This window comes from Mesorhizobium sp. M0410, from assembly GCF_040321435.1.
Taxonomy (GTDB): Bacteria; Pseudomonadota; Alphaproteobacteria; order Rhizobiales; family Rhizobiaceae; genus Mesorhizobium.
Window position 1 is genome coordinate 1 of record NZ_JAMYRN010000028.1, and the last position, 56,553, is coordinate 56,553.

A 56,553-nucleotide genomic window follows, 5' to 3' on the forward strand; every position below is an offset into this window, starting at 1 on the left:
ACCGCTCAGCGGCAGCGCAAGATCGTTCATGGTGGGTGTGGTCTCCGGGAAATGGTTCGGATCGGCTTAAGCAACCAAATCCTACTCATTTCCGATCAGATCCCGAGCAGCCAGCCAGTATTCGACCGTCGCTGGCGCCTCCGCCCACTGAGGCCTTGTGCTTCCTCCAGCGAGTCAAGCCGATCACCATGCGTGTCGCCAGTTCTGGTGCTCACCCACGTGCCATTTGCGATCTTGTGTCGGTGAGAGCACCGCAAGCTCCTCCCCTGCTAGAGGGCAAGGCGGCTTGCGTCGCCCGTGTTGTTACTATTCTTCGCTGTGGTCGGAGTTTTTTCCTTGGCTTCGGAATCGGGACATTCGGCTTTGCAAAAAAATAGGCCATCGTGGTCGATCGTCACGCCCCCGAGTTCGGCGGCACGATGGGACGACAACGGCAGCGCAAGCTCCATTTGCGCGAGGGGCTCGTCCCTTCAAATACTTGATGCATTTGCGCTTTGCGTACCTCCGTGCATGTTGCTCGATGCGGGCGGAGACCTCTGTCTAAACGATCGCGCATCGATGCAACGCCCACGCGTAGATCGCCATCATCGCGGCGATCGCTTTGCCGCGATCGCCGCAGCCGTTTTCGAGCACGACAATCATGCCGGCGCTGTCGGCAGCGATGCGCATACAAAAATTCACAGATGCATTCTGGCCAAATGCTAGCTGCCCAGCAAATGTCCGGCATTTCGCAAGGCCCCTAGGAAGAGACTGGCATGGCCGTTGGCATCGATCTTGGCCTGCATCGACAGGGGCATGCTGTGCCAGTTCTCCAAGGGCGCGATGAAATGTGAGAACGTACCGTTGACGATGCAATGGTGGGTAACAAGGCCCTGTCTGTCCAACGCCAGCACGCCGATCTGGTCGCCCTGATATCGGATGGCTGCGACCCGCTGGCCCCCCGCATCACCGTCGACCCGCACGTCGAAAACCAGGATGCCGCGGCTCCTGGTGGCTACCTCGGCGGCCTTTTCAGCGAAGCTTAAGGAGAGCGAGCGGACGCTTTCGACCGCCAGCTGTAAAACCATCAAATCCAGTTCATCCACTGCCATAAGGTACCTGCACGCAACACATGGGTGATAGCAATCGACCACACCGCTTGTTCACAGATGTCGGCTCACGACCGATCATTCAGGTTGTTGCCGGACGTCCATTGACCGAGGGAGTGCTCCGGTTCGAACCGATCCTGAAGCGGAATGCGCTGGATCTACGGAACCCGAGGAGCAGGCCAGCCAAAGTTGCCGCGACAATTGATGTCGTGATCATTCCAGACATCTGCATCGGCGTCGCTGAACATCCCACTGGTAAGTCCGTTGTTTGCGGCAAGCCCATCCTTGGGCCGTCTAGTACCTGAAACCCTCGCGGTGGCGTCCCTCGAGCTCGGGACCGCCGGGCGCTTGATCGTCGAGAACTTTGTTTACGAAGGTCCGGACCTCCTGCAGAGCATATTCTGGTGCGCTCGCCTTTGAGCATTCCGCTGAAGCGTGACGTTTCGCTAGTCCGTGTTCCTTGCAGGCTCACCGCGAGGGCGCCTTGCACACAACGGCACGTCAGCGCATGAAACTCGTTCCCCGTTCACTTCACAAAATGGATTTCCTGAAGTACTGGGAGCGCAGAGAAATCTCCGGTCGCAGCCTACCCGGTTAAAACAAGGACCCAACGATGAAGACTCTCGTCGTCTGCTCCGGCGGATTGGACTCCGTTACCCTTGCTCACAAGGTGGCAGCGGAGCACGAACTCGCCGGCCTCCTATCTTTCGATTACGGCCAACGGCATAGGAAGGAATTGGGCTTCGCCGCCCTTTGCGCGGAGCGACTGACCGTCCCGCACCGCATCGTCGACATCCACGAAATCGGCGGCGGCCTTTTCGGCTCCGCGCTGACCGATAATGTGGACGTGCCCGACGGGCACTACGCCGAAGACACGATGAAGGTCACGGTGGTGCCGAACCGGAACGCCATCATGTTGGCCATTGCCTTCGGCTTCGCCGCAGCGCACGACGCTGACGCGGTGGCGACGGCCGTGCATGGTGGGGATCATTTCATTTATCCCGACTGCCGTCCGGCCTTCATCGACGCTTTCCAGATGATGCAGGACCATGCGCTCGACGGCTACGCGAAGATTCGCCTTTATGCGCCTTATGTGAACCTCACGAAGGCGGACATCGTTGAGGATGGAGCAAGATACGGCACACCATTTGCGCAGACCTGGTCCTGCTACAAGGGCGGCGAGCGTCACTGTGGACGGTGCGGGACCTGCGTCGAGCGGCGCGAGGCGTTTCATCTTGCAGGGCACCCGGACCCCACCGAGTACGAGGACTCCGACTTCTGGCTCGACGCGCTGCGCAGGAGGATCGTGTAATGTTCTGCATCACTAAGGAATTCCACTTCTCGGCCTCGCATCAGCTCACCTCTTTGCCGCCCGAGCACCAATGCGCGCGCCTGCACGGGCATAACTACATCGTCGAAGTAGAGCTTTCGGCGAAGGAACTGAACGAGCACGGCTTCGTGCGCGACTATCATGATCTGGCGCCGCTAAAACGCTATATCGACGAGAGCTTCGACCACCGACATCTCAACGAGGTGCTGGGGCATGAGCAAGTCACGGCGGAATATCTGGCCAGACATTTTTATGAATGGTGCAAGGCACGCCTGCGCGAAACCTCGGCCGTGCGGGTGAGCGAAACGCCGAAAACCTGGGCGGAATACCGGCCATGACCGATACGCATCCCGCAATCCGCGTGAGTGAGATTTTCGGGCCGACGATCCAGGGCGAGGGCGTGCTCATCGGTTTGCCGACGGTCTTCGTCAGAACCGGCGGGTGTGACTATCGCTGTTCCTGGTGCGACAGCCTGCATGCGGTGGACAATCAATTCCGCCACGAATGGGAGATGATGTCCATTGGCGCGGTGTGGCAAAACGTGCTTGCGCTTTCCGGTGGCCGCCCGCTGATGGTGTCGCTGTCAGGCGGCAATCCGGCCATCCAGCCGCTCGGCGCGCTCATCGAGCGAGGCCATGGTGAAGGTTACCGTTTTGCGCTGGAAACCCAAGGTTCGGTGGCCAGGGACTGGTTTGCCGACCTTGACGTGCTAGTCCTCAGCCCAAAGCCGCCGTCAAGCCAAATGACGACCGATTGGGCCGCTTTCGAGGCGTGCCTCCAGGCGGCACAAGGCAGGCCACAAATCGTGCTCAAGCTCATTGTTTTCGACGAAAGGGACTACGCCTACGCGAAAGACGCCGCTGCGAGATTTCCGCGGCTTCCGATCTATCTGCAACCCGGCAATCACACGCCGCCACGCCCCGCAAATGAAGACGCGCCTGTCGACCTTGACGGAATATTGAAGCGCATGGAGTGGCTGGTTGATAGCGTGACCCGCGACAGGTGGTTCGAAGCCCGTGTGCTGCCGCAGCTGCACGTTATGCTCTGGGGTAACAAGAGAGCTGTGTAGCCTAGGCCCGCTTTTCACTGAAACTGCGCCGACGAATATTCGGGTGGACGGGTTGTCCCACGCTTGAAGGCGCTGCCGGGGTGCTTGCCGACTTCTACCACCGGCACCAAGAGCGTGGCCAGCCGCTTACGATTAGGATTGTTGCCGAGGCTCGGTTTCGACGGGCGTCGGCCTGGCGCGAACCAATCAAAGGTTAGCGCGAGCCACGGGTGGAATAGTATGGTGTTGCGATCCGGCGGCGCCTGCTGCAGCTGGCACGGTCCTTGCGGATTCTCGTTGCAAGGCCGAAGGGAGCTGTCGGCCGACAACCATGATCTGGCCAGGACGATTGTCGACTGCTTCCGATACAGAAAAGAGGCCGGACTCGACGTGGCGCTTCAGGGACTGCGAAATGGAATACGGCGCCGGAAGGCACGACCGGACGATATCGTCGCTATGCCAAGACGCGTCTGGTCCGCTCCGAATCCTGTCTTGACACGACGGTCGCCGGTCAACAGTGAAAAACGTAGCGCAATCGGTTCACGATCGACTGAGAACCATGACCGTTCCTCTGCGGTGCTCAGACTGCCGCTGAGTGCCTGGCCGTTCCACTTTCGAAATATTTGTCGAACTTCGCCGCGATGCTTCTGACAAAGGGCCGGCTTTCCGCCGGCACGACGAAGCGGTCACCATCAAGTTCAAGCAGCCGCGCAGGACCATGAAGAGCCGTGGAACTCGCCTTGAGGAGAAGTCTTTGGCCGGCTTCGCCAAAGCGCTCCACCAGCTCAATCGCCGAGAAGGCGAAGTCACACATCAATCGCTCGATGATCCAGCCGCGAACACGGTCGTCGTCGGAAAGCGCGATACCCCGAACAGCGGCCAGCCCGCCATCAGCAACCATGCGTCCATACTCGGCGGTCGAAGGCATGTTCTGTGCATAGCCCTGGCGAAACTGGCTGATGGATGACGGGCCAAGGCCGATCAAGGTCTCGCAGCGATCCTCGGTATAGCCCTGGAAGTTCCGGCGCAGTGTTCCGGCGCGGGCGGCAAGCGCGAGGGCATCGCCCGGTTTGGCGAAATGGTCGAGCCCGATTGCTTCGTATCCCTGGTCCACGATCGCCCGCGCCGCAAGTTGCGATTGAGCAAACCGCTCTGCCGGACCCGGCAGCCATGCCTCGTCGATCATCGTCTGATGTTTCTTGAACCACGGCACATGGGCGTAGCCAAAAAGCGCTATCCGATCCGGTTCCAGGGTCAGTGCCTGCGCGACGGTGGAGGAGACACTCTCCCTGGTCTGGTGTGGCAAGCCGTAGAGCAGGTCCACATTGACCGATTCGACGCCGCGCGAACGAACGCCGTCGACTACCGCTTTGGTCTGCAAAAAGCTCTGCTCGCGGTTAATTGCCTTTTGCACCTTCGGGTCAAAATCCTGCACGCCGAGGCTCGCACGGGTCATGCCGATTTCGGCGAGTGCGTCGAGGCGGGCATCGTCCATATCATTGGGTTCGATTTCGACGCCGATCTTGGCGCCGGGAAGAAAGGTGAAACTGTTGCGCAGGGCGGTTCCCAGCGCCACCAGATCCTCCGGTTTGAGCATCGTTGGCGAACCGCCGCCGAAATGGACGGCACGCACGCGGCCCTTGCCTGCGACAAGACCGGCGACGGTGGCGATCTCGGCATGCAGTGAGCGAAGATATGTGGTCACCGGTTCGTAGTGGCGTGTCTGCTTGGTATGGCAGGCACAGAACCAGCAAAGCTTGTCGCAGTACGGGATGTGCAGATAGAGCGAGATCTCGTCACCACCTTCGAGCGCCTCCAACCAGCCTCGGTAAACGACGGCATCGACCCCCGCATGGAAATGCGGCGCGGTCGGATAACTGGTATAGCGCGGGACGTTCTCGCCAAGTCTGGCAGCTAGCTCCAGCCGCATGTCGTGGTCCACCGTGTTTGCGTCGCCGGAACTGTGGATGCTTGGATGAGCCTAAGCCCTGATTTCGATCAACCTTCAGCACGGACAAACTGCCGCAAGGATTTTTCTACCGTCGATTGCTATCCTGCCGCACTGGACCGGTAGAGCGATCGAATGACATTACGGCAGGACAGTCACAGTTCCGGCATTCCCGTTCTTTGCCTGTCTTGCGAGGCACGGCACCGCGGTGTCTGTGGTGCGCTCGAACCAGACCATTTGGCTCAGCTCGCCAAGACGTCGTCGCGGCACAATATCGAGCCGGGGGTCGAACTGATCGGCGACGCCGAGGCGGTCGACTGTTATTCAAACGTGCTTTCAGGCGTGGTGAAGCTCACGAAGAGCCTTTCGGACGGCCGCCAGCAGATCGTCGGTCTCCAGTTCGCGCCGGATTTTCTGGGACGGCCCTTCAAGATGAAAAGCGCGATCAATGCGGAAGCGGCAACAGCTGTCTCGCTATGCTCGTTTCCGAGAGCGGCCATCGAACGGATGATGAAGGAATCACCGGAATTTGTGCATCGCCTGCTCAAGCAGGCGCTGAACGAACTCGACGAGGCACGCGAATGGATGGTGACTCTGGGGCGCAAGACCGCACCGGAGAAGGTGGCGAGCTTTCTCCTCATGATCGCCCGGAACATCGGTTCCAGTGTTGACCCGGCGGCTAGGTCGGCGTGCTTCGAGCTGCCGATGACGCGTGCCGACATCTCTGATTTCCTTGGAATTACAAACGAGACCGTGAGCCGTCAGCTGACCAGCCTGAGAATGGACGGCGTGATTCGGATCGAGAACAACCGCCGTGTCACCGTGGACAGCATGAGCCGGCTGGAACGGCGCTGCGGCGGCCGAGGCGCAACCGCCCTTTGAATGACACCGAAGCTGCATGGCCTAGGTCACTTACTTCGTTCGGGGCAGGGCATGCTCGCGTTGCGCTTAGAAGAAGTCGCATAGCGATAGCCCGCTCTCCATCCGATCGCATGAGCCAGGTGCGTTTCGGCCAACTCGTCGGCGAAGCATCCATCCTCGAGGTGCTCGACGTGCAACCGGCTGTTCCAGGCAGGATTGCACTCGGCCGAAGTCAATACGCCTCACACGCAGGGGAAAATCGCCGTCTCCCCGAACCATGTATGTCACGAAGTTAGCGCAACGCTGGCGCTGGCTGTCCCAAGGCATTGAAACGATCGACGTTCGGCAAGGCATCGGCCTACTTTCCAGCGTCACAGAAGGCGCGCTTCCCACACGCCCGCGATCGCCTCCAAACCCGGCCCGACCTGGGACGCCGGGCCTGTCCATAAGCGTGGCGGCCGGTGCCGCGCTTCCACATTCGATCGCCACAGTCTGATCGCACCGAACTCGATCCTGCTCGAAGCAAAATCGTGCGGCTCTGACATGGATCAGGGCGAGCAGGCCACGGCTGCGCAATAAGGCACTGCGGTTTGGCGCCCGCCGGAATGGGAAATCGGGGCTTGCGATGAAATTCGGCACAGAGATCGTCCTTCTAAGCCTGTTTGCGTTTGCGGCCCTGGTGGCTGCCGGCTTCGGCGTAGATGAACCTTTTCGCCGGCATATGTGGGTTTTGTTCTTCGCCGTGGCTGGCTTCACTGCGATTCTGTTGCGCAACACGGAGTTCAAGCCGGCAGTTCCGATCGACCCCGCCGCTTACATGGATGGGCCGATCCGCTTCGGTGCCGTCGCCACAGTATTCTGGGGCGTCGTCGGCATGCTGGTCGGCGTGGTCATCGCCCTGCAGCTCGCCTACCCGGATCTCAACATCCAGCCCTGGTTCAACTTCGGCCGTTTGCGGCCATTGCATACGTCGGGCGTCGTCTTCGCCTTCGGCGGCAATGCGCTGCTCTGCACGTCTCTGTATGTCGTCCAGCGCACCTGCCGCGCTCGGCTGTTCGGCGGCCATCTCGCCTGGTTCGTGTTCTGGGGCTATCAGCTGTTCATCGTCATGGCGGCAACCGGCTACCTGCTCGGCATCACCGAGAGCCGCGAATACGCCGAGCCCGAATGGTATGTGGACCTGTGGCTGACCATTGTCTGGGTCGCCTATCTCATCCTGTTCCTCGGCACGATCCTGAAGCGCAAGGAACCGCACATCTATGTCGCCAACTGGTTCTACCTTGCCTTCATCGTGACCATCGCAATGCTGCATGTGATCAACAACCTGTCGATGCCGGTCTCCTTCCTGGGCTCCAAGAGCTATTCAGCCTTCTCCGGCGTACAGGACGCCCTGACGCAATGGTGGTACGGCCACAATGCCGTCGGCTTCTTCCTCACCGCCGGCTTCCTCGGCATGATGTATTATTTCGTGCCCAAGCAGGCCAACCGGCCTGTCTATTCCTACCGGCTGTCGATCATCCACTTCTGGGCTTTGATCTTTCTCTACATCTGGGCCGGTCCGCACCACCTCCACTACACCGCCCTGCCGGACTGGGCCCAGACGCTCGGCATGGTGTTCTCGATCATGCTCTGGATGCCCTCGTGGGGCGGCATGATAAACGGCCTGATGACGCTCTCGGGCGCCTGGGACAAGCTGCGCACCGACCCGATCATCCGTATGATGGTGATGGCCATCGCCTTCTACGGGATGTCCACCTTCGAAGGCCCGATGATGTCAATCAAGGCCGTCAACTCGCTCTCGCACTACACCGACTGGACCATCGGTCACGTCCATTCGGGCGCGCTCGGATGGGTTGGCATGATCTCGTTCGGCGCGATTTATTTCATGGTCCCGAAGTTATGGAACCGCGACCGGCTTTATTCGCTGCGGCTCGTCAACTGGCACTTCTGGCTGGCGACGCTTGGGATCGTCGTTTACGCCGCGGTGATGTGGGTCTCCGGCGTCATGCAGGGCCTGATGTGGCGCGAATACAACGAGCAGGGCTTCCTGGTCTACTCCTTCGCCGAAACCGTCGCCGCCATGCATCCCTACTACATCATGCGTGCCATCGGCGGCGCGATGTATCTGTCGGGCGCCCTCATCATGGCCTGGAACATCGCCATGACCATCCTCGGCTACCAGCGCGAGGAGGATCCGATGCCGCGCTCCATCCCCGCCCTCCAGCCTGTGCGATCAGGAGCCAGAAAATGGGCCTGATGGACAGACACGCGGTCATCGAGAAGAACGCCACACTGCTTCTCCTCGGGTCCCTGCTGGTCGTGACAATCGGCGGCATCGTCGAGATCGCACCGCTCTTCTATCTCGACAACACGATCGAGAAGGTTGAAGGCATGCGCCCTTACTCGCCACTCGAACTGGTGGGGCGCAACATCTATGTGCGCGAGGGCTGCTACCTCTGCCATAGCCAGATGATCCGGCCGTTCCGTGACGAGGTCGAGCGCTATGGGCATTACAGCCTGGCGGCCGAGTCGATGTACGACCACCCGTTCCAGTGGGGCTCGAAGCGCACCGGGCCGGATCTCGCCCGGGTCGGCGACCGCTACTCGAACGGATGGCACCTCCAGCATCTCACCGAGCCGCGTTCGGTGGTGCCGGAATCGATCATGCCGAGCTACGCGTTCCTGAAGGACATGCCCATCGATGTGAAGGACTTCTCGACGCATCTGGTCGCCAACAGCCGTGTCGGCGTCCCCTACTCCGACGACATGATCGCGCACGCCAATGCCGATCTCATGGCGCAGGCCGATGCGAATGCCGACACATCGGGCCTGGAGAGACGCTATCCGAAAGCCAAGGTTGGGGACTTCGACGGCGATCCGCAGCAGGTCACCGAAATGGATGCGCTGGTCGCGTATCTTCAGATGCTCGGCACGCTGGTCGATTTCAGGACCTATGACGAACCCGCCGGTTACCGCTGAGGAGAATGGCGATGACCTACAATTTCATGCGGGAGTTTGCCGACAGCTGGGGCCTGCTTGCCATGGCGCTTTTCTTCCTCGGATGCGTTGCCTTTGCACTTCGTCCCGGCAGCTGCAGGCAAGCCGAGAGAGCCGCTCACATTCCTCTCAAGGACGACTGATCATGGGCAGCGAGCATATCGACGAGGTTTCGGGCATCTCGACGACCGGCCATGAGTGGGACGGCATCAAGGAACTCAACAACCCGCTTCCGCGCTGGTGGGTCATCACCTTCTACATCACCGTTGCCTGGGCGATCGGCTACACCGTCGTCTATCCGGCATGGCCGATGCTGACTTCCGCGACCAGGGGTGTGCTGGGGTATTCGAGCCGCAGAGACGTCAAGAATGAACTGGCGGCGGCCGAAGTGGCCAAGGGTAAATTTGTCGCTGCCATTCAGGCGAAGACCGTCTCCCAGATTACTGCCGACGATACGCTACGCGAATTCGCCGTCGCCGCAGGTGGCGCCGCGTTCAAGGTCAATTGCGTGCAGTGCCATGGCTCGGGCGCTCAAGGGTCCAAGGGTTTTCCCAACCTAAACGACGACGATTGGCTGTGGGGTGGCAACGCCGAACAGATCCAGCAAACGATTGCGCACGGCATCCGCTTCGCATCAGACCCGGATACGCGCCTGTCGGAAATGCCTGCTTTTGGTGACATCATCACGACGGATCAGATCAAGCAGGTCGGCGCCTATGTCGCAAGCCTCTCCGGTCCTGTTCAGGACACCAGCCTGATCGAACTCGGCGCCAGTGTTTTCGCCGAGAATTGTGCGGCCTGTCATGGTGAGAATGCAAAGGGCAACAGGGAGCTCGGCGCACCCGACCTGACCGACGCGATCTGGCTATACGGGTCTGGCGAAACAGCCATCGCCGCGCAGGTCCGCGCGCCGAAGCACGGCGTCATGCCGGCCTGGATTGGTCGTCTCGGCGCGATCAAGGCCAAGGAACTCGCGGTCTATGTCCATTCGCTTGGCGGCGGAGAATAGGTACCCAAGCCTATTCTCGTCCTCCCCCCACCGCCAAGCGACGAGGCCCGGCGCGAGCCGGGCCTCGGCATCATCCAGAAACCGATGGGTCGGGCTTCCGGCGAAATCGTCGCTGGTGACTGGAGCTTCTCGTGCTCGATAACACGCAAATAGAACGGCTCGAAGCCGATGCGGTCAACTCCGCCAAGACCCGTCAGCCGCTCTATGCCGCGCGCAAGAAGATCTTCCCGAACCGGGCCTCTGGCAGTTTCCGCCGCTTCAAGTGGTCGGTGATGGCAATCACGCTGGGGATTTACTACCTGACGCCCTGGCTGCGGTGGGATCGCGGGCCATTTGCCCCGGACCAGGCCGTGCTGGTCGATCTTGCCAACCGCCGCTTCTATTTCTTCTTCATCGAGATCTGGCCCCAGGAATTCTATTATGTGGCCGGCCTGCTGGTCATGGCCGGTATCGGCCTTTTCCTGATCACATCCACCGTCGGCCGGGCCTGGTGCGGCTATACGTGCCCCCAGACCGTGTGGGTCGATCTGTTTCTGGTCGTCGAGCGAGCCATCGAGGGCGACCGCAACGCGCGCATGAAGCTCGATGCCGGTCCCTGGACTGCGCGCAAACTCGTGCTGCGAACATCGAAACACGCCATTTGGCTGGTCATAGGGGTGCTGACCGGCGGCGCCTGGATCTTCTATTTCGCCGATGCGCCGACGCTGGTTGGGGAACTCTTCACCGGCACCGCCGCCCCCGTCGCCTACATCACCGTGCCCGTGCTGACGGCGACGACCTATACGTTCGGCGGGCTGATGCGCGAGCAGGTCTGCACCTACATGTGCCCATGGCCGCGCATCCAGGCGGCCATGCTCGACGAGAATTCCCTCACCGTCACCTATAATGAATGGCGCGGCGAACCGCGCTCGCGTCACGCCAAGAGGGTCCTTGCCGCCGGGCAGCCCGTCGGCGACTGCGTCGACTGCAATGCCTGTGTCGCGGTGTGCCCGATGGGGATCGACATTCGTGATGGCCAGCAGCTTGAATGCATCGCCTGCGCGCTCTGCATCGATACCTGTGACGGTATTATGGACAAGCTCGGCAGGGAGCGCGGACTGATTTCCTATGCGACGCTGGCCGACTACAACGCCAACATGATGCTGGCGACCCCGGGCGGCTCCGGTTCAGTCAACCCGTCACTGGTCAGGAGCGCTGACGGCCTGTTCTCCGACAAGGTGGCCCGTTTCCATATCCGCAAGATCTTTCGCCCGCGCACCTTCATCTACATGGGCGCCTGGTCGGCGGTCGGTCTCGCGCTGCTCTATTCGCTGCTGACCCGCGAACGGCTCGAATTGAATGTCCTGCACGATCGCAACCCGCAGTTCGTGACGCTGTCCGACGGTTCGATCCGCAACGGCTACACCGTCAAGCTGCTCAACATGATCCCCGAACCAAGAACGATCATTGTCACGATGCAGGGCCTGCATGGAGCCGAAATGAGCGTTGTCGGCATCGACCTGCCGGCGGATCGCTCCTTCGCCATCCCGGTCGAACCCGACCGGCTGAAGCTGCTCAAGGTTTTCGTGCGTCAGCCGGCAGATCAGGTTCGGGGTGCAGCGCAAAGCTTCAAGTTCCGGGTCGAAAACAAGGCAACGTTCGAGTCGGACGAATACACGGCCACTTTCAACGCACCGGAGAGCGCCAGATGAGCGACACCTCGCGACAATCCCGCGAATTCACCGGCAGGCATATGCTGTTCACCATCCTTGGCTTCTTCGGCGTGGTCATAGCGGTCAATCTGACGATGGCGACGCTCGCCAACACGAGCTGGACCGGCCTTGTCGTCGAAAACACCTATGTGGCGAGCCAGCAGTTCAACAGGAAGGCCGAGGAGGGGCGAGCTCAGGCAGCCCTCGGCTGGACTGGCAAACTGACCATCGCAGGCGGTGAGGTCCGCTACAGCCTCACCGATGCTGTCGGCAAGCCGGTTGCCTTGCATGTCGTCAAGGTGCTGTTTCGTCATCCCGCCTACGAGGCCGAGGACAAATCCGTCACTCTTGCCGCTGCCTCCGGTCAGATATTCGCCGCGCACCACATGCCCACGGATGGCGTCTGGATCGTCGAAATCGACGCCGATGCGAGCCTTGCGGAACCCTATCGCGACGTTCGCCGGATCATGATTTCCCACGGGGCGCTGCAATGAGCTGCTGCGCGCCAGGCGCCGAAATGGCATTGGACCTGGAAAAGGTCACACTGGTCCTGCCTTCTGGCCAGGAAATCAGACTGGCGAGCCGCTCGATTGGCGAAAATCTTCGCCAGACCGACCTCTCGGTGCCGGCTGTGCATTGTGCCGCCTGCATCCAGACGATCGAGACGGCGATCGGCAAGCTGGATCGCGTCGAAGGCGCTCGTGTCAATCTTTCGACGAAACGTATTTCGGTCCGGTGGCGCGGCGAGGAGGTTCCGCCATTCGTCGCCACACTTGGACGGCTGGGCTATGGCGCGCACCTGTTCGATCCCGAGGCTGACGGGAGGGACAAGACGCTCTCGGAACTGATCCGCGCCGTCGCGGTCGCCGGCTTTGCGGCGGGCAACATCATGCTGCTATCAGTCTCCGTCTGGTCCGGCGCGCAGGGCGCGACCCGCGACCTGTTCCATTGGGTCTCGGCCTTGATTGCCATTCCTGCGCTCGCTTTCGCCGGCGGCATCTATTTTCGATCGGCCTGGAATGCGCTGCGCCACAGCCGCATGAACATGGACGTGCCGATCGCGGTCGGGGTATCGCTCGCTTACGCCATGAGCCTCTACGAAACGATCAACCATGGCGACCACGCCTATTTCGACGCGTCGGTGTCTCTGCTGTTCTTCCTGTTGATCGGCCGCACGCTGGATCACGTGATGCGCGAACGCGCCCGCACCGCCGTGAAAGGCCTGTCACAACTGGCCGCGCGTGGCGCCATGGTGCTGCGCGACGATGGCGCACGCGACTATCTGCCGGTTGGCGAGATCGAACCGGGCATGCTGTTGCTGATAGCGGCCGGCGAAAGAATCCCCGTCGACGGCAAGATCACGCGTGGGACATCGGACGTCGACTGCTCGCTGGTTTCGGGCGAGAGCACGCCCAGAAGCGTGGCGCCAAACGATGCCGTCCAGGCCGGCGTGCTCAACCTTACCGGCCCGCTAACCATCGAGGCGACAACCGCCGCGAAGGATTCGTTCCTGGCGGAAATGGTTCGGCTGATGGAAGCCGCCGAGGGCGGTCGCGCACATTACCGCCGCATCGCCGATCGCGTTTCAGCACTCTATGCTCCAGTTGTTCATCTCACCGCCTTCGTGACATTCCTTGGCTGGATGGCGGCAACCGGCGACTGGCATCGGGCGATAACCATCGCCATCGCCGTTTTGATCATCACATGTCCGTGCGCGCTCGGGCTCGCCGTGCCGATCGTCCAGGTGGTCGCCGCGCGGCGGCTGTTCGAGAACGGCATCATGGTCAAGGATGGTTCGGCCATGGAGCGCCTGGCAACGATTGATGCAGCGGTGTTCGACAAGACCGGCACGCTCACGCTCGGCCAGCCCCGTCTCGTCAATGCGGCCTCGATCGATCCGGCCATGCTGACGATTGCAGCCGACATGGCCGCGCATTCGCGTCATCCGTTTTCAAAAGCCATAGCCGGTCTTGCCGCTGGCGGCGGGCAGCACAAATTCGATGCCGTCACCGAGCATCCGGGGTTCGGTATCGAAGCAACTGACGTCGGAAGTATCTGGCGGCTGGGCAGACGCGGATGGGCTGGATGGAAGGCCCGCACCGGCGGCGAAGGCAAACATGGCTATGGCGGGACGGTCCTGACGAAAGACGGGATCGTTGTCGCGACCTTCAATTTCGAGGATGCGTTGCGTGCCGACGCCAGGGCGGCGATCGAGCGATTGAACGATGCCGGCGTGTCGGTGGAGATGCTGTCGGGCGACACAGAAGCTGCCTGCGGCGAAGTCGCGGAAGCACTGGGCGTCGAGCGCTTCGTTCCCGCGTTGCTTCCCTCCGGGAAGGTCGAACACATCGAAGCATTGACGCGAACTGGCCACAAGGTGCTGATGGTCGGCGATGGGCTCAACGACACGCCTGCATTGGGCGCCGCACACGTTTCGATCGCTCCGGCCACGGCGGCGGATATCGGTCGCAACGCCGCGGATTTCGTGTTCCTGCGTAAAAGTCTTCTGGCGGTCCCACTTGCTTTAGACATTTCGCGGAAGGCCGGACGGCTGATCCGGCAGAACATCGCCATCGCGATCGTTTACAATGGCATCGCCGTGCCGGTCGCCATTCTGGGGCACGTTACGCCGCTGATCGCGGCGGTCGCGATGTCCGCCTCGTCCCTCCTGGTCATCGGCAATGCGCTACGTCTGCAAGGTTTCGTGTCAAATGCATCGGTGCAAGATGCCCGACATGACAGGCGCTCGGACATTGGCGCACTGGCACAATCCTCATGACGACGCTCGCCTACCTCATACCTGTGGCCCTGTTCCTCGGAGCGCTTGGGCTGGCGGGGTTCCTGTGGGCCTTGAGGAGCGGCCAATATGAAGATCTCGATGGCGCCGCCGAGCGGATCCTGATCGACCGCGACGAGCCACGCAGTTGACCCAGCCTGCCCTGCGAGGACTCGCTCGAATATTTTCCGCGGTTGCTTCGCGTCATGCCGATTTCGGCGCGCGACGGGTGCGAACGGATCAGCCAGAATACGTTGCCGAACTTTCGGCCAGGAAAGGGCCGCACCGAACGGGAAGCCGGCCATTCCATGATGACCTGACCAGACCATGGTGTGGCGGTCGACCAGTCGACCGTGAACCCGCCGTTGCCGCGTTTATCGAGCCTGGTTGATCCACATCAGGGTTATCTCTTCATAGGCATGGTTTCATTGAGCATTTTTGAACGGAGAACGGATGTCTAACGGACGGTTAGGTCGCGTGGAGACGCTTGGGGAGATGAGCCGCAAACCGTGGATCGATTGCGATGCGTTCCAGTGCCCTTCGTCGCAGATAGCCGACGCAATGGCGGCACGCTGATGGCCGGCTCTGTCGATAGATTCGACGTTATTGTGGTCGGAGCCGGGCCGGTCGGACTTTCCTTCGCCGCGTCGCTTGCCCAGAGCCGACTCAAGGTGGCAGTGGTTGAACGGCAGTCGCTCGAAAGCCTGGCGAATCCGGCTTTCGACGGTCGCGAGATCGCGCTGACCCACGCATCGGTTGGAATCCTTCGCGAGCTCGGCGCCTGGGATGCCATCCCCGCTTCGGACAAATCACCGCTACAAGGCGCGCGCGTGCTCAACGGATCGAGCCATTTCGCCCTGTGCTTCGATTCTCCCAGCGGATCTGCGGAACCACTCGGAATTCTGGTCCCAAATTGTCGGATCCGCGACGCCCTGTTCCAGATTGTCCACTTCCAGGATCATGCCCAGCTGCTGTGCGGCCGCTCGGTCGTCAATGCAACAACCAGCCACAAAGAAGCAGTCATAACGCTCTGTGATGGCAGGCAATTGGCCGCTCGGCTGCTCGTTGCAGCGGATTCGCGTTTGTCCGCGACGCGCGACCTGCTCGGCATTGGCGCCGACATCAATCGGCTTGGCAACTCCATGCTGATTTGCCGAGTGAGGCACGAGCGCGCCCATCACCAGATCGCGGTCGAATGGTTCGATCACCATCAGACGATAGCGATGTTGCCGCTCATGGAAGGCGTGTCGTCGCTGCTTCTCACGTTGCGCTCAAGCGAGGCCGACAGACTGCTTGCTCTCGACGACGATTTGTTCCTCATGGAATCGACGAGCCGGTGTCGAGGACGCTTCGGAGAGATGACCTTGGCAAGCACCCGCCATGCCTATCCGCTGGTCACGACCTGGGCGCACAAGTTCTGGGCTCCGAGTGCGGCACTGATCGGCGATGCTGCCCTCGGCATGCACCCGGTGACCGCGCATGGCTTCAACATCGGCCTCAGTGGCCAGAAGCAACTCGCCGATAGAATCCTGGCGGCATGTCGCGAGCGCCGCGACATTGCTGATCCCGACATACTCGGCAGATACGAAAGCCGGCTGCGTCTGTCGGCGGCACCGCTCTATCATGCTACGAATGCACTTGTCGCTCTCTACTCAGGCGAGCACCCGGCGGCACGGCTTGCAAGACATGCAGGGCTTCGCTTTGCCCAATATCTTCCCTTTATCCGCCATGGCATTTCGGCCATGCTCAGGCGGTGAATCGCAGGCAGCGCTGCCGCTCTGGAACGCTATCTCGGCCCGGCTTTTTGTCTCGCCGGGCGCGTTGATGCCATTGGCAGGGCTGCTTCCATGGTGACGTTGCCGATTCTGGGATGATTCGGATCAAGGCACGCGTGCGGGCAAGAGCTCGATGGTCAGACGGCAAGGCCAAGAGCAGACGTGCGCCCCGAAGACATGGTGAGCGCACTGGTTAGCCCCGCTGGATAGTTAACCCGTCCTTCAGTGGGCCTGCGTAAGCTTGTCCTCGCGAACAACGATGGGAGCAAGCCGGTCCGTCCATGGCCCCGAAGAAAGTAGACACGCTGGAGGCCAAAATCCGTCAGGATCAGCTTGCTGACCTGAGGACCGGCCTCTTCGTGTCGATGCCGATAAGCGCTATCCTGTCAGGCCTGATTTTGACGGTGCACGCCCTTTCTGGCAGCGGCTTTGCCGCTGCAATCTGGTTCCTGGCCGTCAATGCGATAAATGCCGCCCGCCTTGCACTCGCGCGTTATCAGCTAAAGGAAACGGGGCCCCATGACGGTTTAGTGGGGGTTTTGCCGCGGCTTCGCTGGTTTGGCATCCTTGCCCTTCTGGCAGGGTTTGCCTGGTCCTTCCTGGCCGTCCTGACTGTTGGATACACGACACCTCAAGCACCGCTGCATCTGGTCATTCTGGCGGGCATTTCCGCTGGTGCGGTTACATACGGCAGTTCGTATGCCGCGGCGGCGACCAACTTCATCACACCTCCGCTCCTCATCACGGTGGGTTGCCTTTTGGCGAAAGGCAATTTTGAAGACTACATTCTGGCTTTTACCGTTCTGCTCTTCATGGGCGGCTTGGTTCGAGCTTCGTTTGTTGGGCAAGCACGGTTCCGCGAAGCGAGCCGCCTGAGGCATGAGGCCGAGCGGCTTGCGGCGGAGATGAAGGCCAGTTCCAGGCAGGATCACCTGACGGCCCTTCTCAACAGGCGTGGCCTCGAACACGCTATCGGACGGTTCGAGACTGCGGATAGCCCCTTCGTGGCAATGCTGATTGATCTGGACGGGTTCAAATCCGTCAACGATACCTACGGTCACAGGACCGGTGATGAACTGCTTGTCAGGATCGCCCGCCGCATAGAGGAGGAAGCACCGGAAGGCTCAACGCTCGCTCGTATCGGCGGCGATGAATTCGTGCTGTTTTTTCCCTCAACGAGGGTTTCGCTTTCTGCCAGTGATCTCGCCTCCAATATCATAGCCAAAATTGCCCGACCCTATATCGAGGTCGCGTCCGTCCGTGTCGGGGCATCGATAGGAATATACCTGGCGCAGACGCCGGGCCTGACGGAAATGTTGTTGCGGGCGGATATCGCCCTTTATACGGCCAAGCGTCGTGGCAGGAACGAATTTTGCCTGTTCGATGCCGAACTCGACAGGGAACTGCAACGCCGCCAGTCCGTCGAACGGGACCTTCATTCGGCGATAAAGACGAGAAGCTTGCAACCTTGGTTCCAGCCGATCGTGAAACTCGACACCGAGGCCGTGGTCGGTTTTGAAGCCTTGCTGAGGTGGTCCCATCCGACTCATGGCGCCATCTCTCCACCCGAAATCATCACAGCTGCACGCGAAACCGGAATGCTTCAGCTGCTGACGCAAACCGTATTCGCCGACTGTTGTGCTTTTATCGACGGCTTGGTGAAAGCTGACTGTCGTGATCTCCGTGTGGCGATGAATGTTTCACCGCGCGAACTGGAAGCCGGCGATATCGACGACATGGTTCTGGATGGTCTGGCGGCAAGAGGTCTCCCTGCAACGATGTTCGAGATCGAGATTACCGAAGAATCCCCGGTTGACCCGGACAGAGTGGATGAAAAGCTCGGACGGCTTTCACATGCCGGCATTTCCATCGCGCTCGATGACTTCGGCACCGGCTTTTCCACGTTGGCATCGCTCAAGGACAGTCGGATACGCAAGGTGAAAATAGACCAGGGCTTCATTCGCGGCTTGGCCAAATCCCGAGAGGACCGACTGCTTGTCAAATCGGTCATCGATCTCGGTAACATGCTCGGGATCGAGGTCATGGCCGAGGGCGTCGAAACAGAGGCGGATCGGCAAACCCTGCACAAGCTTGGCTGCCGAACCGCTCAAGGCTTCCTGTTCTCCAAGGCTGTGCCTCTGAGCCAAGCACTAGAAATAGCAGTCAAACAGCACGCGAACCAGTTGTGACCGCTCCCGCCGCGCCGTCTCTCGCGGCCGTGCGCTCATGAATGGCGGGTATCTGAACTTCTTTGTTTGACGAGCATGACAGTCCGTGCTGTGCGTCAGCCGGCGAACAGTTCCTTGTAGCCAGTCGTCACCATCCAGTTCGCACGATCGATATGGCTGCGAAGAGCCTTGCGGGCGCGGACCGGTTCAATGGACGGGTCGATGCCGAGAATGAGATCGGCCATCTCCTCTTCGCTGGCGTTGTCGGCGCAGGCATCCAGGATCCGCAGGTAGATCGTGAAATGCTCCCTGTCGTAGCTCGTGAGGTTCTCCGACCAGGGGACTTCATCGCTCAACGTTGAGCTTCGACTCTCATCTGTTCCCATTGATCGATTCATGCCTGTTGCGAGCCTCGGCTGTTGAGCGCTGGATGCAACGCAGCATATCCCAAAATGGGATAATCCGAAACCGGGATTAGTCGCTGATCCGGTCTTTACCCGACCGGTTCGCCTACATGCCCAAGTCTCTTCGATCGCCCCGCCACCAGCGGTTTCTGGCCCAGCTGGTTTCCCTGCGCAAGGCCAAAGGCCTGACTCAGGCGCAGGTGGCCGAGAAACTTGATCGTCCCCAATCCTTCGTGGCCAAGTACGAGGGTGGAGAGCGGCGTCTCGACGTCATCGAGTTTCTCGACTTAACTGCGGCGCTTGACGCTGATCCGTGCGAGATTCTGTCCAGCCTGCGGTCCTAGCGGGCGCCCACGCACCAACGGCTCGCGCCGGTGCCGTGAACCGAGCGCGCTTTTCGTCGGCAAGCTGCCATTCCGCTGCGGGTGGGTCTTTACCCGGCCATGCCGATATAGGATGATAATCCTAGGTGGGGCGATTCCTCAACGGAGATCGCAATGGCTAGGACCAAACATTCCAAGCAGCTTTCACAGGCTGAAATCGAGCGCTTTCTGGCGGAGGCGGAACGGCTGCACAAGAGCATCGTCCAGCCGCTTCTATACCTACCAGCAACCATTACCGGGCTCTCCAACGCACCCATGAAGCGCTGTTAAAGACGGTGAAGGATATCACGGGTAAGGATGCGCCGTTCATTCAATGGTTCGGAACAGGACCGGTGAATTAGACCCGACTTGTAGACCCCAGGCCGCAAACGTCGCATTCTCTCTTCGGAGGGAAGGAGCGTGGGCACCATCGCTATCAAGACAACTCCTGGCTGGCTTTCTTGCCTTCGAATCGACCCTGCCGCTGTCAGCGCAACATCAAAGCCAATATAAGCCACAAAACGGGCGAGCGCGTCTATCATGATCCCGGACAGGAATTACTGGGACACGCGCCTCAACCTGTTGAAAGGCGAGCGCTGGTTTTGTTCGGAGGAAGCCGCGCCACGGCGGCGATGTCGTCGAGTTTCTCGACGTAACTGCGGCGCTTGACGATGATCCGTGCGAAAAATCTGTCCAGCCTGCCGTCCTGGCGGGCGCCCGCGCGCCTGACGACGCGCACCAGGTGCTCGTGAACCGAGCCCGCTTTTCTTTGGCAAGCTCAGGCGGTCTCGGCCATTCGGCTTCGCCCCTTGGCGTGGGCAGCCCTTCGGGCTGTGACGGCCGCCGCCCTTGCGGGCGGCGCGGTTTGTCTGTTGGCCTTTCCCGGTGGCGCGGGGTGGGCGGCACTCCCTTCTAGGCCCGCCGCGGCAGCCCGCAACCCTTCGCTGCCGCTCAGGGTCCTCCTCTTCGTTCCGGTCCTTCGGATGCGGTCCGCCTACCACGGCGGGCCTTTCCGGTCGCGACTCGCCGCCCACCCCGCTTCCGGGGAAAGGCGCGGCGATTGGCGAGCGGAGGATGAGACGATGCATGCAAACAGCAAGCGTACCGCCAGCGGAGAGGCTGGCGCAGGCAAGGGCGGACGCACCGGCGCCAGCCTTTATCAGGAGATCACCGACCGCATCATTGACGAGCTGGAGCGCGGCACCGTGCCATGGGTCAAGCCATGGGGCAGCGCAAAGGCAGGCCTTGGCCTGCCGAGGAATGCATCCTCTGGGCGCACCTATTCCGGCATCAATATCCTCATCCTGTGGGGCGCGGTCATCGAGCGCAGCTATCCCAGCCAGAACTGGCTCACCTTCCGGCAGGCGCTCGTCCTTGGCGGCAACGTCAGGAAGGGCGAGCGCGGCACGACCATCGTGCATGCCGACCGCTTTGTCCCCAAGGACGAGAAGGAGCGCGCACGCCACGAGGGCGATGAACCACAGGCCGTGCCCTTTTTGAAGCGCTTCACCGTCTTCAATGTCGCGCAGTGCGATAATCTTCCGGAAGACCTCCATGCCGCCGCCGAGCCGCTGCCTCAGTGCGAGATCGTGCCGCACGCCGAGACGCTCATTCGCGCCAGCGGTGCGGATTTCAGGGTCGGCGGCGATCGCGCTTTCTACATGCCGGGCAGCGACCACATTCAGGTGCCGCCGCAGCCGGCGTTCCATCACCAGATCGACTATTACCGGACCTGCTTTCACGAGCTTGGCCACTGGACCGGCCACCCGACGCGGCTTGCTCGCGACCTCTCCGGCTCGTTCGGCTCCAAGACCTACGCGCGTGAAGAATTGGTCGCCGAAATCACTGCCGCCTTCGTCTGCAGCAATCTCGGTATCGAGCCGACCGTGCGTCACGCCGATTACATCGGCTCATGGCTGAAGGTGCTGCGCGAGGACAACCGCGCCATCTTCCGTGCCGCCAGTCTTGCCTCCAAGGCCGCCGATTTCCTGCTTGGCCTTCAGGCCGATGCCGAAGGCGAGGCGCAGGAAGGGATTGCGGCATGACGATGCGATCCTCAACTGACCGCGACCGAGCCGACGCCGCAAGGCGAGCAGATGCTCATTCCCGGCGTCCGGCCGATCACCACGCGCGATTGGCTCACCCTCCTGATGGACGCGCCGATGTGTCCGCGCGCGGCGCAAAAGCCGCTCGATATCGGTCTCTTCGATGAAGCCAGCAGAAATCAACTCGACTTGTTCTGACAAGGAGTCTTTCCATGATCCTGATCACCGATCCAATGCGCGCACGACTGCTCGCCAATGGCGCCGCCGACGCCGACACCGACCATTTTCCCGTTGTGAAACTGTTTAATCCCACAGGTGCCGCGACGTGGCTTCTGAGCGAACTCGACGCCGATGGCGACACGCTGTTCGGTCTTTGCGATCTCGGCTTCGGCTTCCCCGAACTCGGCAGCGTCAGTCTGGCCGAGCTTGCATCCGTAAAAGGTCCGCTTGGCCTCGGCATCGAGCGCGACCTGCATTTCCAGGCGCGCTTTCCGCTCTCCGTCTATGCCGAAGCCGCCCGCATTTGCGGCCACATCACCGAGGCCGAGCGACTTCTGCGGCAGGCAGCAGACGCCCTTTCAAAGCCCCATTCCGAGCTTCCGCCCGACACGGCGGAACAGCAGCGCCGATAGGCGCAAAAACCGTCCCGCCGCGCCGGCCTTCGGCCTCTGCGGCGGGACAACCTCAACCAAAGCGAAAGAGAGTAGCCATGCAGCTTGCCCACATCCCCTTGGATCAGCTCAATATTTCCGCGCCCAACATGCGCCATGGAAAACGCGCCCGACATATCCGACATCCTGCCGTCAGTGCGTGTGCGCGGCGTGCTGGTGCCTCTCCTTGTGCGGCCCAACGGCCAGCCGGAAACCTTCGAGATCGTTGCCGGCAGGCGGCGCTATTTCGCCGCGAAATCGCTTGCCGACGAGCGCGGCGAAGGCGATCCCTTGCCCTGCGCCATCATGGAGGACGGTGACGACGCCGATGCGCTGGAAGCCTCGCTGATCGAAAACCTCGCCCGCCTCGATCCTGACGAAGTATCGCAATGGGAGACGTTTTCGCGGGTCGTCAGGCAAGGCCGCACCGTTCCAGACATCGCTGCGACCTTCGGCATCACTGACCTGAAGGTCAAACGCATTCTGGCGCTTGGCGACCTCTTGCCCAAAATCCGCGAAGCCTATCGCCGCGAGGAGATCGACGCCGAGACGGTGCGCCATCTCACCATGGCGTCCAAGGCGCAGCAGAAGGACTGGCTGGCACTCTGTGCCGATCCCGATCAATACGCGCCGCGTGGCTTTCAATTGAAGCAATGGCTGTTCGGCGGCCAGTCGATTTCCACCAAGGTGGCGCTGTTTGCCATCGACGAATGTCCCGGCCTGATCACCTCGGACCTGTTCGGCGAGGACAGCTATTTCGCCGATGCCGACCTGTTCTGGCAAAAGCAGAACGAAGCGATTGCCGCCAGACGCGACACCTATCTCAACGACGGCTGGAGCGAGGTGGTGCTGCTGGAGCCGGGCCAGTATTTCCACCCATGGGACCACGAGAAGACCCGAAGAAGAAGGGCGGCAAGGTCTTCATCGCGGTCACGCATCGCGGCGAGGTCGAGTGTCACGAGGGCTGGCTATCACGCAAGCAAGCCCGCCGCGCCCGCGAGGGCGGCGAGCAAGAAGAAACAGCCGCCAAGCCGCCGCGCCCTGAACTCACCGGCCCGATGCAGAACTATGTCGATCTGCATCGCCATGCCGCCGTGCGCGCGGCCATGCTCGACCATCCCGCCGTGGCGCTGCGCCTCGTGGTGGCGCACGCATCACCGGTTCCGGCCTGTGGCAGGTGCGCCGTGAGCCACAGCGCGCAGTCAACGAGACGGTGACTGCCAGCCTTGCCGGCTGCAAGGCCGAAGCTGCATTCGGCAAAAAGCGGCGCGAGGTGTTGGCCCTGCTCGGATCACCGGATGAGGATGGCGTGGTCGCCGGCGGCAATGGCGACGCCTTTGCTATCGCCGGCGTCTTCGCGCGCCTCTTGGCGCTCTGCGACGACGATGTCATGCGCGTTCTCACCCTTGTCATGGCCGAGACGCTTGCAGCCGGCAGCGCCGTCATCGAGGCGCTCGGCAACGATCTGAATGTCGATATGGGCGCATGGTGGCAACCGGACGACGCCTTCTTCGACCTCTTGCGCGACAAGGAAATCGCCAATTCGATGCTGGCCGAGGTCGGCGGCAAGCTGGTCGCGGATGGCAATGTCGCCGAGAAGGTCAAGACGCAAAAGAAGATCATCCGTGACTTCCTGGCGGGCGAGAATGGCCGCCTCAGGGTCGAGACCTGGCTGCCGCGCTGGATGAAATTCCCCGCCGAAAGCTACACCAGCCGCGGCGGTTTCCGCACCGCCGATCAGTGGACACAAGTGCAGCCGCTGTTCGCGCGCGAATAGTCGATCAGGGCCCGAGCGGCGGTTCTTTCGAGTGCCGCCGCTCAGGTCGCGCGCGCCGCTCCGGGCCGCGCCGGCTGCCGATCGGTCGTCTTGTCGAGCCAGTGCCGCGCGCGAGAAATCCCGGCGCCAACTCGCGCCCATCTCGGCAGCCCTGCACCACGCCGGGTTTGCTTGCCGAGGCGCCAGGCGCATGGGGCCAATTGTCCGATCCGGTTCCCGAGAGAGCCCGCGCAGCCAGCCCCCTACATTGCCGCACGCTCTTGTGCCACCGATCGCGCCACCTGTCTCCATAGTGTCTCAGGACCATTCCCCTGCGGCTGGCTTGACGACCTATGGGCGGATCCGGCCCGCCCGAAACCCTCGCCAGCAGCTTTTTTCCCCGCCGCCTGCGGCGGCTTCCTCGCGCCGCTTCGCTTCAAAAAAGCTGCCCGCTCGGGTCCTCCGCTATCGCTGCGGCCGTCCCGGTTCCGGCGGTCCGGACGCGCCCATCACGGTCCGCCATCGCAGGGGAATGGTCCCCGGCGAGCACCAAAGGAGACTGAAAATGACCGCGATCGGATACGTCACCAAACAGGAAAACGGCGGCTACAAGGGCCAGCTCAAGACGCTCAGCGTGCGCGCCGACATCGACATCGTGCCCAATCAGGCAAAGAGCGCCGACACCCATCCCGACTTCCGGGTGCTGACGCAAGGGGTCGAAGTAGGGGCCGGCTGGATCCGCACCGGCGAGACCTCCGGCAAGGACTATGTGAGCCTGTCGATTGCCGCCCCGGAGTTCGGCCCGCGCAAGCTCTACGCCAATCTCGGCCGCGCCGCCGGCCAGGACGATGACGACACATACGCCATCATCTGGAACCCGGTCGACTGAACCGCCAGCCTCGAGCCCCGCGCCGCCACCGGCGCGGGGCTCTTCTCAAGAAGGGGCGGCGAAAACTCGCCCCCCACTCTTCGCCCGTCCCCGAAACGATCTCGCTCGCCGATCCTCGCCTTCGCTTGTCCGTAGCGAAACGAGGATCATCATGGACGACGAAAACGAACGCGCGGCCCGCGCGAAGAAGGGCAGTCCGTTTCTCAACACCGCGCAGGCCGCCTTCTATATCGGGCTGTCCCAGCGCACGCTGGAGAAGATGCGGCTCAAAGGCGGCGGCCCGCAATTTCGCAAGCACGGCCGCTATGTCCGCTATCACATCGACGAGCTCGACGACTGGTCGAAGGGACGCGCGCAGGAGACCAGGCCCGAGGATGCGGGGCATGATTCCGGCTCGGCCGGTGCGGGAGGCCGCTCATGAGCCGGCGTCCCACTATCCGTCTGATCGGCAGCCATCTGCGGCGCATTCGGGCGCGCAAGACGATCGCCCTGGCCACAATAGGCCTCGGCCTGATCGGCTTCGCCGCTTTCGACAACCCATCGCCCTGGCTGGTCTGGAACGCCTCGGCCAGTGCGCCGGTCGGCCTCTATCGCGTCGCGTCCGGATCACCGGCTCGTGGCGACCTGGTGCTCGTCCGCCCGCCAAAACCGGTCGCCGATCTCGCCGCCGAACGCTTCTATCTGCCCAGCAACGTGCCGCTGGTCAAGCGCCTTGCCGCGCTGCCTGGCGAGCATGTCTGCGCCTTCGGCGACGCCATCATCATCGGCGGCGAGATCGTCGCGCGCCGGCTGGCAACCGACACGCAGCACCGGCCGCTGCCTTGGTGGAATGCCTGCCGCAAGCTCGCCGCCGACGAGTTTTTTCTGCTCGGCAACGATAGAAACCACTCCTTCGACAGCCGCTATTTCGGGCCGGTGCCGGCCGAAAATATTGCCGGGAGGCTCGTGCCGCTATGGACCGAGTAACCCTCCTGATGCTGGGCATGGTCGCGATAGCGCCATGCGCCTGTTCCGCCGCGACCGACGCTCAGCCGGCCGCCATCTCCCGTGGTCCGCAGCTGGCAAGATGGCAGCACTACGTAGCCGAAGCAAGCCGGCGTTTCAGCATTCCACAGCCCTGGATTTATGCCGTCATGGATGCCGAAAGCCGGGGGCAGACAATGCTGGACGGACGGCCGATCGCCTCACACGCCGGCGCCATTGGCCTCATGCAGGTGATGCCCGGCACCTACGACGAGATGCGCGCAGAGCTTGGCCTGGGGGCCGATCCGCACGACCCTCGCGACAACATTCTGGCAGGCACTGCCTATCTGCGCGCCATGTATGACCGCTTCGGCTTTCCCGGCCTGTTTGCCGCCTATAACGCTGGGCCGGACCGCTACGAACAGCATTTGCAGCGTGGGCGACCGCTGCCCAGCGAGACGGTTTCGTATCTGGAAGTGCTCAAGGCGGCGGGGATCTCGGCCGCCGACATGGACGCGTTCACCGGCAAATCCCGTTCCGGAAAAGCGCCGGAAATCCCGTCCGCGCAGTCGCTGTTTTTCCTGCGAGACGGTGTTTCCGCGACCGATCCGAATGGCCAAATTGTGGTGCCGCTCGGATCGGAGCGAGCAAGGTCGGGCCGGCCGGATCGCAGGTGAGGGCAGGGATACCGTGGGTCGGGCCGGGCAGGGAGGCAGGTCCGGGAAGGCAAGATAAAGGCATCGCCTCCTGGAGGCGGCGAAGTCTTTGTCTGCACATCGTTTTTCATGGAGGCTGCCTTCAGCGTCAGGAGAGCTTCTGCCGACAAAGCTCTGATTTTGCTCAAGATTATCAGGAGGCTCAATGCAGGATGAAGAGTTCAAGCCGAGCCTGGGCAAAATCGGATCGCGCGGCTCGAAGGCAGGCAAGCGTTTCGCCGGCCAGATCCGCGCCGCGATCAACCGAGCCGGCGGCGGCAGCGGTCGCCGTGGCCGCTTCATCGGAAGCCGGGCGGGGCGCGGCGGGGCTGCTGCCGCCGTTCTCAGAGCGCGCGACCCCCACGCGGCGTTTCCGCAGCGGCGCGCCGTCGTCAAGGCCCGTATCGTCAAGCTGGCCGGCAAGGGTGTTGACGGGGCACGTGCACACCTTCGCTACCTCCAGCGCGACGGCGTGACCCGCGAAGGCGAGCCTGGCGAGCTCTATAGCGCCGACAGCGACCGCGTCGATGGCAAGGCCTTCATCGATCGTGCCGATGGCGACCGGCATCAGTTCCGCTTCATCGTCGCCCCTGAAGACGGCATCGAGTATGATGACCTGAAGCCGCTCACGCGGCGCCTCATGGCGCAGATGGAAGAAGACCTCGGCACCAGGCTCGACTGGGTTGCCGTCGATCATTTCAACACTGGTCATCCGCATACCCATATTATCGTCCGCGGCAGGGACGACCGCGGCGAAAATCTTGTCATCGCGCGAGACTACATCTCGTCTGGAATCCGTGAACGGGCGGCCGAGCTGGTCAGCCTCGACCTTGGCCCGAGAACGGACCGCGAGATCGAGCAACGCCTGCGCCAGGAAATGGAGCGGGAACGCTTCACCAGCATCGATCGGCAGCTGCTCCGCCTGCGCGACGATGACGGGCATGTCTCACCGGCCAGCCGAGACACGTTTCGCCAGACGCTGCACCAGGGGCGCCTGCGTAAGCTCGAGCGGATGGGTCTGGCTGAGGAAGTCGGCTCGGGCCGCTGGCGCCTTGATGGCGAGCTTGAAGCGACGCTGCGCCGCATCGGCGAGCGGGGCGACATCATCAAGACCATGCACCGCGAACTGACCGGCAAGGGGCTCGCCCGCAGTGTCGCCGACTATGTTGTCCATGATCGTTCTGCAGAGCAGATGCAGCCTGTCGTCGGCCGCATCATTGCGCGCGGCCTGGCCGACGAAATCACTGACCGCCATTACCTCGTCGTCGACGGCGTGGACGGCAAAAGCCACTATGTTGATATCGGCAAAGGCGAGGCCACCCAACCGACGCCAGAGGGCTGCATAGTGCGGGTCACGCCGAGGGACACCGGGCCAAGGCAAGTCGACCGCACAATTGCCGAGATCGCCACGGCCCATGACGGGCGCTACAGCATCGATATCCATCTCAAGCATGACCCGTCGGCCACCGAACGCTTTGCCGAAACGCACGTGCGGCGACTGGAGGCGATCCGCCGGGCGACCGGTGGTGTCGAGCGCGAGCCGGACGGTACATGGATCGTCCCACCGGATCATCTCGACCGTGTGTCTGACTACGAGCGTCAGCGGGCCGGGGCCGAGCCTGTCACGGTTGACAAGCTCTCATCGACGCCGCTGGAACAACAAGTCAGCTTCGACGGCGCCACCTGGATCGACCAGGAGCTCGCATCAGCTCATCCTGAGCCCTTGCGTGGCTCTGGCTTCGGTCGCGAAGTACGTCAGGTCCAGGCCCGTCGACAGCAGTGGCTGATCGCGCAAGGTCTCGCGCATGAAGCGCAGGATCGGATCGTCTATCGCGCCAACATGCTCTCGATCCTGCGTCAACGTGAGCTGAACCGTGTTGCCGGTCAACTGTCTGACGAACTCGGTCTGCCCTATTCTGAAGCCCAGACTGGAGATCGAATAGAAGGCACGCTCCGCCGCTCCGTCGAGCTCGCCGGCGGAAAATACGCTGTCATCGAGAAATCGCGCGAGTTCACGCTGGTACCATGGAGGCCAGTGCTTGATCGGCATATTGGCAAGGAGGTGTCTAGTGTCATGGGTGGGGAGGGGATTTCATGGACCATCGGCCGGCAGAGAAGCGGACCAAGCATTTCGTGACATGGCTACACAACTTCTTTTGCCCGCGTTGAAACGGGTACTCAGTCCGGACGGAGTTCGCCTGCTGGTTGCCCGCGGCATGGAATTGGCGAGGGATAAATGGCTGGTCGTGCAAGACTTATCGTTCGCTCTACAAAAGCGCCGCGATCATCCATCGTGTTCCATGGTTCTGAGCCAAAACCCTCGTGCGCCACCACGGCACTCTTCCCGGTGCCACGGAAGCTGCGCCGACGACGGCGGTGCCGGCCTGGTTGCGCAGGGTTGCCCCCGACCCAAACAGTTGCGGCGCATTGAGGACATTGCAATCACTGCAGGTGCGGCCATCGGCGCGCTCGATGCGATGGTCCGCCAGCTAGAGAGGTGGGCTGGCGCCTGGTGACAGCGCCTAGGGCTTTCGGCGGCCGCGGTACGGTGAGCAGGCTCGCGGCGTCGAGGATGAAGCCGCACTTCGCGATGTTCTTCTGCTCACACGACCGGGAGACGAGGTCGGCCCCACGGGCCGGATGCTCCGGGCGTGAACTGGCAGCCCAGCCCGCTGAGGATCTTCTAACGGGAGAAACCTCGCTGCGGTGGGGAAGATTTCGGTCGACGCCCGCGACGACGAGGCGGTCAGCGACCTGGCCAGACGAGCTCGGCAGCTTTCCGAGCAGCATGGTGACCGGCGCGATCATGGCCGCCGAATGAGATCGCTTCGAACGCACCGTCGGATGCTGGCTCGCCGACGCTTTACTGGCGCAGCGCCTGGGAGGGCAATGCGGTGCCGCTACTGGGCACCGAGGCAGCTTTGGGCATGAGACCCGATCAATCGCGCCGGGCCGCAACGGTCATTGCGGCATCTGGAGTCGAGGCCGGGTCAGACCGGGGGAAAAACTGCTTGTCGCGTAGGAGCCCCGCGTTGCGCGCCGTCGATCTTTCCGCCCAACTCGGCGCCGCGCGGACCGGGGCTTGCCATTGCCCCGAAACTGAGGCCAAGGCGACGGACCCGCCGTGCGTATACCGACGCCCGCCGCGCCGCCGTCGGCGGAAACGAGCGAGCCGTGGACCTCACACAATCTGAGGTGCTGGTGACGATGTGCATCACCTACTTCCATCCGCACTCCTGCCCACGAGCTCACCCGTGCGCCCACGGTGCTGCGAACCCGCCGACGAATATTTGGCAGAAGCCGGAGTGGGCGCTCAGCCCCGACGAGTTTTTTGGCTTTGACCGGCCGGAAGGCGCGACCCGAGCGTCGGGACAAAAAGCCGGGAAGGGGAGGGCACCAGCCCGGTTGAAGCCAAGAGCATGATGATGTGAGGACGATCTGCTGGCAAGAATTTGCGGAGATCGATGCTGTCCTGGCGCGCTCGTCGAAGAGCTGAGCGGCGCCGACGTGGCTGCTCGAAGGGAGAACACTTCACTGCGTGACCGGCCGGACCTGATTGCGATCGTGAGGCGATGAGGACGAAGTTCAATGGAAATATTGCGGCCTTCTAGCCCAGAACAGGCCTGTTCCGCTTGTGTCGTGCTGCGGCCCTCCATCCTCTCCGATTGGGGTGCGACAATCCAGAATGGGATCCGAAGATGCCGTGCGTGAACAGCTCTAGAACCAAAGTGGAAGCAGTAACGGCAGGATATCGGCTGGAGGTCTGATGCTTAATCACAAAACAGTCGGTTCGAAGGGGCGGGACTCGTGCCCAGAAAGGGTAAAGGACCGAGACCTAAGCTTCGATTTCGCCAAAGGCGTACTCATTATCTTGGTGATAGTTGGGCATCTATTGCAATATGTTGTCTATCGAGGCACTGACGCCTTTTGGCTGTCGCCATATTTTAAGTCAATCTACATGTTTCACATGCCTCTCTTTATGGCGATAAGTGGATATCTTTCTTCGGGAGCGATTCTGCGCAAATCGTTCCGTCAAGGCGTCAGTGATCGAGCAATGCAACTAGTATTGCCCATGCTTTTTTGGTGTGCGTTGATTTGGATATCGAAGGCCGCCGCAATGTCTTCGGCGAACAGTTTAACCAGTGGAATGTTGGATTTTTTTAGGGAGTTCATTGGCACATACTGGTTCATCTGGGCAGCTTTCGCGTCCTTCGTCCTTATTAAGTTGCTCACGACTTTCAATGGCTCGTCGGTGTGGATCATAGGCGCATCTGCAATTGCGATCGCGTTCGCGCCCGTCCCGTGGTCAATAACCCCGTTGGTACGATACACATACCCGTTCTTTTGTTTGGGGTTCTTGTTGCGCAGCCGATCGGATGGCAGGCAGCTAGCATCAGGCGCCACAAGGCGATTTTTGTGGTGTTACTTTCGATGGCTGCGTTCATGTGCTTTCTTGTTTGGGGAAAGGAGACGTACGTCTACAACAATCTCGTTTTGATCTACGATGCACAGTCGGCCAAACAAGTGTTGCTGATGTTCGCTGGCTCGGTAGCAACTTCTGCAGTGGCGATGCAGCTTATATTCCTATGCTGGAGAGTTGGCTATTCAACTCGCGTAGCTCGCTTTGTCGCGGTGGAGCTTGGTCAGAGCACACTGCTGCTTTACCTGCTTCAGGGTGCCGTGTTTCGCTTCATGGATCTCATACCGTTCGGAGAACTTTGGGATCTCACGAGCAGAATCGAGTTCGCCACTTTGCTTGGTGCGCGATTGCTGTCACAGCGACGACAATTCGCAGGATTGTGCGCCACCTTGGATATGTGTCGCGGAGCTATGCTTAATTTATGATGTGACTGCCGACAGTTGGCATTGAAGTCATTGGCGAGCCATGCCGGCGTGGCATTCCCCTCACGGATCACTTGATCCGCCGCCCGAAGTAAGGCGTGCCTGTAGGCCGGGATCGGTCCCGAATGCTCGTAGGACGGCAATTCGCTCGGGAGCCGGATCAGATTTGAAGCTCCGCGACCGTCTGGCGCCGACGGCAGCCAATAGAAGCGCGTCTGACCGATCGTCGCGTACATCTCCAGAAGCCCGCTAGCAGGTTGTGACCATTGCTATGGCAATGCAGCAGTCCTGGATGGCTGCATCAAATCCACGCGCGCGCTGAAGCATCGTGAAAAATTCATGGAATATTTCGGCTGATAGAAATGAGCCGATTCAATTTCGATCGATCAATCAGCGCCCTTCTCGGGGCTGTCGGTCCGCGTCGCGCCTGACGGCGGCGCTATGCTGGTGCTCCTACGGCCGCCCTGTTGAACCGCTTTCTCCAGCACCGAACTGAATTGGTCCCGCTGGCGGACATTTCGATGCTTCCGCCTTGTAGGCCTTCTTTGTTGCGGCCGGCTCTGCGGCACGGCTGAGCCCACGTGAACGTGCTTGGCGGCACGTTTTCTGAGGGAGGGAAAGAGGCGCGCGGCCCTCTCCCTGCAAGCCGCCGATGGCGGATTCCTCCGTCTGCCCGCTTCGCTCCGTGCAGACCGGGGAGATCCCTCCGCCCCCTTGCTCGCCGCTGCTCGCCACGATGCAGGGGGACAGGCGACCTGAACCCGTGCCCAAGCCGATCTGATGGCAGAGGCGGTGGGGCTGGACATTGCCCGTGGTGGACGTACGTGCCACACAAATCCTCATGCTCGCCTAACCGGCCGCAACGTATGGCAATCCGGGCAGTCCCGACGAAAGATGGAGTAGGTCTCGGCCATTCCCGTGTCCGAACCCAGAAAAGTTACTGGTTTCCTTACGGGCGCGATACAAAGGGCACAGGCTGGACTTGGCTGCCGGGGGCGGGGCTTGTCGACCGCTCGATCGAAAGTGAGAGACGAGGAGGAGAATCACCGACCTGCAGAGCGGCAAGGCGCTCCCCTACCTCCCTGTCAGTCACCGTTAGCCGATGGTTTAGACGAAGATAGTCCGTCCATGTCGGCGTGCGGAATGTCTCGGTCCAAAGAGTCGAGTTCTGAAGATCGCGCTGGAGAGTCCAGTCCCGCGCACCGGCACGGCTCTGAACGCGCCGCCTTTCGCGCATGCAGCTCAGAAATTCCTCGATATTCTCCTCGGGTATCGAGTACTCCACCTTGATCACGATCGGGCCGCTCCTGGGCTTCAAATCGAGGGCCAGTTCTGGTGGCCTGAAGTCGAAGGCTCCTTGATCCGATTCCTCCCATAGCCGTACCGGCAATAGCTTTCCCACGGCTGCAACCAGCAACAGCGCCGCTGCAGCACCTTCCAAAGCCCACGTCAGGGAATAGTACTGCGCGACAGCACCCCAGATCCAGCTGCCCGCTGCCATGCCGCCGTAGGTCAGGGCGTAATAGATCGACAGGGTGCGACCAACGACCCACCTTGGGCTTGCCAACTGCACACACACGTCGGTTCCGGTCCAGGTGACAACCCAGCCTGCGCCAGCGATTGCAAGCGCGATCGCTGCTACAGCCACCGATGATGTGAGAGCCAGTAAAAGGCAACACGTTGCGCAAGCAACGGATGCGAGCGTGATCAATCGATTTTGGGACGTGATGCGTCGCAAGTAGCTATTGCCAATGCCCGCGATGAAGGCGCCTGTGCCGAAGCCGGCTAACAGGACGCCGTAAACAATTGGCCCCCCCGCCAGTTGGTCGCGAACCACGAGGGGGAGCAGAGCAAGGATCGAGATGCTTGACAGCCCGAACAGGGTTGCGCGCACGATCGCCACTCTGATCTCCGAGGAGATTGCCGTGAAGCGCATGCCATCATGAATGGCCGTCGTCATCCGCTCGCGCGGAAGAGGCGAAGAGCGAACTTGCCACTTGGAGCGCAGCACAGCGCTCAACGGGACCAGGTCGGTCAGCGCAGCGAAGGCGAAAGCCGTAAGGGGGCCCAGCAAAGCCAAAATTACACCGCCCAGCGCCGGTCCTATACTCCGAACCACGTTGTACCCCACCGACATCAGCGTCACTGCAGCGGGTATGTCGCGCTTTTCCAGGATGTCGCCGACCGAGGCGTGCCAGGCTGGATCATTCAAGGCAAAGCCGCATCCCGCCAAGAAACTCAGTCCCAAGATCAGCCATGGACTGACAAAGCCCAGTCCAACAGAGAGAGCCAGCGCCGTGGATGCCAGTGCGATCAGGCAATGTCCGGCAAGCATCACGCCGCGGCGGCTGAAGCTGTCTGCAATCGCTCCAGCAAGGATCGACAAGAAGAAGGCGGGCAGTGTCGATGCAGCCTGCACGAGCGCAACCATCAGATCGGAGGCTGAAATCGTTGCCATAAGCCAGCTTATAGCCACGCTCTGCACCAGCCAGCCAAGGCTGGATATCTGCGTGGCTGTCCAGATCGAACGAAAGACCGGATTCTGAAGAGGGATCAGTGTGTTTGCCGCAAAGGGCGGGGAATCTTGACGCCGCATGACTTCTCACCTCCACCACGTAGTTCTTTCGCTCACTCACTTGCTGACAGCGGTGCGCTTACGCACAGCTGCGTCACAACCAAGTTCCGATATCGCGCTCGCAACAAAGTAGATGTCGCATCCACGGTGCTGATGCGCGATGAGTGTGCCAGTTGGGCGTCAGCTGGTCTGGGTCGCGCAGCCCGACGGGGTGCGGTCTGCCCTGCGACTCTTGGCCTTGGACGGTGCTACCGCCCCGATGGCCGGGTTGTCAAACTGCCACGGTGCTAGCAGCGAATCCTCTGCCGATCGTCGGCCGCAGGATCGCGGTGGTGGCGGACGAGTATTCTGATCCGGAGAAAGGCAGCGGCGCGGTCAAGATCACGCCGGCGCACGACTTCAACGAATTTGAGGTCGGCAGGCGCCATAAGTTGCCGGCGATCAATGTTCTCACCGTAGAGGCGGCGGTCACCCTCACGGACAATGACGACTGTCTCGCCGGGCTGGAGGTGACGCCGTAGCGCCATGCGGTCCGGGACGAGCTCGACGGTCTGACGCTTACATCTCGCCGAACTGGTATCCAAGCAAGCATGAATTCCATAACCAGGTGCCGACGTGGAACTATCTCGTCGTCCACGCCCACGGACGCATCACTGTCCGGGATGATGAGCGCTATGTGCGCCGTAACGTGGCGAAGCTCACTCACATGCATGAAGCCTCGCAGCCTGCCCCGTGGAAGATGGGCGACGCGCCGAAGGACTTCATTGACACGATGGTGAAGGCGATCGTCGCCCTGGAAATCGAGATCACCAGCCTGGTTGGTAAATCAAAACTCAGCCAGAACAAAGAGGTGCGCGACATTCAGAACGCTGGTGAAATGCTGAATGCCCGAGGCGTCAATGGGATGGGAGAAGCGATGCTCGCGGTTGCGGCGGCCAAATCCCAATAGCAACTATCTTGTCCCGACAAGCCGCTGGTGCTGGATTTCCAACGGGTGACCTTGAGAGACAAATGCTTCGGCTCGCCGGAAACGCGACCAGCATCTGACCACCCGCTATGCGGCAGATGGACAAGAACTCAGGCCGCCATTTCGCCAGCCACATCCGCAATGCCGCCGGATCGATGGAAGCTGCTTACCCCGCCAGCCTCTCCGGTCATGCCGCTTGAGTCGTTAATACCTTGAACAGCAGCCTGGCGGTTAAACCGCCTTGCGTGTTCGGTATGGCGGCACAGCGGTTTGGAGGTCGGAGCCGACTGGCAGCGAACGCCACGCCCCACGGTAGCGATGCCTCGCAGCCAGGTTGGATGACCAAGCAGCGGCATGTGCGGCAGGCTTGCACCCGCTTCAGATGCGAGACGGGTCAAGACAATCATCCTGCACAACGCCACGCGGCGGTGAGCCGGTTTCGAAAAGGGCCGGCCCCGGCCGTTCATACAAGTGGAGTTGGGGGCGCGGGGCCGGATCAAGCCTATCGCGTTGGACCCGCCGGGACCGCGCGTACATCATCCCCGCAACGCCAGGCGCTCGCCTGGCGTCATGCGGGCTTCGGCTTGGCGCGCCGAATGTCTGGACCGTGTCAGGCGAAGTGAGAAACTGACCCCCTAACGAAACGAAGAACTGACCCCTCATTTTTGAGAGGATCAGTGGATGCAAGAAGAATTTCCATCGAAGCTCGCCTTGTCGACAACAATGCGGGTTGAGGAGATGCGGTCGGGGGAAGAAGTTTCAGCGATGGTTCGGCTGCATGAGGTCGGCTGGGGTGCGAAGCGCATTGCGCAAGAGTTCGGTTGCGCGCGCAATACGGTTCGCCGCTATCTGCGTGAAGGTGGTGTCGTGGCGTATCGCCAGCCTGCTCGTCGAACTGCATTCGACGGTCTGGACGATTGGCTTAGAGAGCGTTTCTTTCGTCATGATGGAAACGCGGATGTCATTCGCCAGGAATTGGCGAGCGAACATGGTATCGTGATCGGGCTTCGCTCGGTGGAGCTGAGAGTGAAGCGCTGGCGGCGGGAATTGAAGGCGCAGAAGCGCGCGACGGTTCGCTTTGAGACGGCGCCAGGTCATCAGATGCAGATCGACTTTGGCGATACGCGCGTGTGGATCGGCGGCGAGCGGTTGCGCGTTCACCTGTTCGTGGGGACGCTGGGCTATTCGCGACGGGTGCATATCCGCCCCTCTTTACGGGAGCGCCAGGCGGACTGGTTTGATGGGATGGAAGGAGCCTTCCTGCGCTTCAGCGGGGTTCCAGCGGAGGTTCTGCTGGATAATGCGAAGGCTCTGGTCGAGCACCATGACGCGGTGACGCGCGAGGTGAGGTTCAATGCCCGACTGCATGCCTTTGCCCGCTACTGGGGCTTTACGTCACGAGCTTGCGCGCCATATCGGGCCCGCACGAAGGGCAAGGACGAGCGTGGGGTCGCCTACGTCAAGAAGAACGCGATCGCCGGCCGCCGTTTCGAGAGCTGGGCGGCGTTCGAGGCGCATCTGGATCGGTGGACGCGCGAGATTGCCGACCAGCGTGAGCATGGCACGACCGGCGTCGCGCCTGCGGAACGTTTTGCCGCTGAGGCCGGTGCGCTTCGGCCGCTTGCAGGCCGGGCGCCGTTCGGACAACTACGTGATCTGGTGCGCAAGGTTCAGGCGGACTGCGCGATCGACCTCGATACGAACAGCTACTCAGTGCCCTGGCGCCTGATCGGAGAGAGCGTTCAGGTAGTGGTTCTGGCCGGTCGCGTCATCATCCGTCATGCGGGCCGGGTGGTGGCTGATCATTCCCAATGCCAAGGCCGCCGACAACGGATCGTGGACCGGGCGCATTTTGTCGGCGTGGCTGGCGCCGAGGGACCAGTGCGCGCAGCAGCCCCTATAGAGATTGCTCCTTGCGCCTTGCTGCGGCCGCTGGCGGAATACGAGGCGGTTGTCGGGGGAGGCTGGTGATGACGACCGTGGATCACGACATGCTGGTCGCGACACTCGACCGGTTGAAGCTGACGGCAATCCGCGATCAACTCGACACGCTGCTGGATGAGGCTGCACGCTCGAAGATGACCTTGCGCGAGGCTTTGGCTTTCCTTGTGTCGCGCGAGATCGCGCGGCGTGACGAGCGGCGGATATTGATGTCGAGCAAACTGGCGCAGTTCCCGTTCGTGCGCGAACTCGACGGCTTCGACTTCGACGCGCAGCCATCGCTGGATCAGGGACAGATCAGGGAGCTTGCGACCTGCCGCTGGATCGCCCACGGCGACACAGTCCTGTTCGTTGGCCCTCCGGGCACGGGCAAGACCCATCTTGCAGTGAGCCTTGGCCGCGAGGCAATCCGCCAGAATTACAACGTGCAGTTCGTCACGGCAGCCACGTTGGTGGCGATGTTGGCCAAGGCCCACAGCGACGGCTCGCTCGACAAGCAGTTGACGATCCTGTCACGGCCGAAATTGCTGATCATCGACGAGCTCGGATATCTTCCCTTCGAGGCCAATGCCGCCCACCTCTTCTTCCAACTGGTGTCCCGCCGCTACGAGAAGGGATCGATCCTGATTACCTCCAACCGTTCGGTGGGTGAATGGGGGAGCGTTTTTGGAGATCCCGTGGTGGCCACGGCAATCTTGGATCGCCTGCTTCACCATTCAACTGTGATCACCATCAGGGGGGACAGCTACAGGCTGCGCGAAAAGCGACGGTCCGGCCTTCTGCAGAAGGTCGGCTCGGTGCCCGAAACAAACGAAACAGCAAACCAATGAAGGGGTCAGTTCTTCAGTTCGCCAAAGGGGTCAATTCCTGGATTCGTTTGACAGACCGGCATCGCGGAGCAATGGCGCACCAGTCTCCGACATGGTGCGTAGTCGCCATGCTGCCCCTGGCCAGATCGTAGATGACCTCGGCTTGTTCGCCATGGCGAGCCGAAGCACGTTGACGGCCGTGCCGGGTGACGCGCCGTCCCAGACTATCATCCCAAAATCGGCGCGCGCCATCTCCCGGTCTTTGGCGGCGTGGATCCAGTATCCTCTAGCGCCTTCAGGAGACGGGACCCGGTAGGCAGCCCAGTCGCCCAGATCATTGCGGGGTTCCTTGGCCGCATGGAAGACCCCGACATGTTTGTAGCCGTAGCCCGCGAGCAGGCCCTGCGCCTCGGCATCGGCTCCAGACGCGTCGCCAATCAGCACGCCGTGCACGGCAACAACGATTGGGCGGATCCGAGCGATGGCAGGTTCCGGCAGCTCAAATATCTCGCGTGGAACCACCTATGAATATCATCGACATCATGACTTTCCCTTCTCTCCAGGGCTCCCTCGCTCTGACCGCCGTCTCCCTCTGGCCCTGCGTGAGGGGTCACCCGAACGCCGAGACGGCGAAGCCGGCTCGGGGAGCGGCGGGACGCCGCAACTAGAGCCCGGTCGGCGGCAGGCCGGCGCGCAGACCTGCCGCTTCCGGAGGCGCTACGCCCGCGGAGCTAGTGGCCTTTGTCGGCCAGCCAGAGGCTCACGTCCTGGATCGAGCGCATGAGCACCGACGGATTGTCCCGCGCGGGAATGAAGCCCCAGCTCTGCCAGTAGCGCTCTGCCTCGGCGTCGATCGCCCGCACCACCACCGCGCGGCCGCCGACGATGTCGGCGCCGGCGACGCAGCGATACAGCGCGTCCTTGACCAAGCCGCTACCGACGCCTTGTCCGGCATAGCGGTGGTCGACGGCGAGTTGTCCGATCAGCAGGCAGGGGATCGGATCGGGCGGGCGTCCGGTGCGGATGGCGCGCGGTGCGCTATTTGGCTGGATCACGCCCGGCGCGAGGCCGTAATACCCGACGACTGTTCCCTCGTCGTGAACGACCAGGACGCGGGTAAACCCGCGCGCCTGGTTCGTTCGCGCGAAGCCGGCCAGCCAAGCATGGAGCGCCGGCTTGCCGCAATCGAAGCTGTCGAGGCGGTGTGCGTGGTCGAGGAGTTCGATGCCTGAAAGCGCCACCTAGCGGTCCCAGGGCGGGGACCGACGCAGCCGCTCGGCCGCCTTCGCCGGGGGCGCAGCGGCCGGGGCTGAGATCGCCTGCATGAAGGCGTCATAGGCTTCCGGGGACACGCGGATGACGGTTTCGTTGAGGATGGCCGCCTGCGCCTCGTGCAGCGCGGCGCGCCGCATGAACTCCGTGCGCGACAGGCCGAGCAGCTCCGCGCCGCGGTCGATGATGGTGAGATCATCGTCGCGAAACCGCATCGAGACGGGTGCTTCCTTCCTGGTGGGTGTGGTGGCCATGGCGCGCTCCTGTGCTGCGGACGTATATACGTTAGTGTAACGCGGAACGCAATACTACGTTCCCTGGCGACGTCTCGTGGCGGATGGTCTCAGGATTTCTCGCCGCATCGGTTCTTCTCGGCTTCTCGCCCCAGTCGCCATTGCCGCAACCCAGAGCAAGGTGGCTTTGGTCAGCTCCGGCGGATCAATTACGGCTTAGGAAGCGCATTTGTTTTTGGCGGCCGGATGAGCGGGTCCAGAAGCGAAGTCGCTGCCATGACTGTCGCCGGACGAGCCCCGGCTATCCCGAACCTGATGAACATCTGACGCGATGGCGACTTTCGGGCCGTCACGCCACAAAGGAGGAACGGCTATGAAGGCTGGGCGGCGGCACTTTCATTCTCAGGCGCCGCTCTATGCCACCTGTCGGCCAATGTGACATCGCCACTGCGGTCCTTCGAACAAGTCGATTCGATTCTGAATTTCGGCCTTTAGATGATTGTAGCGATTGAATCAGCGACAAGGGCTGGGCAATCGCGGTTGTGGTGACCGCGAGCCACTAAGCTTATGCCGTACCCTTACAATGATTCATCAAGGCGTTTACCTCGGCAATCACGAGATCCGGCGTGATGTCGAACTTGCATCGGACTTTGACCGGACAATGCCGCACTTGGTCCAGACCACATCCGCGACATTCAATAACACTCATAAGCATGCTGACCAAGGGACCTCGAAACCCCCAAATCTCAGGTAGATGTGACGCCGTGAAAATGCCGATAGTAGGGCGGCCAAGCTGGGCAGCGACATGGCCGGTGCCTGAATTGTTCGAAACGACGAGCGCGGCCGAATTCACGAGACAATTGAATTCCAATTCTGACAAGTCGACAGCCGTCCGAATGTTCGCGGCTCCACGTTCCCTAGCTATCTTCGCAACCTCCTCAAGCGCTTCCAGGCATTCGCCACGGCCAACGAGGACCACCTCACCACGGGTCGAAAGAGCAGCGACAACTTTGCCAAAACTTTCAATCGGCCAATCTCGCAGGCTGGAATTGGAGAACGGAGCCACGACAATCGGGGCATTGCCTGTAGTCGAATTCTGTGGGTGACCCGCTCCGCTTTCGAAATAGGCAGCTGCCTTTGCGACCAGAAAGAGGAGGATTTCTGACACATGCTGGAGACGCACCTGCTTACGGTCAATGAACCAATCAAGCCATCTACGGGGGATTTTGTTAGCAAGCCCTATTTTTTGGACCAGCTTGTAGAAAATGGTTCTGCGCAGTTTCAGATTGAATGGCGCTATCGCAATATCGATCTGATGCATGCTGTACGGATCAACTATCGCCGCACGGTGCCTGGCGGGAACTTCAAGCAAGATCGGCCTTGTTTCTTCCGGAACACGCATATCAATGGCAAGATCAAACTCGCCGGTCAGCAGCGGCCTTATGTCCGCGGCTTCTTTGCGCGTTTTGACTTTTGGGTTGCGAGGAAAAAAGTCAAAAGCAACGTGATCGTCGGCGAGGTCGAACTGTTTTGCAGTAGCGATGTTCCAGCTTCCCACCACCAGCGTAATGTGGGCATGCGCAAAACGCTGACGAAGGTCCTTTAGAGGCCCTAGAGACATCCAAAAGTCGCCGACATGATCAAGCTTGAGGACCAAAATTCTCATCCTTGCGCTTGACTGTTCCGGCTCTTCCCAGCTGCGGTATATAATTTGATTGCCGTCGTGCTTTGTAAAATATGCCATTGCCATTCCGAAGATTATACGGTCAACACTGATAGCCCAGTGACGCGTGTGTAGGTTGGAGTGCTCCCCACTTTGTCCCCGTCTCCGCAAGAATTCTGCCATCAGATCCAAGCCGCGCTCCAGCAGGAGCTGTTGGGCGAAGTCTGCATCTCTAGCGGTGGTAGCGCGCCAAGAAGCCAGCTATGTCCCGACCCGCAATGTGAAGGGCTTCGTCACGGTCTCGCATGCAGTGAGTTCGGCAACGCCGAGTAGACGGTGATCGCCATGCCGCCGTCCCCAGATCTCGGAGCATAACGGCAGTGGCCTCGCTCTTTGGTCGATGCTGATCCTGAATGCGACCTTCGCCGCCGGCGACGACACCGCCGGCCGCATTGACCGTCTCGGGCACGCCCTGTCGCTGTGGTCCCGCATCACGGTGGCTAGCAAGGACCCGCCGCAGCCGCTTTTTTATGCGCGTCCGGTCGTCCAAGGTGAAGTGGACGAATCAACCCTGTGATGAAGTCGACTGCCTGCCAGCGGTGAGGTGGCAGGCGGCATCGATGAACACCATTATTCGCCGAGCTTGGATAGCGGCACCTCTATCACGCTGAGAGCCTGTTATGCTGGTCCAGCGTTTGATCGCAGTCTTGATCCATGCGAGCAGCTTGTGAGGGATGCAATCGAACGAGGCGCTGCTCCCACAGTCGTCGCAGGCCCTCCATCACAGCGTCACGCTTAGCCTGATCCGGCGCAATTGTATTGAGGAGATCTCCCAACATGGCTTCGCCCTCAATCCGCATCAGCAGATTAAACAAGTCGTGTGAAATTCGTACACTGTCACTGCTGAAGTGGGTCGTGCTGATCTCGCAGTGAGTCTCCCGACGATCTGGCGCTTTGTAAGCGCGGGTTTGATGGAGGGACACATAGGGCGGCAACGAAACCGCAAGCGCAGTCCAATCCTGCAGCGTTGCAGCCCGCTTTTTTACCAGGAAGGGCCCGACCACAAGTCCATCCAGCTCTGTCGTCAGAAAGGTGGCAATCGCGTCTGCAACCGAATCCACGATCGGTTCGGCATTGTTGTTAAAGGACGTATTGAGCAGAATTGGAGTGCCTGTGCGCTTCTTGAACGCATTGATGACCTCCCAGTACGCGGGATTGGCGTTGCGCGATACTGTTTGCAGGCGAGCGGTACCGTCGACGTGCGTGATGGCACCGAGCAAGGCGCGCTTTGAGTCACGCACGCGAACGACGAAATTCATGAATGGAAATTCGTGCCTACCGTCCGGGAGGTCGAAAAATTCGCTCGCATCCTCCTCCAGCACAGATGGCGCGAAGGGCCGATAGCCTTCGCGCTTCTTGACCATCGCATTGATCCGGTCCTTGTTTGCGGCGGGCCGAGGGTCGGCAAGAATGCTGCGGTTGCCCAGCGCACGTGGCCCAAACTCCGAACGACCCTGCACCCAGCCGATCACGGCGCCGTTGGCGATCCAGTCGGCTGCACTGCTTGCCACGTCATCAGAGCGTTCAACCTCGAGATGTCCGGCCCATGCATTCAGTTCCTGTTGCACGGCGCGCTCGCTCCCGAGATCAGGACCCCAATAGACCTCCTGCAGTCGCTCACACGGCGCGGGGCGGCCCATCTCGTTAGAGACTATCAGCGCAGCTCCCAATGCGCAGCCAGCGTCGTGAGACGCGGGTTGCACGAAAATGTCTTCGAAAAGCCCTGAATACAGCAGCTTACCGTTCATCGTGCAGTTGTGGGCCACCCCCCCCGCCAGGCACAACCGCTTCATGCCGGTGGCCTCACGGTGATGCCGGAGAATGTGGAACACGATCCGCTCAAGCGCTTCCTGCAGTGACGCACTCACATCTCGATGCTGCTGGGTGAAGGGCATTCCCTTTCGCCTGACCTCGATATTGCGGAGCAACGCCGGACCGATGCGGTCGAGGTGAACACGGTAGCCACCGCCGTTGGCGGAGAGCTCGTAGAACTGCTCGAAGAGCTCGCGATAGGTAGCGGGGTCGCCGTAGGGCGCGAGTCCCATTACCTTATACTCGTCGAACAAGCCGTAGCCGAGATAGCGGATCGTCTCGAGATAAAACAGCCCAAGAGAATTGTTCTCGGGGAAAGCCTCGAGTTGCGTAATTTCTGTGCCAGACCCTACCGCCAAGAGGCCCGATAGGAAATCACCAGAGCCATCAATCGCTAGAATGAGACTTTGTTCGAAGCCCGACATTGCAAAGGCGCTCACGGCGTGCGCCTGATGATGACTTACGAATGAAATACGCGAACTGTCCAACTTAGTGCCGAACTCACGCGTTAACAGATCCTGCACCAACGTTTTAGCATCCAACGGAATGGAGAGAATGTCCGGGTGCGATGCGGACATACCTTCAAGCATGGCGTTGGCATAGGGCTCGCTGGCGTAGAGCGCGACACGATCAATGTCGTTGAGCTGAACCCCCGCCGCTGACAGACAGTATTGAATCGAACGAATTGGGAGCTTGTTGGAGTGTTTCATCCGATTGAGGCGTTCCTCTTCGACGGCTGCTATCACCCGTCCGTCTCGGACGAGCACCGCGGCGCCATCGTGCATAAAGGCGTTCCGAAGCTCGAATCGGTTTTCATGGACTTGGTCAAGTCCGCCGCTAATTCCTAGACACAGCATTTCTTTCTCCACATAGTGACGGGCAAGCCAAATTGGCCTGCCTCAGACCGTTTCCAACTAAATAGGCCGCGTTGTCGCTTGCAGCTGCAACCGCCTGTCAGGCATCACCGGCATCAAAGAACGCCTCATAAGGGTCCGCCTGAATCAACATGAGATGCTTCGATCGTGGCGCCTGCCGTTCCATGACGCCGAGAGCTTGGCTGGATCATCGAATCTTGAGCGGCTGCTGACTTGCATGCCGGCGATGCCGTTTTCATCTGCAGCACGAACTTGTGACGCGGGCTGCCTATATCCTTGCGAAGGGGCGGCTGTTGACGAATAATGCCGCGCCGTGAACTGGCCCGATTTCATTCCCCGAAAGACCGTCGCACAGGCGAGTGACATGTGCTGCACTGTCCGCCTGCTTCCCGGTCGCACATCCGATAACGCCTTCGCTTGTGCAGGAGGCCGCATCGCGTCATTCGTCGGCCAAACATGGCACCGACTGGAAGCCCGGCAATACCGCGTAGATGTAAAGTGCGCTGATGTTGTATGGTAGCGCTGCCGGCCGGGTCTCCAATCCGCTGCCCAAACGAGCGGACTGCCTGCGGCAAAAAGCCCGCCACAAGCAGAATCGCGCTGGGCAGCTGGCTCGCCTGCAAGACTTCGCAGCTCAGGAACATTGGGGACGACTAGCGTCGAACCGCCGACATGATCGGCCAGTTGCAACTCACTTCTCGGCACGACCTCCACTGCACGTCAGGGCGCATGGAAGATTTTCTCCTTTGGATGGGTGACCGGTGCGGACGTGCTTTTGTTCATGCAAGATTTCCGAAGAGTTATGAAATCGTTTGTTTCGATCAAAGTCATCCACGCTATGAATAGCTGCCGGACATGCGCTTCAAAGGGGCTTCAGGCTTCCCGGATGGCTACTCCGATTCGAAGCGCGTGGCATTCCATGCGCTCTATCACAACATTTTTCAGCAAAGGGTATGAGAGCAAACCCACACTTCTTTTTCAGAAGTCGCTTCGAAGCAGCCGAGGCCTTGATGGGCTTCTTCACCAAGTTCGGCGATGGTGCCGCAGACATTCTTCCTCTTTCCGGGCTGAACAAGCGCAGAGTTCGCGCCTTGGCAGTGTATCTGGGCGCTCCGTCTGATCTTGTTGGAAAAGATTCCGACCGCCGACCTGGAGAACCTCGTCCCGGTCTCACATACGATGAGATTGACGACTTCCTCGAAGGCCAAGAGATCAACGATGCGGCGCACAGGCGCCTACTTCATGCGCATTCCAGCACAGCCCATAAGCGAGCGCTTCCCGTCACAACGATTGCCATGACGGGTTCGATATTTAGGCATCGGCAATAGCGTCTCAACATACACGATCGATGGGCTTGCCGCAGTTAGGCAGCTAGCGGCCTGAATTACCGCTGGAGCGAAGCGCTGCTCTTTCAGCCCGCATGCGGTCATGAGGTTGACAGTGTCGGCACGTATCGCCGAGGCCGGCACGCGAACTCATTCTCCCTGAATGCCTGCTCTATCGATCTTCCGCAGCGTACCCACTTGACCGGTCGCTTCGACATTCCAGGCACCTGGATTGTAGCCGATCCTTGCCGCTCTCCTTCGGCCGGTCGCAATGCTAGACGTGCGGCCGTTACGCTATGCAGAGCTGGTTGTCAGATGCGTGATGCGAAACGTGAGATGCAGCTCCAGTTTTGGCGATGGCGGGCTCGCCGCATTGTTGATATCATCCGCACAGAACAGGCGCGCAAATGACATCGGATTCAGAGAAGGCTGAGGCGGTCGAGCAGTTACTTGATACACCTGACCTTGCAACCGCACTGGAAAGCGAACAGTTCAAGAAATTCCTCGACCAGGTGCCGATCGCCATAGCCGTTTCGGACCTTGCCGGTGAAGAGCGCGTGGTCTACGCCAATCCGGAATTCGAGAAACTGTCAGGCCTGACAGCCGCCAGGCTCACACGAGCAAACTGGGCAGCCCTTTTGGGCAAAGGCCTCCATCAGCAAAAGGACAGGCCGCTAGCCGAGGCCGTGGTCGAGGGAACCGATTTGGTCGGCACCTTCAAGCTGGAGCGCGGAGAGGACAAACCCGCGATCGTCGACGTTTATTCGAACGTGATCGAAGACGAAAACGGCAAGGTGTGCTTCCGACTGGTGGCCCTGGTCGACGTATCCGCCCATGGCGAGGCGGGAGATGAGCGCTCGGCGGAGGAGCGTGTTAGCGAGAAAGACACGCTGCTGCGCGAACTGCAGCACCGGGTGAAGAACAACCTGCAGATGATCACCGCGCTGATCCGGCTGGAAAGCCGCAACGCGACCGAGGCCGACCGGAGACGGTTTGAGCGGCTCGCCGGTCGCGTCGACGCTCTGGCGATCCTCTACCAGACGCTAACGGCCGACGAGCCGAAGGAGGAGGTCGACCTTGGCGTCTATCTCAGCCAGATCGCGTCCGCGGTCATGAGCTCGCATGCGGTCGAGGGAATCCGCCTGGATATGAAGGTGGATACATATCCCGTGTCAATAAACGTCGCCATGCCGGCCGGGCTGGTCGTAAACGAATTGCTGACCAATTCACTAAAGCATGCGTTCCGGGGCCGCGATGGCGGCACGATAACACTGCACAGCGTCGTCAATGGCGATGGCTGCCGGGTTATAGTGGCGGACGACGGAATCGGCCTGCCGGAAGGCGAGGTGTGGCCCAAACCAGGCAAGCTCGGAGCGCTGATCGCGCGATCGCTGACCGAGAACGCCAAGGCGCAGCTAGCCGTCGAGTCCAGCGCCAACAAAGGGACGAAGGTGACCATCGTTTTCAAGCGGTCGGCGGCAGCAAGCTGAACGGTTGCTGTCGACTAGCAGGCTGGCGGCTGGCTTCATGTCGCGGCTTTGAGCAGGTGGCTGCAAATAGGCTAGGTCGCCCTTCACGGCCTGCTTCACATGGTCGAGGTCTTCCATTATGCTCCAGGCTTGCTGCTTCTGACTTCGGCGGCCAGTCCATCCCCACCTAGCGGAAGGCACTCCCGCCTGATTGCGTTGCGGCTTGAGTCTTGACGGCGGGGGCACCTGACGCCTTCGCGCTCATCACGCGCGGGCCGGCAATTCAGCAGCGAGTCATCGCTTGGCCAATCTTGCCGAGGACGAAGGTCTAACCTACAAATAAAATTGGTCCGACTCTTCGTGGCTGGAGGTAACCGCGAATTTGCGCTATCGGGACAGGAGAGCAGTGCTGTAGGCAAACCGCGATGCGTGCATTCGTTCGATTGGTTCTACGATTATCCTGACGCCTGGGGTGACCAGTTGCACCAGTATTTCCTACTACGCGCAATCTTTGCAGGGTCATGTGCAGATCATCGCGGCCCGCCAAGACATCGGAAAACTGATCGACGATCCTTCAACCCCTGAGATATTGCGCGCCCGAATGGCATCGGCGGCCGCCATATAATAGTTTGCGGCAAAGACGGCCGCGATCGAACGGCTGAGGACGCGCTCGCCAACAGATTGCGCGACAGACGATGGGGTGGATACCGCGGATACGACGCCTGGTTCGATGCTCCGATCAACAACGCGAAGCTCGCCGCGACTTCCGTCTACAGCGATTCGGTTCAAAGGCTTGGCGCGTTGGACAAAGCTCGCCGCGCCGAAGCGCGATGCATAGAAGCCGGGATAGTCGCCCGAACACAAGTCGAACAAGCGGAGTGGTCGACCGTTTCGTCCTCCCCGGGGACGAGCCGGTTGCTCTGGCCTGGGGCGACCTGATGGGTCTTGCGGAGCACCGTCTCCAGCATGGCGATCAGGTCTTCGGGAAGTATGGCCTCATTCTGCACAGACGGTTTTGCGTGGCTGTTACGGATGCCGGCGGGCACGGTGGCGATATGGCGGTCCTTTCGATCGAGCGGCTCGCCACGCTGCGTATAATTCCACGCCAGGGAGGAGAGACGGCGCTCGATCGTCGCCACAGAGTTTGGTTTCTTGTCTCCTGTAACCTTTCTGGATGCACAGGCCGTGATGTAGAGGCCGACGGTCTGCGGATCAGGCGGCAACGCCTCGAGGTGCTGCCGGCGCGCCCAGGCGCAAAAAATCCGCTCTCGACCGAGCGGCGTCAGACCGGTATTCTTATGGATGTTCATCCGGTCCCCCTGGAGTCACTGAAGCTTCGACAATCTCAGCTTTCCCGGCTCGGACCGGATGGACAAGCTACTGAAAGCTCACAACTAGCTACCAATGCGATCAGCTTTCGGGCTATCGGGCGCATCCAGGGAGGATGGGTATGTTCTTGGCTAACGGGCTCAAGCTGCGGGACCGCGGGTGCACGCTGGCACTGATGTTGGCGATCATATGTGTATGTGCGCCTGCACTGGCGGCAAACGCGTCGGATCAGGCGTGCCGGTCCATCGCCAAGCTCAAAATTCCAAGCGTGATCTTTACCGAGGCTAGCCTTCAAAAGCCGCAGGAGATCCCCGCAGATCCCTTCACTGCATTCACCGGCGCCTCGCCTCAGGCGGTAAAAGTGGGCGGGCACTGCCTTGTCCGAGGTGTTATCGGGAAACGCCAGGGGGTCGATGGTCAATCATATGGCACCCGGTTTGAGGTGCGTCTTCCGACGACCTGGAACGACATGTTCCTTTTCCAGGGCGGCGGCGCAGTTGATGGCTTCCTGGCGCCGGCCGTCGGGACCATTCCTTGCCGGAACTCGACCGCGGCTCCCGGGCTCTTGCGCGGCTACGCTGTTGTAAGCATGGATGGCGGGCACCCAAGCCCCGATCCGGCTTTCGGGGTCGATCAAGCCGCACGCATTGATTTTGCGTACGCCTCCATTGGCAAAGTCACTTCGGTCTCGAAGCAGGTGATTGCCAAGTTCTATGGGGCGGCTCCGAAAAAGTCGGTGTTCATGGGATGCTCGAATGGCGGTCGTGAGGCGTTGATAGCGGCTCAGCGATATCCGCTCGAGTTCGACGGCATTGTTGCAGGTAGCCCGGGTTTTCGTCTCAGTGCCGCCAACATTGCCGAAGCCTGGGATACTCGCCAGTACATGAGCATCGCTCCCAAGGATGAGGCCGGCCATCCCATTCTATCCCGCGCCTTCTCCCAGCAGGATCTGAACATCGTCGCCAAGGCGGTTCTCGCTGCCTGTGATGCCCGCGATGGCATTGAGGATGGCGTCATCAACGCCTGGCAGCAGTGCCGGTTCGACCCAAAGGTCCTGTCCTGCCAAGGCGATAAGACGGACAGCTGCCTCACGGCTGGTCAAGTGCAGGCCATGAGCCGCGCGTTCGCGGGTCCGGAAAGCTCCGATGGCGAAAAGCTTTACAGCGATTGGCCATATGATACGGGCGTTGCGGGCGCGGACTGGAGAATGTGGAAGCTGGGCAATTCCCCCACTTCCCAGTCGGATGCAAATAACATCGTTCTGGGAGCCCGCTCGCTTCAATACTACTTCATGACGCCCCCGGCGCCGAATTTTGACCCCCTGAAGTTCGACTTCGACAAGGATCCGGCACGCGTTGCGGATACGGCCAAGCTCAATGATGCGACCGGCACGTATCTCGCCAGCTTCGCTGCCCACGGTGGAAAGCTGCTCTTGTTTCAGGGACTTTCCGATCCGGTCTTCTCAGCCAACGATCTGGTGCGCTGGTACAAGCAAGTCGTCGAGGTCACAAGCGGCGGCGATTTGGAAGCGGCTCGCCGTTTCGTGCGCATGTTCATAATCCCGGGGATGACCCACTGCGGCGATGGCCAAGCCTTCGACGACTTTGATCCTTTGGCCGCCATCGAGGGCTGGATAAACCAAGACAAGGCTCCGGATTCTCTCGCGGCTGGCAGCAAGGCATTCCCCGGCAAGCACCAGCCGATCTGCGCTTATCCCACTCAAGCTGCCTATGGCGGTAAGGGAAATCCCGATGAGATCGCGAGCTATTCGTGTCGGGGATAAGAGACCTCGTTATTTGTTCGCTTCAATCTGCGCGCATTCCCGGAACAGGTCTCCCGGACCAAGGATCGGTTGGAAAAGCTAAACCCGGAATTTGTGGGCCGTGCCATAACGCAGTTGATGATCATGCCTGACTACGAAGCGTCGGCCGCCGATAGTCTGGACACAGCGCTCGCTGTGCTCGATGAGGTAATTGTTATCGCCTGAGATCTGACCGCCTCATCCCAGCGGACAAAACGGGGGCATCAGAGCCCGGACGCCTTGGTGAGATTTACGCGGAAACGATCGCGCCGGCGCTGATAATTTCGCGTCATCTCCGCGGAGGCATGGCCGAGCTGTTTTTGCACATAGCGTTCGTCGACCTCGGCCGACGAGGCGAGGCCGGCGCGCAGTGAGTGGCCGGCGAATTTCTTGGCCCGTTCGCCCTCCGACAGATCGCCGCGCACGCCGGCGGCGAGCGCCGTGCGCTTGACTAGGCGTGCGACCTCCTGGTCGTTCAAGCGATCGGCACCGACGGCTCTGCCTTGACCAGCAACGCGCCGAAACAGCGGTCCGTGCGCAATGCGCGCCAGTCTTAGCCAGGTCTGCAGAGCGACCACAGGGCAGGTGGCGTCGGAGGAGCCGCGGCCGATTTCGACCTCGCGCCAGCCGGTTTTGCCGCGCAATGTGACAAGCAGACCCTTATCGGCAAAAATCTCGACCCAGCCGCGCCCGTCCTCGGTCTGATCCCTGCCGACGTCGAGGCCGACGATTTCGGATCGGCGAAGGCCGCCGGCGAAACCCAAAAGCAGCATGGCGCGGTCGCGCAGACCACGCGGCGTGCCGCGGTCGAGGGTCTCGAACATGCGATCAGATCCTCGGGCAGGATCGCTTCCTTCTGCCGGGGAGGGGAGGCGTGGGTGTTGCGAACGCCTGCCATCACCGTGGCGATATGCCGGTCCTTGCGGTCCAGCGGCTGGCCGCGCGGGCAAAATTCCAGGAGAGCGACGAAAGCCGGCGCTCGATGGTTGAAACGGTGTTGGGCTTTTTGTCGCCAGTGGCCGTACCTGACGCGCAGGCGGCGATATAGAGCCCGACGACCTCAGGATCGGGCGGGAACATCTCGATGCCTTGGCGCCGGCACCAGCTCGAAAAATGCTTCCAGTCGGCTGCGTAGGCGCGGCGCGTGTTGGCCGAACTCGCCGCCTCGATATAATCGCGCGCGCGGCCGGCGAGCGCCTCAAGCTGCGCAGGCAGGCTGGGATTGGCAATGGCTGGAAGGGGAGGGGACGAGGCTAGGTCGGCATCGCCCATCTGCATGACGATATCGATGATGTCGGGCAAAGCCGCGGCGCTTTGTGTATGAAGCTTGTCCGAAATTCGTAGCATATTTCGGACATCTTGACCGTCACTTCGTCCGAAATCGGACCACAGATTTCGGACAAAGCCCCGGCATCAACCCGCCAATATCTCGATCTGCCGTCGCCGCTGCAAACGTCGCCTGTGAGAGGCGAGCCGCCTCTAAACTGGTCGTATATCCCGATTAATAATAAGAATGTAGTCAACTTCCATATTTTAGAGGGCACGCATGCTGCCACTCAACCGGCCTGATCACCACACAAAGTGAGGAAGAACCTGGTTAGGTGCAAAGCGACAATTGCCTCGACAGCGGGTCCCGGAAGGTTTATGCTGCCCAATCTTACCGCAATCCGAAATGGCGATTGAGTACCTTCACGAGTGAAGGGATTCCCGCGGTCTTAGAGATGAGTTGTCGAATGGCGCGAAGTCGCACAGAATCGCGAAGTCGCACAGAATCGTGTGTTTGATACCGATCAGGATCGCGAGCTATTTCAGGTGCAGAGAGGTCTTGCGCCCGATGCACGAGTTGCTCCCGGTCCAACGGAAGTGAATGGGGTGGAACTGCTTTGTCGACCAAATTGTTGACGGAACGTCCGGCGCCCATTGTTGCTACATGTCTGGATTCTTGGGGCGTTTTGGATGATGCAATCCACCATCTCACTCCAAAGGGCAGTGGAATCTGGAACAATGTCGCTTTTGTACGCAGGACATCCTTCGCGCCCGATTGGCATATTGTCTTTAACTCTGCTTCTATTTTTGGGCTCCCTGTTGATATCGAGGCGAGTCCAAACAGGACAATTTTTGCAATCGGCGAACCGCCGACGAAAGCTCATCGCGCATTTCATGAAGGGCAGGGGAAAAATACCATCGTCCTGACGTCTGACGCAGAGCTGGCTGCTCGGCAGAATGCAGAGCGCCGATTCGTTTTGTCTCCACCTATCACTCGGTCTTGGTCTGTAACAAAGACATATGACCAACTTCTGGTCAGCGAAGTCGTGGACAAGCCGCTTCGGCTCTCATGGATTACCAGTAACATCGCCCTGCTTAAAGGGCATCGATATCGGCTGGCGTTTCTGGAACGGCTGAGAGAGGAGCTCGATTTTGACCTGTTCGGCCGAGGTTTTCGGCTGATTGGAGATAAATGGGACGCACTCGCACCGTACCGTTACAGTATAGCTTTCGAGAATACTCGTGCTGATTACTATTTTACAGAGAAGCTTATGGACTGCTTCGTTGCTGAAACAATGCCGATCTATTACGGCAGTTCGGCAATCACCAGGTTCTTCCCTTCCGACTCAATGGTTCTGATTGACCCAGAGGACAAGAACGTAATCCAAAAAATTCAAGAAATCATCGACTCGGACCTCTGGAAGGAGCGTCGCGGCGCAATACAAGAGGCGAAGCGGTTGGTTCTTGAGAAATACAATACGTTTGCTTATCTCGCGGGCTTCATCGAAAGCGTTCACGATAAACCCTTACCGCCGGAAGTTATACACATCGGTTCGCCTGCGGTCGATTTTGGGACAGACGAATGAAGTACTCCAACGCTCGCTTCGCGTGCCCGGCGGTTGGTGGTCTGGCGAGATCGGTACGGAGCGCTCGGCGGAGAATGCCTACCTGCGCAGACGGGCCGGCACGGGCGCACGAGGTCATGCGCCCCCGGCTGCCGCTGATCAGACGAACTGGGGAAGGCCAGGAACGGAATTGAGGACCTCGTCCACGAGTTCGTCGCCGGCATGTTCCTTGGCGAAGGCGATCGTCTCGTTGGCGATGGCGGCGATCTTTAGAATGCTGAGACCCTCACTCATCAATTGCTGGCCGAGCCCCATGAGGCCGCCTCCGCCCTCTGGGTCGTTGCCATGATACTTCGCCACTAATTCCGAAGCTCCGGGAATGGCCGCGATCATGCGCGCAACGGGACCGTCGGCCGCGTGGCGTTGCAGGAAACCCAGCATTAACCCAACGGCCTTCTCTGCGAGAGCCGGGCCGATGCCGGCACCAGTGGCGATGCGCGATAAGAATTCTTCCATGGCAGGGTTCGTCTCTCTTTAATGAGGTTTACACGGGGCCGGTCCGGCGCCCAAAGCGCCCTTGGCCGAACCACAATTGAACTCCACAAAAATAGGCCGGCGGAAGTGCTATTGCAACTGCGCGTAAAACCGCCTCTGTCAACGCAAGCTGCGTCGGACGTGCGTATTTCGCAAAAACGGGACAGTCGTTCCGCTAAATCGCGGACAGCAGTTTCACTAATTCTCGGACAGCAGGATGGGGTCGGCGCTCGGTTGCCTGGTTGAAGTCATTTGCGATTGATTTCGCCGTTTTCGGCGCCGGTCAAGGGCGGCGGTGTTTTTTGCTTTCTCATGCTGTCGCCTTCGAGGGTGATGCGATGGGCGTTGTGGATGATCCGGTCGAGAATGGCGTCGGCTATTGTCGGCTCCGCGAATGCTTCATGATGCACCTTTCCTTGATCGCCTGGTCCGTTGCAGTCGGCGTTGAAGTTGATCGATCTGGTCGCTGGAAAGGTTTCCGCTTGGCCGCGGGCGTCACCATTTCTTTCCCACAAGATCCTTCAACGCGGCATTGTCGAGCATGGCGTCGGCCAAAAGCCGCTTCAGCCGCGTGTTCTCGTCCTCCAGAGCCTTCAGTCGCCGAGCCTCGCAGACATCCATCCCGCCGAAGCGGGCCTTCCAGTTGTAAATCGAGGCGTCGCTGACCCCGTGCTTGCGGCACAGATCGGCAACCGATACCCCGGCCTCATGTTCCTTCAAAATTCCGATGATCTGCTCTTCAGAGAAGCGGCTACGTTTCATGTCCTGGTCCTCTCGATGGGCCAGAACGAACTTCAAACCGGATTAGATAAGAGGGGCAAGGTCAAGGTCGATGACTCAACTGTTGTGTGGGGAGAGCTCTTACTTCTCATTCGCTCCAAATGCGGACGCGGCGCACGAGCTCGGAAGTTGAGATCCCGTAGCGATCGTGAAGCGTCGGCAGCGCGCCAGCGTCGAGGAACTCGTCGGGCAGGGCGATCTGGCGAAAGACTGGGGTCACTCTCTCGCGCATCAGCAGCGCGGCAACGCCTTCGCCAAGGCCACCAATGATGGTGTGGTTCTCCGCCGCCACCACCAGCCGTCCCGAACGGCGCGCCGCAGCGAGTATCGCCTCCGTATCCAGAGGTTTGATCGTCGGAACGTGCAGAACGGCGCAGCCGATCCTGTCGGCTTCAAGCGCCTTCGCGGCCTCCAGCGCGCGCATGGTCATCAGGCCGCTGGAAATGAACAATACGTCCGCGCCCTCGCGCAGCATTCGCGCCTTGCCGATTTCAAATGTATAGTCGTCTTCGTCGAGCACGACAGGAACCTTACCGCGCGAAAGCCGCATGTAGACCGGCCCGTTGTAGTCCGCGATCGCCTCCGTGGCCTGTTCGATGTCGAGCGCGTCGCAAGGGTCGATGATCGTCAGGTTCGGCATCCCACGGAAAATCGCGATGTCCTCCGTCGCCTGGTGGCTGGGGCCGTAGCCGGTCGTCAGCCCCGGTAAGGCGCAGACGATCTTCACATTGAGTTTCTCCTCGGCGATTGCCATGCAGATGAAATCGTAGGCACGTCGCGATGCGAAGACGGCGTAGGTGGTGGCGAAGGGCGTAAAACCCTCCCGCGCCAAGCCGGCGGCGGCGCTCATCAGCACCTGCTCCGCCATGCCCATCTGATAGAAGCGGTCCGGATGCTCCTGTGCGAAGACATGGAGATCGGTGTATTTCGCGAGGTCCGCCGTCAGGCCAACTATCCCGGGCCGCTGGTGCGCCAGTCTGGCCAGTGTGTGCCCGAACGGCGCATTGCGTGTCGGTACGCCATCGGGCGCGATCGACGCGATCATCGCCGATGTGGTCTTGCGCTCACCGGCATTGGCGGCGTGGCGCGGCGCGAACTTTGACAACCTCAACGCGGACGTCCCTTTTCCAAAGCTTCGAGCGCTAACGTCCATTCGTGCGGTTCGACGCGGATGAAATGCGTGATGTCGCGGGTTTCCAGGAATGGCACACCCTTGGCCATGCGCGTATCGCAAACGATCACACGCGGACGAGGTTCCTTCAGGCCGCGCGCCATGTCGAAGGCCTTGCGGACCGCCTCGATGTCGTTGCCGTCGACGCGCTGCGCATGCCAGCCGAAAGCCTCGAACTTGTCGGTCACCGGTTCGGAGGAGAGCATGGCCGTCGACGGACCATCGGCCTGCTGATTGTTGAAGTCGACAATGGCAATGAGATTGTCGAGCTTGTGGTGGGCGGCCGACATCGCGGCTTCCCAGGTCGAGCCCTCACCGAGCTCGCCGTCGGACAAAAGATTGTAGACGAAACTGTCGCTTCGCTTGCGCATCAGCCCCATGCACATGCCAACGGCAATGCCAAGGCCGTGACCGAGCGAGCCGCCGGTGATCTCCATGCCGGGCGTGTATGGCGCCATGCCGGACATCGGCATACGGCTTTCATCGCTGCCATAGGTTTCGAGCTCTTCCTCCGGCAGCACGCCCGCTTCGATCAGAGCCGCGTAGAGCGCGATCGCATAGTGTCCGATCGACAGCAGGAAGCGGTCGCGTCCCTCCCACAACGTGTCCTCCGGCCGGTAACGAAGCGCATGGAAATAGGCGACGGCAAGCACGTCGGCGACACCCAGCGCCTGTCCGACATAACCTTGGCCCTGGACTTGACCCATCCGCACGGCGCGTCGGCGGATACGATAGGCTCGTTCGGCCAGGCTGACATTGCTGCCAGCGCGAGGCATCTCAAGCTCCGTTGTCCACTCAGCCATGGATTAGCATCCCACCGTTGACATCGATCACGGCGCCGGTGATGTAGCTGGCCAGATCGGAAGCCAGGAAGAGATAGGCGCCGGCTACGTCGCGCGCCTCGCCCAGCCGGCTGAGCGGGATTCCCTTGATGATGTCGGCGCGCATGGCGTTGGTCAGTTTGCCGCCGGTGATGTCGGTCTGGATCAGGCCCGGTGTGATGCAGTTGACGCGGATGCCTTCGGGACCGAATTCGCGCGCCATGGCCTTGGCAAGCCCCAGAACACCCGCCTTGGCAGCCGAATAGTGCGGGCCACCGAAGATGCCGCCGCCGCGCTGGGCCGAAACTGACGACATGCAGATGATCGAGCCGCCGCCATTTTCGCGCATGTTCGGGATGAGTGCCTGGCTGAGATGGAGCACGCCGCGTAGGTTGACATCGAGGATGCGGTCCCAGTCAGCCGCGCTGATCTCCAGCGTCTTGACCGGCTGCGTGACGCCCGCATTATTGCAGAGCACATCGATCCTGCCCAAGGTTTCTGTCACTTGCGCCGCCGCCCTCTTGCAGGCGTCGAGGTCCGCGACGTTGCACGCAAGGCCGATATGGTCGGGTCCAAGCGACGCAGCGGCGTCACGCGCTTGCCCGTCATCGAGGTCGAGTATTGCAACGCGAGCCCCGTGCTGTACCATCAGCGCTGCCGTGGAGCGGCCAATTCCCCGGGGGCCCGCGGCCCCCGAAATCACCACGGCCTTGCCCTTCAGCAACAAGTCGAACTCTCCTGCTATTTCTGTTTGCCGGTGATCTAAAGTCGGTAGAACCGGGCGGCGTTGTCATGGAACAGCGCGAGCCGCTCCTCATGCGGGTGGGCGATCGTAATTTCCTTGAAGGCGTTCAAAATGGCGTCGAAGCTCGAGAACAGCTTGTCGACGGGGAAGTTCGTCGCGAACATCGAGCGGCCGACGCCGAAGGCTGCGATCGCCTCCTCGATGCTCGGCGCCGTCGACCTGCATGCCGGTGTGATTGAGAAT

53 protein-coding genes and 9 pseudogenes (1 of these 62 only partly in view) are annotated in these 56,553 nt (G+C 60.8%); 39 read left to right on the forward strand and 23 right to left on the reverse strand.

Features of this window, described 5'->3' with window-relative positions; translation table 11 throughout:
* Positions 1–269 precede the first annotated feature (269 nt).
* The 3 genes from NKI63_RS26980 to NKI63_RS26990 form a co-directional block, all read right to left on the reverse strand.
* On the reverse strand, positions 270–449 hold the full coding sequence (locus NKI63_RS26980; protein ID WP_352496237.1) for a hypothetical protein: 180 nt from the start codon (positions 447–449) through the stop codon (positions 270–272).
* Between the two features lie 91 nt (positions 450–540).
* Positions 541–669: a hypothetical protein gene (locus tag NKI63_RS26985; protein WP_023722056.1), complete on the reverse strand. Its 129-nt coding sequence runs from the start codon at positions 667–669 to the stop codon at positions 541–543.
* A 32-nt stretch (positions 670–701) separates the two neighbouring features.
* Positions 702–1,091 (reverse strand): hypothetical protein, encoded by a 390-nt coding sequence (locus NKI63_RS26990; RefSeq protein ID WP_352823925.1) that lies wholly within the window; start codon positions 1,089–1,091, stop codon positions 702–704.
* 610 nt (positions 1,092–1,701) lie between these two features.
* On the opposite strand from NKI63_RS26990, the gene queC reads away from it, so the two are divergent.
* Genes queC through queE form a run of 3 tightly spaced genes read left to right on the forward strand, consistent with a single transcriptional unit; the run spans position 1,702 to position 3,487 of the window.
* Entirely contained in the window at positions 1,702–2,400 is a 699-nt protein-coding gene (gene queC, locus NKI63_RS26995; protein WP_352484154.1) for a 7-cyano-7-deazaguanine synthase QueC, read from the forward strand.
* Entirely contained in the window at positions 2,400–2,756 is a 357-nt protein-coding gene (queD, locus tag NKI63_RS27000) for a 6-carboxytetrahydropterin synthase QueD (RefSeq protein ID WP_352618963.1), read from the forward strand. Before queC ends, queD begins: the two co-directional genes overlap by 1 nt.
* Entirely contained in the window at positions 2,753–3,487 is a 735-nt protein-coding gene (gene queE / locus NKI63_RS27005; protein WP_352823958.1) for a 7-carboxy-7-deazaguanine synthase QueE, read from the forward strand. Before queD ends, queE begins: the two co-directional genes overlap by 4 nt.
* A 559-nt stretch (positions 3,488–4,046) precedes the next feature.
* On the opposite strand, the gene hemN is transcribed toward queE, so the two are convergent.
* Positions 4,047–5,396, reverse strand: a complete 1,350-nt coding sequence (hemN, locus tag NKI63_RS27010) for an oxygen-independent coproporphyrinogen III oxidase (protein WP_352823926.1) — start codon at positions 5,394–5,396, stop codon at positions 4,047–4,049.
* Positions 5,397–5,549: 153 nt separating this feature from the next.
* Here hemN and NKI63_RS27015 point away from each other — a divergent pair, with 153 nt between their 5' ends.
* From NKI63_RS27015 to NKI63_RS27065, 11 genes are all read left to right on the forward strand, one after another.
* A complete protein-coding gene (locus NKI63_RS27015; RefSeq protein ID WP_352823927.1) occupies positions 5,550–6,296 on the forward strand; it encodes a Crp/Fnr family transcriptional regulator in 747 nt (248 codons plus the stop codon).
* Between the two features lie 604 nt (positions 6,297–6,900).
* Positions 6,901–8,532, forward strand: a complete 1,632-nt coding sequence (gene ccoN, locus NKI63_RS27020) for a cytochrome-c oxidase, cbb3-type subunit I (protein ID WP_352823928.1) — start codon at positions 6,901–6,903, stop codon at positions 8,530–8,532.
* Positions 8,523–9,254, forward strand: coding sequence for a cytochrome-c oxidase, cbb3-type subunit II (ccoO, locus tag NKI63_RS27025; protein ID WP_352823929.1), 732 nt, complete (start codon positions 8,523–8,525; stop codon positions 9,252–9,254). The genes ccoN and ccoO overlap by 10 nt, the downstream gene beginning before the upstream one ends.
* Before the next feature lie 11 nt (positions 9,255–9,265).
* The gene (locus NKI63_RS27030; protein WP_352823930.1) at positions 9,266–9,415 is read left to right on the forward strand and encodes a cbb3-type cytochrome c oxidase subunit 3; all 150 of its coding nucleotides are present in this window, start codon (positions 9,266–9,268) and stop codon (positions 9,413–9,415) included.
* A gap of 2 nt (positions 9,416–9,417) precedes the next feature.
* On the forward strand, positions 9,418–10,281 hold the full coding sequence (ccoP, locus tag NKI63_RS27035) for a cytochrome-c oxidase, cbb3-type subunit III (RefSeq protein WP_352823931.1): 864 nt from the start codon (positions 9,418–9,420) through the stop codon (positions 10,279–10,281).
* A 131-nt stretch (positions 10,282–10,412) separates the two neighbouring features.
* A complete protein-coding gene (ccoG, locus tag NKI63_RS27040) occupies positions 10,413–11,972 on the forward strand; it encodes a cytochrome c oxidase accessory protein CcoG (RefSeq protein ID WP_352823932.1) in 1,560 nt (519 codons plus the stop codon).
* A complete protein-coding gene (locus tag NKI63_RS27045; RefSeq protein WP_352823933.1) occupies positions 11,969–12,466 on the forward strand; it encodes a FixH family protein in 498 nt (165 codons plus the stop codon). Before ccoG ends, NKI63_RS27045 begins: the two co-directional genes overlap by 4 nt.
* Positions 12,463–14,751, forward strand: a complete 2,289-nt coding sequence (locus NKI63_RS27050) for a heavy metal translocating P-type ATPase (RefSeq protein ID WP_352823934.1) — start codon at positions 12,463–12,465, stop codon at positions 14,749–14,751. Before NKI63_RS27045 ends, NKI63_RS27050 begins: the two co-directional genes overlap by 4 nt.
* The gene (ccoS, locus tag NKI63_RS27055) at positions 14,748–14,900 is read left to right on the forward strand and encodes a cbb3-type cytochrome oxidase assembly protein CcoS (RefSeq protein ID WP_023679633.1); all 153 of its coding nucleotides are present in this window, start codon (positions 14,748–14,750) and stop codon (positions 14,898–14,900) included. The genes NKI63_RS27050 and ccoS overlap by 4 nt, the downstream gene beginning before the upstream one ends.
* Positions 14,901–15,323: 423 nt before the next feature.
* Positions 15,324–16,505 (forward strand): 5-demethoxyubiquinol-8 5-hydroxylase UbiM, encoded by a 1,182-nt coding sequence (ubiM, locus tag NKI63_RS27060; RefSeq protein WP_352823959.1) that lies wholly within the window; start codon positions 15,324–15,326, stop codon positions 16,503–16,505.
* Between the two features lie 299 nt (positions 16,506–16,804).
* On the forward strand, positions 16,805–18,712 hold the full coding sequence (locus NKI63_RS27065) for a putative bifunctional diguanylate cyclase/phosphodiesterase (protein ID WP_352823935.1): 1,908 nt from the start codon (positions 16,805–16,807) through the stop codon (positions 18,710–18,712).
* A gap of 95 nt (positions 18,713–18,807) precedes the next feature.
* Here the strand turns inward: NKI63_RS27065 and NKI63_RS27070 are convergent, their stop codons facing one another.
* Positions 18,808–19,089, reverse strand: a complete 282-nt coding sequence (locus tag NKI63_RS27070; protein ID WP_352823936.1) for a DNA -binding domain-containing protein — start codon at positions 19,087–19,089, stop codon at positions 18,808–18,810.
* A 116-nt stretch (positions 19,090–19,205) separates the two neighbouring features.
* Between NKI63_RS27070 and NKI63_RS27075 the strand changes: the two genes are divergently transcribed.
* Together NKI63_RS27075 and NKI63_RS27080 are read left to right on the forward strand one after the other, a co-directional pair.
* Positions 19,206–19,439, forward strand: coding sequence for a helix-turn-helix domain-containing protein (locus tag NKI63_RS27075; protein WP_023679646.1), 234 nt, complete (start codon positions 19,206–19,208; stop codon positions 19,437–19,439).
* Positions 19,440–19,592: 153 nt separating this feature from the next.
* Positions 19,593–19,748, forward strand: a complete 156-nt coding sequence (locus NKI63_RS27080; protein ID WP_352823937.1) for a hypothetical protein — start codon at positions 19,593–19,595, stop codon at positions 19,746–19,748.
* A 283-nt stretch (positions 19,749–20,031) separates the two neighbouring features.
* Here the strand turns inward: NKI63_RS27080 and NKI63_RS27085 are convergent, their stop codons facing one another.
* Positions 20,032–20,196 (reverse strand): hypothetical protein, encoded by a 165-nt coding sequence (locus NKI63_RS27085; protein WP_352748079.1) that lies wholly within the window; start codon positions 20,194–20,196, stop codon positions 20,032–20,034.
* Between the two features lie 343 nt (positions 20,197–20,539).
* Here NKI63_RS27085 and NKI63_RS27090 point away from each other — a divergent pair, with 343 nt between their 5' ends.
* The 12 genes and pseudogenes from NKI63_RS27090 (at position 20,540) to nolL (ending at position 31,293) form a co-directional block, all read left to right on the forward strand.
* Entirely contained in the window at positions 20,540–21,502 is a 963-nt protein-coding gene (locus NKI63_RS27090; protein WP_352823938.1) for an ArdC family protein, read from the forward strand.
* A gap of 51 nt (positions 21,503–21,553) precedes the next feature.
* Positions 21,554–21,700, forward strand: a complete 147-nt coding sequence (locus NKI63_RS27095) for a hypothetical protein (RefSeq protein ID WP_023722031.1) — start codon at positions 21,554–21,556, stop codon at positions 21,698–21,700.
* A 14-nt stretch (positions 21,701–21,714) separates the two neighbouring features.
* Positions 21,715–22,134 carry a DUF2958 domain-containing protein gene (locus tag NKI63_RS27100; protein ID WP_352823939.1) on the forward strand — a complete coding sequence of 140 codons (420 nt, stop codon included), beginning with the start codon at positions 21,715–21,717 and terminating at the stop codon, positions 22,132–22,134.
* A gap of 135 nt (positions 22,135–22,269) precedes the next feature.
* Positions 22,270–23,340, forward strand: a complete 1,071-nt coding sequence (locus NKI63_RS27105; protein WP_352823940.1) for a ParB/RepB/Spo0J family partition protein — start codon at positions 22,270–22,272, stop codon at positions 23,338–23,340.
* On the forward strand, positions 23,330–23,929 hold the full coding sequence (locus NKI63_RS27110) for a hypothetical protein (protein ID WP_352823941.1): 600 nt from the start codon (positions 23,330–23,332) through the stop codon (positions 23,927–23,929). Before NKI63_RS27105 ends, NKI63_RS27110 begins: the two co-directional genes overlap by 11 nt.
* 544 nt (positions 23,930–24,473) lie before the next feature.
* A complete protein-coding gene (locus NKI63_RS27115; protein WP_023672372.1) occupies positions 24,474–24,797 on the forward strand; it encodes a DUF736 domain-containing protein in 324 nt (107 codons plus the stop codon).
* Positions 24,798–24,948: 151 nt separating this feature from the next.
* Positions 24,949–25,218 carry a helix-turn-helix transcriptional regulator gene (locus NKI63_RS27120; RefSeq protein WP_352823942.1) on the forward strand — a complete coding sequence of 90 codons (270 nt, stop codon included), beginning with the start codon at positions 24,949–24,951 and terminating at the stop codon, positions 25,216–25,218.
* Complete coding sequence (gene lepB, locus NKI63_RS27125) at positions 25,215–25,763, forward strand: signal peptidase I (RefSeq protein WP_352516175.1); 549 nt, start codon at positions 25,215–25,217, stop codon at positions 25,761–25,763. The genes NKI63_RS27120 and lepB overlap by 4 nt, the downstream gene beginning before the upstream one ends.
* Entirely contained in the window at positions 25,751–26,437 is a 687-nt protein-coding gene (locus tag NKI63_RS27130) for a lytic transglycosylase domain-containing protein (protein WP_352823943.1), read from the forward strand. Before lepB ends, NKI63_RS27130 begins: the two co-directional genes overlap by 13 nt.
* Positions 26,438–26,621: 184 nt before the next feature.
* Positions 26,622–28,592, forward strand: coding sequence for a relaxase/mobilization nuclease RlxS (rlxS, locus tag NKI63_RS27135; protein ID WP_352823944.1), 1,971 nt, complete (start codon positions 26,622–26,624; stop codon positions 28,590–28,592).
* A 980-nt stretch (positions 28,593–29,572) separates the two neighbouring features.
* Positions 29,573–29,686 (forward strand): annotated as a pseudogene (locus NKI63_RS27140) (SMC-Scp complex subunit ScpB); the annotation flags it as partial.
* 535 nt (positions 29,687–30,221) lie between these two features.
* Positions 30,222–31,293 (forward strand): annotated as a pseudogene (nolL, locus tag NKI63_RS27145) (nodulation factor fucose acetyltransferase NolL).
* Between the two features lie 9 nt (positions 31,294–31,302).
* Here nolL and NKI63_RS27150 read toward each other — a convergent pair.
* Positions 31,303–31,542: pseudogene (locus NKI63_RS27150) on the reverse strand (hypothetical protein); the annotation flags it as partial.
* A gap of 704 nt (positions 31,543–32,246) precedes the next feature.
* Positions 32,247–33,893, reverse strand: a complete 1,647-nt coding sequence (locus NKI63_RS27155) for an MFS transporter (protein ID WP_352508099.1) — start codon at positions 33,891–33,893, stop codon at positions 32,247–32,249.
* A gap of 281 nt (positions 33,894–34,174) precedes the next feature.
* On the opposite strand from NKI63_RS27155, the pseudogene NKI63_RS27160 reads away from it, so the two are divergent.
* Both NKI63_RS27160 and NKI63_RS27165 read left to right on the forward strand, forming a co-directional pair.
* A pseudogene (locus NKI63_RS27160) lies at positions 34,175–34,390 on the forward strand (hypothetical protein); the annotation flags it as partial.
* Between the two features lie 89 nt (positions 34,391–34,479).
* The gene (locus NKI63_RS27165) at positions 34,480–34,821 is read left to right on the forward strand and encodes an FMN-binding negative transcriptional regulator (protein ID WP_352849561.1); all 342 of its coding nucleotides are present in this window, start codon (positions 34,480–34,482) and stop codon (positions 34,819–34,821) included.
* Positions 34,822–34,949: 128 nt separating this feature from the next.
* Here the strand turns inward: NKI63_RS27165 and NKI63_RS27170 are convergent, their stop codons facing one another.
* Positions 34,950–35,237, reverse strand: a complete 288-nt coding sequence (locus NKI63_RS27170; protein ID WP_352823945.1) for a hypothetical protein — start codon at positions 35,235–35,237, stop codon at positions 34,950–34,952.
* 283 nt (positions 35,238–35,520) lie between these two features.
* On the opposite strand from NKI63_RS27170, the gene istA reads away from it, so the two are divergent.
* Both istA and istB read left to right on the forward strand, forming a co-directional pair.
* Entirely contained in the window at positions 35,521–36,810 is a 1,290-nt protein-coding gene (istA, locus tag NKI63_RS27175; protein ID WP_352823946.1) for an IS21 family transposase, read from the forward strand.
* Complete coding sequence (gene istB, locus NKI63_RS27180; RefSeq protein ID WP_352823947.1) at positions 36,810–37,610, forward strand: IS21-like element ISSme2 family helper ATPase IstB; 801 nt, start codon at positions 36,810–36,812, stop codon at positions 37,608–37,610. Before istA ends, istB begins: the two co-directional genes overlap by 1 nt.
* 30 nt (positions 37,611–37,640) lie before the next feature.
* On the opposite strand, the gene NKI63_RS27185 is transcribed toward istB, so the two are convergent.
* From NKI63_RS27185 to NKI63_RS27200, 4 genes are all read right to left on the reverse strand, one after another.
* Positions 37,641–38,111, reverse strand: a complete 471-nt coding sequence (locus tag NKI63_RS27185; RefSeq protein ID WP_352823948.1) for a hypothetical protein — start codon at positions 38,109–38,111, stop codon at positions 37,641–37,643.
* Between the two features lie 209 nt (positions 38,112–38,320).
* Positions 38,321–38,830 (reverse strand): GNAT family N-acetyltransferase, encoded by a 510-nt coding sequence (locus NKI63_RS27190; protein WP_352818668.1) that lies wholly within the window; start codon positions 38,828–38,830, stop codon positions 38,321–38,323.
* Positions 38,831–39,115, reverse strand: coding sequence for a type II toxin-antitoxin system TacA family antitoxin (locus NKI63_RS27195; RefSeq protein ID WP_352453587.1), 285 nt, complete (start codon positions 39,113–39,115; stop codon positions 38,831–38,833).
* A 544-nt stretch (positions 39,116–39,659) separates the two neighbouring features.
* Positions 39,660–40,838, reverse strand: coding sequence for a glycosyltransferase family 9 protein (locus NKI63_RS27200; protein WP_352823949.1), 1,179 nt, complete (start codon positions 40,836–40,838; stop codon positions 39,660–39,662).
* A 319-nt stretch (positions 40,839–41,157) separates the two neighbouring features.
* On the opposite strand from NKI63_RS27200, the gene NKI63_RS27205 reads away from it, so the two are divergent.
* Positions 41,158–41,334, forward strand: a complete 177-nt coding sequence (locus NKI63_RS27205) for a hypothetical protein (protein ID WP_352823950.1) — start codon at positions 41,158–41,160, stop codon at positions 41,332–41,334.
* An 85-nt stretch (positions 41,335–41,419) separates the two neighbouring features.
* On the opposite strand, the gene NKI63_RS27210 is transcribed toward NKI63_RS27205, so the two are convergent.
* Positions 41,420–43,486 carry a carbamoyltransferase family protein gene (locus NKI63_RS27210; RefSeq protein ID WP_352823951.1) on the reverse strand — a complete coding sequence of 689 codons (2,067 nt, stop codon included), beginning with the start codon at positions 43,484–43,486 and terminating at the stop codon, positions 41,420–41,422.
* 971 nt (positions 43,487–44,457) lie between these two features.
* Here NKI63_RS27210 and nadE point away from each other — a divergent pair.
* The 4 genes from nadE (at position 44,458) to NKI63_RS27230 (ending at position 47,237) form a co-directional block, all read left to right on the forward strand.
* The gene (nadE, locus tag NKI63_RS27215; RefSeq protein ID WP_502900517.1) at positions 44,458–44,832 is read left to right on the forward strand and encodes an NAD(+) synthase; all 375 of its coding nucleotides are present in this window, start codon (positions 44,458–44,460) and stop codon (positions 44,830–44,832) included.
* A gap of 404 nt (positions 44,833–45,236) precedes the next feature.
* Positions 45,237–46,319: a sensor histidine kinase gene (locus NKI63_RS27220; RefSeq protein WP_352823952.1), complete on the forward strand. Its 1,083-nt coding sequence runs from the start codon at positions 45,237–45,239 to the stop codon at positions 46,317–46,319.
* Between the two features lie 451 nt (positions 46,320–46,770).
* Positions 46,771–46,923, forward strand: coding sequence for an aminopeptidase (locus NKI63_RS27225; RefSeq protein ID WP_352453905.1), 153 nt, complete (start codon positions 46,771–46,773; stop codon positions 46,921–46,923).
* Positions 46,924–46,979: 56 nt separating this feature from the next.
* On the forward strand, positions 46,980–47,237 hold the full coding sequence (locus NKI63_RS27230; RefSeq protein WP_352453904.1) for an aminopeptidase: 258 nt from the start codon (positions 46,980–46,982) through the stop codon (positions 47,235–47,237).
* A 2-nt stretch (positions 47,238–47,239) separates the two neighbouring features.
* Here NKI63_RS27230 and NKI63_RS27235 read toward each other — a convergent pair.
* Positions 47,240–47,557, reverse strand: a pseudogene (locus NKI63_RS27235) (integrase); the annotation flags it as partial.
* Positions 47,558–47,748: 191 nt separating this feature from the next.
* On the opposite strand from NKI63_RS27235, the gene NKI63_RS27240 reads away from it, so the two are divergent.
* Positions 47,749–49,410: a tannase/feruloyl esterase family alpha/beta hydrolase gene (locus NKI63_RS27240; protein ID WP_352711118.1), complete on the forward strand. Its 1,662-nt coding sequence runs from the start codon at positions 47,749–47,751 to the stop codon at positions 49,408–49,410.
* 242 nt (positions 49,411–49,652) lie between these two features.
* Here the strand turns inward: NKI63_RS27240 and NKI63_RS27245 are convergent.
* Positions 49,653–50,775, reverse strand: a pseudogene (locus NKI63_RS27245) (site-specific integrase).
* A gap of 536 nt (positions 50,776–51,311) precedes the next feature.
* On the opposite strand from NKI63_RS27245, the gene NKI63_RS27250 reads away from it, so the two are divergent.
* Positions 51,312–52,280 carry a glycosyltransferase family 10 domain-containing protein gene (locus tag NKI63_RS27250; protein WP_352823953.1) on the forward strand — a complete coding sequence of 323 codons (969 nt, stop codon included), beginning with the start codon at positions 51,312–51,314 and terminating at the stop codon, positions 52,278–52,280.
* Between the two features lie 138 nt (positions 52,281–52,418).
* On the opposite strand, the gene NKI63_RS27255 is transcribed toward NKI63_RS27250, so the two are convergent.
* From NKI63_RS27255 to NKI63_RS27285, 7 genes and pseudogenes are all read right to left on the reverse strand, one after another.
* Entirely contained in the window at positions 52,419–52,775 is a 357-nt protein-coding gene (locus NKI63_RS27255) for a hypothetical protein (protein WP_352453730.1), read from the reverse strand.
* A 266-nt stretch (positions 52,776–53,041) separates the two neighbouring features.
* Positions 53,042–53,197 (reverse strand): annotated as a pseudogene (locus tag NKI63_RS27260) (ATP-binding protein); the annotation flags it as partial.
* Between the two features lie 71 nt (positions 53,198–53,268).
* A pseudogene (locus NKI63_RS27265) lies at positions 53,269–53,555 on the reverse strand (transposase); the annotation flags it as partial.
* Positions 53,556–53,661: 106 nt separating this feature from the next.
* Positions 53,662–54,684 (reverse strand): transketolase family protein, encoded by a 1,023-nt coding sequence (locus tag NKI63_RS27270; protein ID WP_502895560.1) that lies wholly within the window; start codon positions 54,682–54,684, stop codon positions 53,662–53,664.
* Entirely contained in the window at positions 54,681–55,520 is an 840-nt protein-coding gene (locus NKI63_RS27275; RefSeq protein ID WP_352823954.1) for a transketolase, read from the reverse strand. Before NKI63_RS27275 ends, NKI63_RS27270 begins: the two co-directional genes overlap by 4 nt.
* 19 nt (positions 55,521–55,539) lie before the next feature.
* Entirely contained in the window at positions 55,540–56,292 is a 753-nt protein-coding gene (locus NKI63_RS27280; protein ID WP_352823955.1) for an SDR family NAD(P)-dependent oxidoreductase, read from the reverse strand.
* Positions 56,293–56,327: 35 nt separating this feature from the next.
* A pseudogene (locus tag NKI63_RS27285) lies at positions 56,328–56,553 on the reverse strand (amidohydrolase family protein) (its annotated part continues 348 nt past the right edge of the window); the annotation flags it as partial.

Excerpts from the sequence above, each read along its gene's own strand:
- ccoO (WP_352823929.1), top strand. The coding sequence starts at position 8,523 with ATGGGCCTGATGGACAGACACGCGGTCATCGAGAAGAACGCCACACTG.
- NKI63_RS27070 (WP_352823936.1), bottom strand. The coding sequence starts at position 19,089 with ATGAATCGATCAATGGGAACAGATGAGAGTCGAAGCTCAACGTTGAGC.
- istB (WP_352823947.1), top strand. The coding sequence starts at position 36,810 with ATGACGACCGTGGATCACGACATGCTGGTCGCGACACTCGACCGGTTG.
- queD (WP_352618963.1), top strand. The coding sequence starts at position 2,400 with ATGTTCTGCATCACTAAGGAATTCCACTTCTCGGCCTCGCATCAGCTC.
- NKI63_RS26990 (WP_352823925.1), bottom strand. The coding sequence starts at position 1,091 with ATGGCAGTGGATGAACTGGATTTGATGGTTTTACAGCTGGCGGTCGAA.
- NKI63_RS26980 (WP_352496237.1), bottom strand. The coding sequence starts at position 449 with ATGGAGCTTGCGCTGCCGTTGTCGTCCCATCGTGCCGCCGAACTCGGG.
- queC (WP_352484154.1), top strand. The coding sequence starts at position 1,702 with ATGAAGACTCTCGTCGTCTGCTCCGGCGGATTGGACTCCGTTACCCTT.
- NKI63_RS27050 (WP_352823934.1), top strand. The coding sequence starts at position 12,463 with ATGAGCTGCTGCGCGCCAGGCGCCGAAATGGCATTGGACCTGGAAAAG.
- NKI63_RS27065 (WP_352823935.1), top strand. The coding sequence starts at position 16,805 with ATGGCCCCGAAGAAAGTAGACACGCTGGAGGCCAAAATCCGTCAGGAT.
- NKI63_RS27130 (WP_352823943.1), top strand. The coding sequence starts at position 25,751 with ATGGACCGAGTAACCCTCCTGATGCTGGGCATGGTCGCGATAGCGCCA.
- NKI63_RS27205 (WP_352823950.1), top strand. The coding sequence starts at position 41,158 with ATGCTGATCCTGAATGCGACCTTCGCCGCCGGCGACGACACCGCCGGC.
- ccoN (WP_352823928.1), top strand. The coding sequence starts at position 6,901 with ATGAAATTCGGCACAGAGATCGTCCTTCTAAGCCTGTTTGCGTTTGCG.
- NKI63_RS27240 (WP_352711118.1), top strand. The coding sequence starts at position 47,749 with ATGTTCTTGGCTAACGGGCTCAAGCTGCGGGACCGCGGGTGCACGCTG.
- NKI63_RS27255 (WP_352453730.1), bottom strand. The coding sequence starts at position 52,775 with ATGGAAGAATTCTTATCGCGCATCGCCACTGGTGCCGGCATCGGCCCG.
- NKI63_RS27080 (WP_352823937.1), top strand. The coding sequence starts at position 19,593 with ATGGCTAGGACCAAACATTCCAAGCAGCTTTCACAGGCTGAAATCGAG.
- NKI63_RS27075 (WP_023679646.1), top strand. The coding sequence starts at position 19,206 with ATGCCCAAGTCTCTTCGATCGCCCCGCCACCAGCGGTTTCTGGCCCAG.
- NKI63_RS27275 (WP_352823954.1), bottom strand. The coding sequence starts at position 55,520 with ATGCCTCGCGCTGGCAGCAATGTCAGCCTGGCCGAACGAGCCTATCGT.
- NKI63_RS27220 (WP_352823952.1), top strand. The coding sequence starts at position 45,237 with ATGACATCGGATTCAGAGAAGGCTGAGGCGGTCGAGCAGTTACTTGAT.
- NKI63_RS27115 (WP_023672372.1), top strand. The coding sequence starts at position 24,474 with ATGACCGCGATCGGATACGTCACCAAACAGGAAAACGGCGGCTACAAG.
- ubiM (WP_352823959.1), top strand. The coding sequence starts at position 15,324 with ATGGCCGGCTCTGTCGATAGATTCGACGTTATTGTGGTCGGAGCCGGG.
- nadE (WP_502900517.1), top strand. The coding sequence starts at position 44,458 with ATGAGAGCAAACCCACACTTCTTTTTCAGAAGTCGCTTCGAAGCAGCC.
- ccoP (WP_352823931.1), top strand. The coding sequence starts at position 9,418 with ATGGGCAGCGAGCATATCGACGAGGTTTCGGGCATCTCGACGACCGGC.
- NKI63_RS27100 (WP_352823939.1), top strand. The coding sequence starts at position 21,715 with ATGATCCTGATCACCGATCCAATGCGCGCACGACTGCTCGCCAATGGC.
- rlxS (WP_352823944.1), top strand. The coding sequence starts at position 26,622 with ATGCAGGATGAAGAGTTCAAGCCGAGCCTGGGCAAAATCGGATCGCGC.
- NKI63_RS27095 (WP_023722031.1), top strand. The coding sequence starts at position 21,554 with ATGCTCATTCCCGGCGTCCGGCCGATCACCACGCGCGATTGGCTCACC.
- NKI63_RS27030 (WP_352823930.1), top strand. The coding sequence starts at position 9,266 with ATGACCTACAATTTCATGCGGGAGTTTGCCGACAGCTGGGGCCTGCTT.
- NKI63_RS27210 (WP_352823951.1), bottom strand. The coding sequence starts at position 43,486 with ATGCTGTGTCTAGGAATTAGCGGCGGACTTGACCAAGTCCATGAAAAC.
- hemN (WP_352823926.1), bottom strand. The coding sequence starts at position 5,396 with ATGCGGCTGGAGCTAGCTGCCAGACTTGGCGAGAACGTCCCGCGCTAT.
- NKI63_RS27155 (WP_352508099.1), bottom strand. The coding sequence starts at position 33,893 with ATGCGGCGTCAAGATTCCCCGCCCTTTGCGGCAAACACACTGATCCCT.
- NKI63_RS27200 (WP_352823949.1), bottom strand. The coding sequence starts at position 40,838 with ATGGCATATTTTACAAAGCACGACGGCAATCAAATTATATACCGCAGC.
- NKI63_RS27090 (WP_352823938.1), top strand. The coding sequence starts at position 20,540 with ATGCATGCAAACAGCAAGCGTACCGCCAGCGGAGAGGCTGGCGCAGGC.
- istA (WP_352823946.1), top strand. The coding sequence starts at position 35,521 with ATGCAAGAAGAATTTCCATCGAAGCTCGCCTTGTCGACAACAATGCGG.
- lepB (WP_352516175.1), top strand. The coding sequence starts at position 25,215 with ATGAGCCGGCGTCCCACTATCCGTCTGATCGGCAGCCATCTGCGGCGC.
- NKI63_RS27045 (WP_352823933.1), top strand. The coding sequence starts at position 11,969 with ATGAGCGACACCTCGCGACAATCCCGCGAATTCACCGGCAGGCATATG.
- ccoS (WP_023679633.1), top strand. The coding sequence starts at position 14,748 with ATGACGACGCTCGCCTACCTCATACCTGTGGCCCTGTTCCTCGGAGCG.
- NKI63_RS26985 (WP_023722056.1), bottom strand. The coding sequence starts at position 669 with ATGCGCATCGCTGCCGACAGCGCCGGCATGATTGTCGTGCTCGAAAAC.
- NKI63_RS27120 (WP_352823942.1), top strand. The coding sequence starts at position 24,949 with ATGGACGACGAAAACGAACGCGCGGCCCGCGCGAAGAAGGGCAGTCCG.
- NKI63_RS27195 (WP_352453587.1), bottom strand. The coding sequence starts at position 39,115 with ATGGCCACCACACCCACCAGGAAGGAAGCACCCGTCTCGATGCGGTTT.
- NKI63_RS27105 (WP_352823940.1), top strand. The coding sequence starts at position 22,270 with ATGGAAAACGCGCCCGACATATCCGACATCCTGCCGTCAGTGCGTGTG.
- queE (WP_352823958.1), top strand. The coding sequence starts at position 2,753 with ATGACCGATACGCATCCCGCAATCCGCGTGAGTGAGATTTTCGGGCCG.
- NKI63_RS27015 (WP_352823927.1), top strand. The coding sequence starts at position 5,550 with ATGACATTACGGCAGGACAGTCACAGTTCCGGCATTCCCGTTCTTTGC.